The sequence below is a fragment of the Paenibacillus sp. J31R122 genome (assembly GCF_056269185.1).
Map to the genome: position 1 here is coordinate 1 of NZ_JBWDNM010000006.1, position 57,671 is coordinate 57,671.

The window sequence follows — 57,671 nt, forward strand, 5'->3', positions numbered from 1 at the left end:
ATTCATAGGGAAGACCTCTCTTCTGTGAATGGTGTTGTGGTGACTTCATTCTACAAGAAAAGGTCTTCCTTTTTGCTATTTATCTATTTACACAAGATATTTTACGCTCTCCACGAAACCCTTGACCAACTGAATAATGTTTTATAAGGTGATTGAGGGAACCAATTTCGTGCAAATCTTTCTTGAGGTGATGAATGTGAATATAAAGGCAATGACGTTTAATTTGCGACTTAATGTGGAATCGGATGGGGTGAATGCTTGGCCATTTCGGCACCCTGCTGCTGCACAAGCTATCTTACATCATGAGGCGGATATCGTTTGCACCCAGGAAGGGCAGTATGCCATGCTGCTAGACTTGGAACCGCATCTCTCGGAGTACACCTGGATTGGTGAAGGTCGACAAGGCGGACATGCGGATGAATTTTGTGCGATCTTTTATAAGAAGGAAAAATTGCAAGTAGTGGAATATGGACACTTCAGTTTGTCGGAGACTCCCGATCGATTGGGTGTGCAAAGCTGGAATTCCGCCTGTCCGCGCATGTGCACTTGGGCACGATTCAAGTCCGCATCGGAGTCAGAGTTCCTGGTCTTTAACACTCATTTGGATCATATCAGCGAGGAAGCCCAAATAGAGGGCATGAATTTGATTAAGAAAAAAATTAGCCATTTGCGGGAGTGTACCGGACTTCCCGCCATTATTACGGGAGATTTCAACGTAGGTCCCGATCATGCTGTAGTTCGTGGACTAGTGCAATCCGGGTACCGGGACGCTTTTTCCGCATTGCAGGGAGGAGTAGGGGAAGCGGGACAAACCTTTCATGATTTCCAGGGCGGCGCAGCCGGGGAGCCGATAGATTATATTTTCACCACGCCGGACGTCGCTGTTGACAAGGTTGAGGTGGATCGGCAAAAATACGAGAACCGTTATCCTTCCGACCACTATCCCGTATGCGCAATATTGTCCTCGGATAGGTAATCTCCCCGTCTAATGTTCATTTTAACGCAAAAAATGAGGTTAACCAGACTTAGCTGGTTAGCCTCATAATTTTTTACAGACTCAAATACTGGGACCATTGCTCATGCAGCTCTGACTCTGAACGTTGAAAGATCCCATTAAAATCTTTGGGATCCCTAATGATTTTGTTTAAAGTGTCTAATCCATATATTTCAACAATGAATTCTACAATCAAATAAGAAAATTGAAATCCGTTCATTGTTCCAAAATCCCAAGTATCGTTGTTTAATTGTTGAAATGTCGGAATATCATGATTGCGAATTGCATCTGAAGTAGTGCTTTTAATATATTCTGGTGTCATTTGTTTCGCTTCATATCCACCAATGCCCTGGCGCAGCCATTTGGGAGCAAGAGGATTAATGTCGCTAATTAACCACATTGTAAACAGGTGTGTTGTGGATTTAAGAATGGTTTGATACGTATGCTCTGGTCCCGGGTTCAAAGGAGAAACAATTTTTAATATATTTCCCTCAATTGTGCCCATGAACCAATTTGGGGCATCTGCTTCTCCGACAGCTTGATGGAAGGTCGGGAGATCCGGATAAATTTCTATAATAATTTTTTTGGATGGTTGATGATTGAATTTTGATGAAATTTTTTCAACATTATCCTTAAGTTCATTAAATAAGTCTTGGTGCACTTTCTTCAAACTATCATTCATGTCATTTGCTTCACTTTTGTTTACGATTGATATCATATCTTGAATAGACATTATAGTAATGTCACCCCATTCTTTCAATTCTCTTCTTAATTTCTCTAACGATCGGTACAATCTGTTCTTTACCGCACTTTCACGCATTCCAATGATCTTGGAAATTTCCAACAGGGTACAGTCAACGAAGAAACGTAATGAAATAATCTGTTGGTCTAACTCATTTAATTTTTTTAACGCGGAACTAATATCAATGCGAATTTCGACATACTTAGCAAAATCTAGGGATACAGATTGTGATTCATATTCTGTAAAGTCACGGGTAATTTCTTTGTTTCGTGATAAGCTTCGATATTCGTTTTTCACTATATTTTGAGCGATTTTGAAAATCCAAGTGAATAAACTGGAATTCTCTTTAAAAGTATGAAGGTTTTCTATTGCCTTTAAGAAAACCTGTTGCGTTAAGTCATCCGCAGCATTAGGGTTTACTTTCAACGAAAGATAGTTGCGGATTCTTTTGCGATATTGATCATAGTCATTCTCGAACTTTTTGATGTTTCCCTGTTCTTCCGGATAAACAGGAACTTTGTCATGAGCTCCAGACATTGTAAGAACCTCCTCTTGACCTTACGTTTAATTAGACACCGCTGAGGGGCAAAAAGCCACATACGAGTAAAAAAACTTTTTTGGTGTGATATACCAGATGAAGTGATGCAAATCGAATAGGAGAATTGGGTTGTCTTATATAGCATTTACAAACTATACACATAAAGCGAATACTCTGTTAACAATTCCCGGATATAGTATGGATATCAAGCAATTGAATACCTGAGCAGTGGGCCTTAATTGCAGAGAATGCCCGTGACTACCCTCCTCCATTCCTGATGGAGTTTTGAGGGGAGTCACGGGCTTTGTTGTGTTTATTTCAGCTTAGAGGAGGCGTAGGATGAGACGAATTTCTTGGCAGCCATATTTGTATTTGTCACCCGTGTTACTGCTTTACGCAATATTTTTTGTTTTCCCTTTTTTCTTCTCCCTGTATATCAGCTTTATGGAGTGGGACCTGCTCCTTGATAAGAAGCGATTTGTCGGCTGGAGTAACTATGCAGAGGTGCTGAGCAAGCCTTTGTTCTGGAAGGTCATCGGCAATACGCTGCAGTACATGGCGCTTACGGTACCTTTATCTGCTGTACTGGGACTTCTTTATGCGCTTGCCATAGAACGGGCTGGCAAGCTTCGCTCTTTGTATCGAGTATTGTTTTTTGTTCCTGTAGTCGTGAGCGTCTCGGTGGCCGGTCTGGTGTTTTCCTTAATGTTCTCTCCGCAGAACGGACTGATCAACCAATGGCTTGGAGTATTCGGAATCGGCAATCTGGCATGGCTTCAAGATACCCGGCTGGCGATTATCGGGGTAGCTATCGTAGGGGTGTGGATGTCCTTTGGCTATAACGTCATCTTGTACATTTCCGGCTTGAAGCAACTGAGTATTGAGGTGAAGGAAGCAGCGGCTCTAGACGGTGCGAATGGTTGGCAATCCTTCCGCCATATGACGTTTCCAATGTTGATGCCTGTTCATATGTTCGTCTGGACGATCACTCTGCTTCATTCCTTGCAGGTGTTTGCTACGGTGCAAATTATGACGCTCGGGGGTCCGAACAACTCGACAAACGTATGGGCGTTCTTTATCTGGCAGGAGGCGTTTCAATTTTTCAGCACAGGCACGGCCAGCGCAGCGGCGACGCTATTGTTTATCATCGTGCTGGCTTTGACTGTCATACAGGTGCGCTGGATGCAGAAGCGCACGCAATGGGTGTAGAAGGGGGTTGGCAACTTGAAGTCACGAAATAATCTGTTGTTGCATGTGTTGTTGCTGATCTCTTTACTGGTGGTGCTGGTACCGTTTATCTGGATGCTTACGGTTTCCTTGTCCCCCAGCTCTGATCCGTTCCGTCGCGTCGCGCTTCTTATTCCGACAAGCTTAAGTCTGGAAGGTTACCTGCAAGTGTTCCGTGAGGCACCGATAGCCCGCTGGTTTACTAATAGCATGCTGCTTACGTGCATATTGACGTTTGGTCAACTGCTGCTCGGCGTACTCGCGGCCTATGCCTTTGCCCGATATCAATTTCGGGGACGAGAAGCTTTGTTCTTCTTCGTCTTGTGTACGATGATGATCCCGCCGCAGGCCATCATGCTTCCGGTCTATCTGGTTGTCAATTCATTTGACTGGGTGAATTCATACAAGGGGGTGATTATACCTCATATCGCAAGCGCGTACGCTATTTTTGTTCTTCGCCAATTTTTTATGGCCATTCCTCGCGAGCTGGAGGAGGCGTCGAGAGTAGACGGCTGTCATTCCGTCCAAACCTTGTATCATATCTACCTGCGGGCCTCGGCGCCTACTTTGTTTGGTGTTGGACTCATACAGTTTGTGAACAACTGGAACGATTACTATTGGCCGTTCCTAATATTGAACGATGAGATAAAGATGACGCTGCCGATAGCTATTGTTCAGTTTCGCAATGACAGCTATATCGAATGGGTCCCGACAATGGCGGCCGCCACTTTGTCAGTGCTGCCGGTCATTGCAATCTACATTTTGGCGCAGCGGCACTTTACGGAAAGCTCGTTACAAAGCGGCATAAAATAAAAAATATAGGAGGAATAGAAATGAAACAACGTATCAGTTTGAGCATCCTTTTGGTTACAGCTTTAATGTGGCTTTTGGCGGGTTGTGGACAAGGAAATACAGGTTCAGAAAGCAGTTCGGAATCGTCTGCGTCACCCGCAGCAACAGAGAGCGGGGCAGCCAATACGGGGAAAGCAGTAGAGATCAAATTCATGCATGTATTTGGCGGCTCGCAGGGTGAAGCGATAGAGGAGCTTGTCAATCAATACAACGCCTCGCAGAACAAGGTTATTGTTCGAGCTGAACAGACACAGGGCTTCTATGACGGGCTGCTGGAGAAGCTTCAAACGCTGGCGGTGGCGAACCAACTGCCGGAGGTGGCGATTGGGAGTTACGCAAATGGGGAGTTTATGTCCACCCGGATGCCGATTAGGCCGTTACACACCTTTATTGATAAGGAAGGTTATGCTACCGAAGACTTTACGGAACAGATGCTGAAGCTGGGCCAAGATATAGACGGCAAGCAGCAGTCACTGCCGTTTCTCGTCAGCACGCCTTTAATCTATGTCAACCTGGATCACTTCAAGGAAGCTGGAATTCCAGTAGTTGAGCAGCCTGAGAGCTGGGAGCAAGTTCAGGAATGGGCGAAGAAGCTTGCCGCTGTAAAACCGAATCGCGGGGGAGTATTCTTCCAAATGGACTTTGACACGTGGATGTTCCAAACTCTTCTTGAGACCAAAGGGGGAAGCTACGCTTCCATCAAAGATAAAGACGTGCAATTCAATGACGAGGCTGGAAAAGAAGTGCTTAACTATTGGCTAAAGATGATGCGAGAGGATAAGTCCATTCCACAAATGAACGGCACACAGGCGGCGGAAGCTTTCCAAAGCGGCAATTTGTCCATGCTGGTCGCAACGACAGGCAATCTGGCTAATCTGTCGAAGAACTCTTCATTTAATCTAGGCATTATGATGCTCCCGACTTGGGAGGAGGAGCAAACGCCTCGACGCTTGCCAGCTGGCGGAGCGGGACTGTATGTGTTCCAAAGCGACGAGGAGAAGGAAGCGGCTGCGTGGGATTTTGTGAAATACGCGACCTCTCCGGAATCCTCAGCTATGCTAGCGCAGAAGATGGGGTACATGACCGTGCGTGATAGCGCGCGTGAGCAATTGATGTCCGATTATTTGAAAGAGAATCCGCTGGCGGCTGCAACTTATAAGCAGGCAGAGGATATTGTGCCTTGGTTCAACTGGCCTGGCGATGCGGGAACACGGGCGACGCGAGTGATGCTTGATCATATCCAGGGAGCCTTCTCCGGTGATATAGACGGCGATGTAGCGCTGGACAAGGCAGCAGCAGAAATAGAAAAGATATTGGGGTGGTAACAGGTGAAGCGTCCAGCTGCAATCGGTTGGGCGCTGCCTCTTCTAACAGGCTTGTCGATGCTGGTAACCGGGATGATGGAGTCTATGAAGGGCTTTTTGCCTGACTTTTTTCTAGGTGAATACCAGTTTGACGCGAAAACAAGCGGACTAATATTTGCGTTTAGTTCCGCTGGATTGCTGGCAGCCAATGTGCTTGCCGGCCGTGTAACGGCATTGTGGGGATGGCAGAGAGCCTATAGTAGACACCAAGTAATTTTTGCCTTCGGCATGGGCCTATTGGCGCTTCTGTCCGCTTCTAGTTCGGCGGTTTGGTGCAGTTTGTTCTTTATCGTGGGATATGCAAATGGAATCGTTGGCATGGTTTGCAATGTGGCACTGCCCTCTGCCTCACCGGAACGAGCGGGACAGCTGCTGGGGCGGCTGCACTTTATGATGGGCTGCGGTTTTATTATAGGGCCGCTTGCGCTTGATCTTGTGCTTAGCGGGAGGTCGTCCTCTGAGTCTGCGGCGGCTTGGCCGCTTATCCTGTTTTCTTTTGCGATATTCGGTGTGCTGCTGGCTTTTACCGGCAGAAGACTTGCTTGGCCGCCAAGCGAGGCAGATCGGTCAAGTGGGAAGCTCACGGGAGAGATTCCAACCGCGAGCCATCAGAAGAGGGGCGCTGCACAGCACACAAGGCGAGATTCTGTTCTGCCGCTTGCGTGCTTCGGACTGCTGTATTTTTGTTATGTTGGTGCAGAGGTCGGTCTTACCGTATGGTACCGTCCTTTATTGATGAGCAGCTATAATTTGGAACCATCGTTTGCGACATGGCTCTTTACAATTGCTTTTGCAGGCTTCACTGCAAGCAGGCTTGGCGTGAACCGCAGCGTAAAGCGTTGGGGTTATGGCGGCAGTATTAAACGGTGCGTGGCGCTTGGTGTATTGTGTCTAACGTGGGGAACTTTTGTTCCAGGTGTGGTTGGCGCAATAGGATATGCGGCATTCCTGATGGCCATTGCGATGATCTTTCCTATCATGACGGCACTTGCCGTTCAATATTGGGGGACGCTTGCCGCTTCCCGCATGGGTTTGTTTTTTGCTTGTGGCTTTGCGGGGGGAGCGTGCTCCACGTGGCTCATTGGCGTGCAGCAGCAGTCCGTTTCATCCGGTCATGCCTTCTTTATAGTAACCAGCTTGTTTCTAGCATTCGCGGCAGTATTTTTCGGGGTACTGCGTTTACGACCTATTACCGGGGGGAGACATTATGAAATTACATCATCTTTTTAGTCCGTTTTCGGTTATTGCGGCAGTCAAGACGGAGCTGGATATGGTACGAGCCGAGCGCATGGGAGTGCGTCATGTATTTCTGGTACGTTCAACGCTGAGCGAGCTAAAGGTCTTCAGCAAGCAGGCGGAACGAAGCGGTATGCACTTATTTGTGTATTTTGATATGATCCGGGGATTATCCCAGGATAAGGAAGCCGTTCAATTTCTGCTTAACGAGGTTGCTGTTAGCGGCATTGTCAGCAACAAGGCGCATGTGGTGAAAGAGGCGAAGCGGCTCGGTGTATTCGGCATACTGACGATGTTTCTGCTTGACAGCCATTCTCTGGATCTGAGCGGCAAAGTCATTGCCGATCTGCAGCCTGATGCCATCAATATTGCACCGGGCAACTTACCGAAGAACGTTCGGGAGCTGTCCGAACAGTACAATGTACCGATTATCGCGAGCGGGCTCATTACTTTGCCGGAGGAAGTAGGGGTGCTCTATGAAGCGGGCGCTTGCGCAGTTTCAACCAGCCAATCAGAGCTGTGGTCCATTGAGTGGAATACGTTGGAGAGGGAACATCATGCACCGTAAAGAAGAGACGATATGCTTACTTTACACCAGCGATGTGCATGGACATTGGACGCGGGGAGATGGCCAGTCTGATGGTTCATTGGCTTGCGCTGCTAACTACGCCTTCAGCAGGCGCAAGTCGCAGGAGCACGTCTGGTTGATAGATAACGGTGATTTGCTCCAAGGAACGCCGCTTGCGCATCATGTCGCCTTGAACGAGGAGGAAAGAGGCACGAGGATGATCGGCAATCTTCTTCAAGCAAGCGGAGTAGATATGGTGGTGCCCGGCAACCATGATTTTGACTATGGATTTCCTTATTTGAAAGGGGTAATTGCCGCCTCTTCGTGCATATGGATTGCTGCCAACGTTCGTCACCGCTCAGGAAAAAATCTAACGCAACCTTATTATATTGCTGCATTCGGGACGAGACGGGTCGCTTTCATCGGGGTGACCACGCGAGTTCCGGCTTGGCAATACAAGGAACGGCTGGAAGGTTGGGAATGGCTTGACGAGGTGGATACGGTTAAATCCGTGGTGAAGCATCTTAGACCCATTGTCGATGCCATCGTCGTTTGCTATCACGGTGGATTGGAACAGGATGATGGAGCGACGGATCAAGAGAATGCCGCGCTGCGCATGGCGCGTGAGGTGGAAGGCATTGATGTTCTGCTAACCGGTCACCAGCATAATCGCTGGGTTCGACGGGAGGGTGACACGCTGATGCTGCAGCCCGGGGCACACGGTGCCGCTATTGGAGAAGTGATGCTAAGATTTTCTTCTCACGAAGAGGAAAAGGTGCAAACGGAAGGACGGATAGTCGATATTACCGCCCAGCAGGAATCGGCAGAGGTGCTTGCTGAAGTGCTGGATATTCGTAACAGGGCGAGGGATCAGCTTAACAAAGCTTTATGCTGCTGTGATCCGCTTCTTCAGCTTCATGATTGGCGAGAGCTGGCACGCCTTGAGCATCCCCTTGTGGAGTGGCTGCATCAGGTTCAATTGAAGGAGAGCCGCGCGCAGCTGTCAGCGGTAGCTTATACCGGAGAAAAGAGGCTGCAGCTTCAATCTGGACAACTAACTCGTGGCGATGTACAGCGAATATTTCCTTACATGGATTCGCTGAGTGTTTTCCAGATAGAGGGGTCGATGCTGCTTGAGGCTCTGGAAGTCAGTGCTTCATGGTATGACGCACATACCTTGGAGCCGCAAGCGGAATGGCTTAAGCCGCATCTTCAGCTTTATCAGTTCATTATGTTCGAAGGCATTCAGTATACGATCGATGTTTCGCGTTCGATTGGCAATCGTCTTCAGGCGTGCGAGTATCAGGGACAAGCGGTGCGGTATACCGACATGTTCACGATAGTCATGACAAACTATTTGGCCGAACAAGCTTCCCGTTATCCGATGTTACGAAGAATGAAACGGCTTTTCGAGCTGGACGAGCCTTTTTTACAACAACTTGAGAGGGACGCGGGCTCGCATCGCGTTCTGCAATTGGATTATACGCCGAACTGGCGGATAATAGGGGGGGAATGGGTTGATTAACACAACAAGAAGAACACCCAAAGCGGCGGCCTTCGATATGGATGGTACGCTGCTGCGCTCGGATGGAACTCTGTCGGAACGAACAGTTATGGCGCTGCAACGTTACAGTGACAGCGGTGGCATTATCATAATAGCAACGGGAAGGCCGCCGCGCTTGGTGCTTCCATTATTTCCGCAATTGGCGGTTGCAAGCTATTTCATTTATAACAACGGAGCGATCTTGGTTAATGCAGAAGGAGACTGGCGAGTAGAGCAGCCGATCACTAACGTTACGGCGCACCTTGTTCATCAACATGTGCTAAAGCATCATGCGGATGGTATTTGTATTTGGGAAGTAGAGGATCGCTGGCATGCGAACCGTCTCTTAAGCGAGGAAGAGAAGGGTTGTTTCCTTGGTCCCGCTAATCAATTGGATCCGATTATCCTCACAGACGAAACCATACGGGAGCTTCAACCGTCGAAGATGCTTCTCCCTCATCAATATGATGTCGACAACTTAACCGAAACCTTTCGGGATGAGCTAAATATATACAGGCTGTCCAGTGCTCCTTGTGTGGAGCTAGCTCCACGAACCAGCAGTAAGGCAACAGGCGTAGAAGGAATCGCCCTCAGGCTGGGATTGTCCCGTTCGGAAATCGGGGCCTTCGGCGATGACTTCAACGATGTAGCGATGTTTCATTACTGCGGTCATACAGTGGCTATGCATAATGCGATTCCCGAGCTGGCTTCCATTGCAACAGAAATGACAGCCAGCAATGAAGAGGATGGCGTTGCTGTCAAGCTGGAGCAATGGTTGAAGGACATGGAACAATAAATGTATTTTGCAGCTAACGGATTCTGTAGCTTCAAAAACGGCATGATCAAGGAGATGACCTCCGAAAGTATCAATTTCATGGGCAAAGGATAACGCCGCAAATTAGCAATAATCAAAAAATAGTCGCTTATCCGCCAGCAAAGCGGAGTAAGCGACTATTTCATTTCTATGCGTATGCCTAACATCATTTCCTTCTCCTCTAAATGAAACAGACGAATGCTGACGATAAAGGTTGCGGGGAATGTAAGGAGGGGAAATCTCCCAATAAGAAGGATTTCCCAAAAAATAAATCGAATGAATATAGCTGAACGGAACGAGTAAAGATTCGTTCAGTCCGAAGGGCACTTATACGCGTCAGCAAGCTTATCTGACCATTGCGCGTTTGAATAGTGTACTAGAATAAATTGCTCTTAATATAAAATCGATAGTTCACTATTTTTGATTAGAGTCACTAGATGAAGGTATTAAACTTGCAAAGGCTTTCCATTGCTACGAGAGCAGACGGAAAGCCGTTTCCTTCGGATTACTGAGCAGTATAACCGCCATCGATCACGATTGCTTGCCCAGTAACTCCCTTCGCGTGTTCACTGGACAAGAAGATGGCATATTCCGCTACTTCTTTCATGTCAATAAGTCTGCGCTGCGGGACCATAGGCAAAATAATTTTGTCCAAGGCGTCATCGGGAGAGATTTGATGCAATGCAGCCACATCCGCTAATTGATCTCTCACCAAGACCGTATCCACGTATCCGGGACATAGCGCGTTCACTGTTATCCCGTCTGCTGCTGTTTCCAGCGCAACGGCTTTGGTCAAACCGATGACGCCATGCTTCGCGCTATTGTAGGCGGTTTTCCCGGCGAATCCGACTAATCCGTTGATGGACGCGATATTGATGATTCTTCCGTATTGCCGTCTCTTCATGCCAGGAATAACTAACTTGGTTAAAATAAAAGGGGCTACGAGCATAATTTGAATCATCCGTTCGAAGGTTTCTGTCGGAAAATGTTCAACAGGGGAAACGTATTGCATTCCAGCGTTGTTAATGAGAATGTCTAGCTTTCCCCAGTTGGCTTCGACAGTGTGAATAACGTCAACGATCTCGGCTTCTGAAGTCACATCCAATTTAATCCCAAAGGCATCGAATCCCGATTGTCTAAGGGACTCCGCCGATTGCTCCACCGACGGTCCGTCGAGATCCGTCAGTACAACAGTAGCTCCTGATTCGGCGAATCGTTTTCCGATTTCAAACCCGATTCCTCTTGCAGAACCCGTAATAAGCACGACTTGTTTGCTCGGCACCTCTTTGCCCCCCTTATTTTAGTAAGCATCTAAAAGCACATTGTCCGCGATACGGAGAAGCGGCTCAGTCGCATTTAAAATATCGTCGCATGTGTATCCTATAGCCACTTCCACTAGTATAAGTCCTTGTGTAGTGACATCGATGACTGCCCGATCGGTTATGATTCTATCTACGACGGACTTGCCAGTGAGGGGGAGCGTGCATTGATTTAGTATTTTCGACTTGCCGTCTTTATTCACATGATCCATAATGACAACGATTCGTTTGGCGCCATGGACCAAGTCCATCGCTCCCCCCATTCCTTTGACCATCTTGCCTGGAATCATCCAATTGGCCAGGTCTCCGGACTCTGACACTTCCATGCCGCCAAGAATGGCGAGATCGATATGTCCACCGCGGATCATGGCAAAAGAGTCGGAGCTATCGAAATACGAGGCTCCCGAAATAGCGGTTATTGTTTCTTTGCCGGCATTGATCAGATCAGGGTCGACTTGAGCTTGGCTTGGATACGGGCCGATGCCGAGCAGACCGTTCTCGGATTGAAGCAAGACCTGTTTCTCCCTGGGAATGAAATTGGCGACTAATGTTGGAATTCCAATTCCAAGATTGACGTAGTTACCGTCTGCAATCTCTTTCTCTGCGCGGATCGCGATTTTCTCGCGACTGGACAACTCTGACATGGGGCTCCTCCTTCGTTATCTTCGTTATTCCTTTCGTTGTGTAAGCGTTAGTTTCTCGATTCGTTTCTGCTGCTGGCCTACGATCAGTGTCTGCACGTAAATTCCCGGCGTATGGATTTGATCGGTATCGAGAAAGCCATCATCGATTAATATCTCCGTCTCCGCGATCGTCGTACGTCCTGCAGCAGCCATCAAGGGGTTGAAGTTTCGAGCGGTTTTGTTGTAAGACAGATTCCCCATTTTATCCGCAGCAGCAGCGCGAATCAGGGCGAAGTCGGCGATCAGTGCATCCTCCAGAAGATAGGTTTTTCCGCCGAACACGCGCGTTTCCTTATGCTCTTCAAGAGGTGTTCCGACGCCGGCAGGGGTATAAAAGGCGGGAATACCGGCACCGCCAGCTCTGATTTTCTCCGCGAGTGTACCTTGAGGCAGCAGCTCTACCTCGATTTCTCCCGAGAGTACTTGCCGTTCGAACTCCTTGTTCTCGCCGACATAAGAGGCGACAATTTTTTTTATCTGCTTATTGCGAAGCAACAAGCCCAGTCCCCAATCGTCAACTCCGCAATTATTGGAGATGACGGTTAAGTTTTTCACTCCGCTCTCAGACAAGGCCAGAATTAGATTTTCGGGAATGCCGACGAGGCCGAAGCCGCCGACCATCAGAGTTGCGCCGTCTTGAATGCCGGCAACCGCTTCTTTGAACGATGTCAGTACTTTTTTCATTTTGTCAGCTCCTTTCTTGCTTATTCGCAGCTTTCCACGATGACAGCGATCCCTTGTCCGCCGCCGATGCATAGTGTTGCCAGGCCATACCGTGAATCCCGACGCTGCATCTCGTATAGTAGAGAGACCATCACTCTAGCCCCGCTTGCTCCGATCGGATGTCCTAGGGCGATTGCGCCGCCGTTGACGTTAAGCTTGCGGTCGTCCAGTTCAAAATGCTGGGAGAACGGGAGCGCCTGGGAGGCAAAAGCTTCGTTTGCTTCAATTAAATCGATGTCGGACATGGTCAAGCCAGCTTTCTTCAGCGCTTTTTCAGTGGCTGGAATTGGACCGATTCCCATATAAGCAGGATCTACGCCGATTACGGAGCAGGAACGTATGACGGCCAGAGGACGGATGCCATGCGATTGTGCAAGCGACCTGCTCATTACTAATAAAGCCGCGGCGCCGTCATTGATGCCGGATGAGTTACCCGCTGTAACTTTTCCGTCTGGCTTGAATGCTGGCCTTAGATTGGCGAGCCCCTCCATCGTCGTGTCTGGACGCAAATACTCGTCTTGATCGGCACGAATAACCGTTCCTTTGCGAGCTGGTACGTTCACGGCGACGATTTCATCCTTAAAATTTCCTTGGGCGACGGCTTCGGCGGCTTTTCTCTGGCTGCCTAACGCAAATTGATCCAGCTGTTCGCGCGTAAGATTGTACTTTTCACATAAATTCTCCGCAGTGAGTCCCATATGATAATCGTTCTGCGCACACCATAATCCATCCTTAATCATACTATCCTGAAGTGTTCGGTCGCCCATGACGTAACCCGAACGCGCTCCTTGGAGTAGATAGGGGGATTGACTCATATTTTCCATTCCGCCCGCGACGAGGATGTCGCACTCACCGCTTTGAATGGATCGGTAGGCGATTTGAAGCGCCATAAGCCCAGAGCCGCATACTTGATTCACCGTTGTAGCGGGGACATCCACGGATAAACCGGCTTGAATCGAGGCCTGCCGTGCTGGATTCTGACCAAGTCCGGCTTGCAGGACGTTGCCCATGAGTACTTCTTGCACGAGAGAGGCGGTAATGCCCGCACGCTCGATAACCGCTTGTATGGCAGCAGCTCCTAGCTGAACGGCAGAGACATCTTTGAATATACCGTTGAATTTTCCGATTGGCGTTCGGGCTGCGCTTACGATGACGACTTCATTTTCACTCATGTGCGGTTCACTCCCTAATGAATTGAATAGTGCCAAAAATCTTCCTTTTATAAAATTGTACGGGATCGACATTTATGTGTAAAATACAGATAATGAATACTATTTATTCCAATTAAGAATATATTGGAGGGGTGAGTAAATGGAATTTCAACAGCTGCGTTTTCTCGCTGAAATTGCCAAACAGCATAGTTTCTCGAAAGCGGCACTCTCGCTTCATATTTCACAGCCTTCGTTAAGTAAAGGCATTAAAAATCTGGAGGAAGAGCTAGGAGTTGTACTGTTCAATCGTACGACCCGAAATCTGCAATTAACGGATGATGGAGAGGTCGTTCTAAAATACGCGGCAGCAACGATAGCGATGTCTCGAGATCTCCAGTCGTCCTTAAATGAAGGAAGGTTATTGAAGAGAGGAACACTATCGTTAGGTCTGCCTCCCGTCATTGGCTCGAGTTTCTTCCCAAAGATGATCGCGGACTTTCGCGGTGAGTATCCGGGCGTTCAGCTTCGATTGATTGAAGAGGGCGGCAAAATCGTGGAGCAATTGGTGCGGGAAGCCAAACTTGATCTGGGGGTTGTCGTCTTACCTGTAGACGAGGAAGAATTCGAGGTGTTTCCTCTTGCCGAGCGTCAGCTCTCGTTAATCGTGAATTCGAATCACAACTTAGCAGAGAAAATAGCCGTCCATTTGTCAGACTTGAGAGAGGAGTCGTTTATTTTATTCAAGGAGGGTTTTTCTCTCTATGATCGAGTTAGGGAGGCTTGTATACAGGAGGGATTCGAGCCAGTCATTTCCTATGAAAGCTCGCAATGGGACTTTATCGGGGAAATGGTCGGAGCGGGGCTGGGAATCGTCGTTTCTTCCAGATACTGTGTCAAGGAAGATCGATTCGAAGTTGGTTAGCGTGATTCCAGAGACGATCCCTCCAATTCGTTGGGATCTCGCCGCGATTTGGAGCAAGAATCATTACTTATCGCATGCCACCAGAGGTTGGATTCAATTTATGAAGCAGTGGAAGTTGGGATAGATATGTCTATTTCCAAAAATTGTTTATGCAAGGTAAAATCATAATTATGACAAGAGTATTCAAAAAGTATAGGTGGGGGCTATTTGATGCTTAAAAACCTCTGAAGAAAAGAAAACTCCAGAGGTTTTTTGGTTCTTATTTCTATTATCGCTGATAAACAAGCGGGAAATGCTCGCCCGTTAATATTTCACCGGGCTTAATATCAACATATTGCAGCATAGGGTGATGTTTATCCGGTACGTAGCGGGTATGGCCAGGCATGTAATGCACGGCAATCGCACGTCGTTTCTTCTCCGAACGGTTATGCGGGCTGCCGTGCCAGGTTAAAGAGTGGTGGTATCCCACCTGACCCTTCTTGATCTCGAACGGAACCGCCATTACCTCTGCACCTGGGGGGAGTTGGTCGGGTTGGCGGTGAATCGGCATGAATGAGTCATCGGCCGACAAATATTTCTGATGGTTACCCCACTTATGACTTCCGGGTACCATCCACATGCAGCCGTTCTCGATGGTTGCATCATCTAATGCTACCCATGCGCTGATTAGATCTGCCGGTTGAATGATCGGCCATAATGGATGATCCTGATGCCAAGCTGTCGGTCCGCCAGTGATCGGCGGCTTGTATTGAATCTGATCATGCCAGATGCGAAGCGTATCGGTCTGACACAGCTGAGCGATCTCTTCGCAAATCCTTTGATTATGCGCATGCTGCAAGAAAGCATCGCTTGCCATCCATATGTTTACAATCTGTACAACCTTGTCATTCGCGACCATCTTCATCCCGTCATATGGAGAATCTGATTGTTCATTCATATTGCGATTCAACACGGGGGGTCTCACTGATTTTCCTTCCATGACCAAATCCAGCTCTTCACGTAACAATTCAACCTCACTATCGCTAAGCACGATATCCCCCTTCAGAAATCCATTCCGTTCAAATTCTTCTATCTGCGCTCCATGAAGCATAGGCCATACCCCTCCATTGATCTAGATTCAATCTGAGTGATATATTTAGTATACGAAATGACAGTCGGTCTGTATTTCAACGAACCTATGAAGCTTTTACACTTTTCCCCTATTGCTGACTCAAGGAGTGATCGATCTTGAATTTAGGCTCCATGCTCGCCTTGTCACCAGTCATTAATTTTGCCAGACGTGATACTGTTGAAGCTGATGTATTCTGGGGGCCAAGAACGATTCCGGATTGTCAGTTTTTTTATGTAATCGATGGGGAGGCCGAGCTTCTCATTAATCAGGAGCGTTATCGGATATCGCCTGGACAATGCGTGTTCTATGGGGCCGACTGCCCGCATCATTTATCTGCATTAACGGCCATAACCTTTTATAGCGTTCATTTTCAATGGACTCATGTGTCCCCGGAGCCCATCCACCCGGCTTATCAGATAAAGAACTGCACAATGCAGGATATCACCCGCAAGACGGACGAATATGAGCTGGAGGTTCCTTCGTATGGTACGATCACGATCCCTCACTGGTTTGAGGCTCCAGAGATGGAGCAGGTGTTATGGCGTATTGCCAGAGAATATCAATGGGAGAAGCCTGGCTACCCTTTTATGCTAAGAGCCTTATTGATGGAGCTTATCTCGATTCTCGTCCGTCATCTTACGGATCGATCGTCTTCGAAGTTAGGCAAGATTGAACCCTCATTAACGCTTATGCGTGATAACCCTGAACAGGATTGGACGGTGGAGCACCTTGCTTCTTTATGCGGGTACCATCCTACTCATTTCACGAAGCTGTTCAGGGAGGAGACGGGGAGAACACCTAAGCAGTATATGATTTTGGAGAAAATCAAACGGGCCAAGCAGCTTCTGCTCGGCGGGGAAACTCTTGATGTCATTGCGGGCAAATTGAATTACAACAACGTCCATTATTTTAGTCATCAGTTCAAAAAAGAAACGGGACTAAATCCCAGCGCATTCCGACAACAGGGGAACCGGGAGACGCCGCACTAGCAAACGAGTAGCTATTAGTCCAAAGAATCTTCTCCGCTCCGCCGAGGAGGACCGCCTTTATTATAAAAAGACTTCATTAAGCTTGCCGGGGTGTCATCCTAGCAGGTTTATTTGTTCTTGGCTGCAAAATTATTGGAAATATACTACGAATTGTTGTCCATTTGGCTGAAGGGTGGAGGAGGTTATTAAAAACTTTGCCTGTGATATCGCCATGAATGTACTTATCATCCGGCGGTTTGGAGGCGATGTTAAATTAGTTTCACATTGTGAAACTAATGAGTGTCTTTGTGGGAGAAGAGGCGATTTAGTTTCAGAATCTGAATCTAATTCATGGGAAAAGGGTACTGTTCGAGCTAACCCAGCATTTAAGTTCATTCTCTGAAACTAGCTGATGATTCCCGCTGTTGCGACCTCATTTAGTTGTAAATATTGAAACTACGCGGGATGAGGGTGTAATAAAAATAAGCCTGGCGGATGTTTTATTCTATTAACTCGACTAACCGACCAGTAGCGCAATAAGAATATAGCCGTCAGAGATGACAACAGAGATGAAAACAGGGATGACAACAGATATTAGAGTCGAGATGACAGCAGTAACTAGCCAAACGATATACTCAGACAAGCAGTTAAAAAAACACTTTACAAAGCCCACGCGTTATCATATATTCTAATCAAGTAAAATGTTTCCCTAAGTAAACTTTGTGTCATTAAGTAAAATTAAAATTTTTTATTAATTATTTTGCGTTAGGGCAAAATAATTTCCTTATATCAACACGGAGGTGAATGGTTAATGGCACTTGATCCAAATCGACAGATTTCAAGGAGAAGCATACTTAAAGTTGGAGCAGCTGGCCTATTGGGTGTGCTGGGTAGTAGTTTTTTAAACACAGGAGCATTATTCGGAAAGTCTGCAAATGCCATGGGGAAGGATGAAATGCATCATAAACTCAAAGATCAGATGAATCACGGGATGGCACATGGTTACGACCCGGGCACTGACTCAACGCCGGGGCTGGAAGCGGCTGTTAAGGCATTAACAAATTTCGATTACGGGGTTGTAAGTACGTCTTCAGATGGTAGAACCATTAGGGAATACGATATTCAAGCATGGGATGAGGAGGTTGAAATAGCGAAAGGTATCAAGTTTCCAGGTTGGACATTTAACGGTACGATTCCTGGACCAACTTTACGTTGTACAGAGGGAGATATCGTGCGAATAAAGTTCGGGAATGGTTCGGCACACCCTCATTCCATTCATTTTCATGGCATTCATCCTACACATATGGATGGATTGGAACCTGTTCCGACAGGAGGAGAATTTGTATATGAATTCGTTGCAAAGCCAGCAGGCCTGCAGCCTTATCACTGTCATGTTCCTCCATTAGCTAGACATATTCATAAAGGACTCTACGGTCACTTCATTATTGACCCTAAGAAGCCAAGGAAACCGGCAAAAGAGTTAAGTATGGTGATGAATGGCTTTGATTTGGATTTAGATGGCGAGAACGAGGTATATACCGTAAATGGTTACGCGTTTGCTTACCAATCCAGACCGATAAAGGTGAAAACAGGAGAGCTGGTTCGTATCTATTTAAGCAATTTAACGGAATTTGACCCCATTAACTCGTTTCATCTGCACGCCAATTTCTTTCATTACTATGCGACCGGAGCCGATCCGGATGCAAGGCCGCAATATACGGATACGATTATGCAATGCCAAGGAGAGAGAGGCATCATTGAAGTAACGTTTCCTGAACCTGGACGATATATGTTCCACGCTCATCAGAGTGAGTTTACAGAGCTCGGCTGGATGGGGTTCTTTGAAGTCGGATAACAAGAGGAGGGTATGATGTGCAAACTGAAACTGTAAATAGAAAGTCGAACAAATCGGTTGCTTGGTTACTGGGAATACTGCCGCTGTTGCTGCTGGCAGGCATGATTTCTATTATCGCTACTTGGGGTACAGGCGTAGAGGAGCAGCAAGCTGCTCCGATAGAAGTGCTGAATATTGAACGGATTGTTTTAACAGACGATGGATTCGAGGTTCGCATTCTCAATTCTGGACCGAAGGAGCTGACCGTTGCCCAAGTAGTGGTGGATGGCTCTTTTTGGAATGCTACTTATTCACCTAGTCCAACCATTGAACGATTTGGCAGCTCTACGATTTATATTCCTTATCCATGGGTGGAAGGGGATCCTCATGAAATTAAGCTGATAACCACTAATGGACTAATTTTTGTAGGCGATGTACCTGCTGCAATGAAAACACCTGCTGCTGATACGAATCGATTTTTACAATATTCATTAATTGGCTTTTATGTAGGAGTGGTTCCAGTTGGACTGGGGTTGCTGTGGTATCCCTTCATGCGCCGATTCTCTTCAAAAGGAATTCAAGCGGTTATGGCATTTACAGTTGGGCTGCTTTTCTTCCTTGCAGTTGATACTATCCAAGAAGGGCTGGAGCTTGGAGCGGAGGCACCTGGCGTCTTCCAAGGATCGGGTCTCGTTTGGTTCGGAGCGCTGCTCAGCTTCTTATTTCTACTTGCAATCGATCAAACAAAGTCGAAGAAGGTTATAAGTGAAGAGGATAATGGCAAGAGGGTATCGTTCAAAATAGCAGGCGGAATCGGCCTTCATAACCTCGGAGAAGGTCTCGCTATCGGTGCAGCATTTGCCGCGGGCGAGGCAGCACTTGGTACATTTCTCATAATTGGATTCACGCTGCATAATATTACAGAAGGTATCGGAATTGCCGCGCCATTACTGAAAGCAAAGCCATCCATTAAGACTTTTTTAGCTCTTGCTGTTTTGGGCGGAGCACCAGCTATCATTGGAACATGGATCGGTGGATTCGTGTTTAACCAAACGTTGGCGGCATTGTTCTTCGGCATAGGTGCCGGTGCAATTATCCAGGTCATCTATGTCATATCTAAAATGATTCTAAGAGATGCGAAGGCTCTCGGAGCCCCCTCCGTATCTTGGCTTAATTTCTCAGGTATAGTGCTCGGAATTCTATTAATGTATGTAACGGCTCTATTAGTTAATTTTTAGAATAGGGGAGATGAGCATGCCGATGAATATTGGTGTAGCAGGATTTGTGTTGTTAGTTATTTTGGGATTGCTGCTTTTCGGACCGTCAAAATTACCTCAGTTAGGTAAAGCCATTGGGACGACATTGTCCGAGTTTAGAAGAGGAGCAAAAGGATTAATTGATGAGGATGAAAAGCAAGCTCATTCGAAGGAACAATAAAAATAATAGAAACAAAAAGTCGTTAGAATCCTTCTAACGGCTTTTTTTATTTCTTATTTTGTAATTTCCGATACCTTGATTAGTGTCTACACAGCTTCTACATATTTATGTTGTAAGCTGAAAGTAAGCTACACAAATTTATGATTATCAAGTATGGAGGAAATTAAATGAAACAAATAGTAAAAATAGGATTGATTTCAGTTGCTGTGGCAGGCTTGTTAACAGGTTGCTTCAATCAAAACTCGCCTAAAGGATCTGATGCTAGAAATTCGGAGACTTCATCAATCGGGCAGGGCGTAAGCGCGCCGTGGATTGCTACAAAGAATACGACACGTATCAATAGCTCGGATCCTTTTGCAGCTGCGACGTTAGTTTCAAAAACACTTTGGCCAGCGACGAGTGAATTTGATCGACCGGGCGGGGTAGTTATCGTAGATCCAAGTGATTGGCAGGTCGCAGCAGTAAGCGCAGATTTAGTTCATTTTCCAAACAACGGACCTGTCTTATTTACTAATAAAGATGAGGTGCCTGAGGTTACGCTCAATGAACTTAAACGTTTGAAGCCTACAGGTCCGAAAGAAAATCAAGGCATTCAAGTTATATTAGTTGGAGACTTGGATAAACAAGTGGAGGAGCAAATTAGTAAATTAGGCTTCAAAACGGATCGCATTCAAGGGGATAACCCAGCCGATTATGCGAAACAAATTGATGCTTACTATGAGAAAGTGGCAGGAAGCTTACCACAATCTGTAATAGTAGGATCAATGGATTCAGCGGAATTTACAATGCCTGCAGTCAATTGGATCGCTCATATGCCTGAACCTTTGCTTTATGTAAAGAAGGATGAGGTGCCAAAAGAAACGGCAGAAGCGTTAGAAAAGCGGAATGGGAATGCTGCTATTTATTTGCTTGGACCAGAGTCAGTCGTGTCAGAGGCTGTGGAGAAGCAGTTAGCATCTTATGGGAAAGTGGAACGGATTTCCGGAAGAGATGCTTATGAAAATGCGATTGCTTTTGCAAAATATAAAGACGAAACTAATCAGTTTGGATGGGGGATAACCACTCCTGGACATAATGTGTCATTGGTGAATAAGGATTCGATTCCTTTGGCTATAGCGGCAGCCCCTTTCTCGCATTTAGGTAAGCATGCACCGCTAATATGGTCTAATAAGGAGAGAATGCCATCTTCGGTCATGACTTATTTGATGTCAATCCAGCCGAAATATAAATTATCGCCCGCAGAGGGTCCTTACAACCATGCTTGGTTGACGGGTGATGCAGGCAGCTTCACAGCGAAGGCTCAGTCCGAGATAGACAGCATGCTGGAAATCGTATCAGAATCAGGTGAAGGACACGGAGCAAATCACGGGACCAGTGATAAAGGTCAGTCGGATAGTCCAGAGGGGACCACTAGTCCAGAAGAATCCTCCGGAGATTCAGATATGGATGGGATGAAGCATTAGTTTTAGGTGAGCGTGAGTTTGGGTTTGAGCTGGGGTTTGAACTTGAGTATATACTAGCTCTAGCACTTGCATTTGAACTTGCAGGTATACAAAAATCCAGTTTCCGTTTAAAGGAGACTGGATTTTTATCTGTAACTTGTGCTTATTCCCAAAGTCAGTGATTGATTACATCTAACCCCATGCGGACGGGACAAGGCATCCACTTACACTTACTTTCAACGCAGGATATGGGATAGATAGGCATTTAGAATGGATATTGTACATTCTAACAGCTTAAATTCCATGTTTCAATGTGTTTGAATGGAAAAGATACAGTCAAATAGGTAGCTAGAGGCTCTTTATCAGCAAAACGGGCAATTAGCCTGTATGAAATACAGTCTGAGACAAATATAACGTTTTTAAAGTGGAGTTGATTGTATAAAATACAGTCTTAGGTTAGCCTGCTGTTATCCTCAGTTTAGATGCGAGCATTTCATTTCCCTTCTAAGTTGAGCAAAGTGTAACTTTAGTTGTGATTTCTGCAATCGATATACATTAGAAAACAAAAAAGAAGCCACATGGAATTGTCTCACTCCTTGTGGAAAAAATATCAATTTCTTTTTATACCAGAAATCAATTTGTTAAGAAAATGTCCAAATAGCATTACAGGTATAATGAAAATGTCATGAATTAAATCGTTAACTGTAAATGTAAGAAACAATCCAAGTAAACTAAAAATCAAAATAACGACTCCAACTAGAACAACATTCTCTACATGTGCCGCATCTTTTCGCGAAATAAGAAATCCAAGAAAAAACAAAATCATAATTGAAATAATTATTGATATCGATTCCTCGTGCTGAAGTAAGATAAATGGTACATTGTCCATAAATAAAACCAATATATACACAAGGATTAACGGAACAAGAAAAATAGAAAGAAAATATATCATCACACCAACGATTACGAGCTTAATATCGCCTCTCTTTATGTCAATTCGAACATTACCTCCTAAAAAGAACCACAAGGGAATTAATTACTACGATCCTGCGAGTCTACGTTTTGTTAGTATTTAACAATATTGCGATATCTAACTTACTCAGCCAAGTAACTCTTTATTAGGTTTTGACCATCATAAACCAATATTCTGTCACACGATTTACAATGCCAATATTGATTCTGAGGATCAAAAATTTCATCAATTAAATCAAGTTTCATAAGATCGTCCCATTCATGACTGGTATAGACAATAAGCTCATCAGCATTAGGTATCTTACGATTAGATAGAGTTGCTCCACATTTACAAAGAAAACTAGACACATAATCACCACCTTAACCATATCCTTCAATACTATCATCAACTAGTCTAATGTTAGCATTGTATATCCCCTCTATTGCCCATATTTTCACAAGAAACCTTCTATCCTTAGACTAGGAAGACGAAGTCGTTTCTTCATGAGGCAATCGGATATAAACGGTCGTACCTTCCATACTTTCGGCCCAAACCTCTCCGCCGTGTGCTTCTACTAGTTTCTTGACGATGGCTAGCCCCAAGCCGCTGCCGCCGGTTTTTCGATTACGTGACTTATCACTTCTGTAAAAACGTTCAAATATATAGGGTAAATCCGCTTCGTCCAAACCTACTCCGTTATCCTTAATAAGGATAAGGACATGATCTTCTTTAGAAATCACTTCAACCTGCACGCTACCGCTACCTGTCGATGTGAATTTAAGGGCATTGCTAAGTAGATTGACTAAAATCTGCAGCATTCGATTATGGTCTACATAAAGCTTAATGCTCGGTTGACAACGAAAGGATAGTGCAACATTTTTCTCAAGGTAGGCTGCAGAAACTAATTCGATTCCGGTTTTTATAGTAGCATGCAAATCGGTATCTTTTCGCTCTAATTTAAATTCTGGCGACTCCATTAGAGTGAGCTCCTCCAATTCGGCTACCATACCAGTCAGACGTTCTATTTCTTCGTAACAGGAATAAATGCGCTCAGGCGTTGGTTCCCATATCCCATCCATAAAAGCTCGCATATGACTTTTCAAAGTAGCAAGCGGTGTCCGAAGCTCGTGAGCGATGTCCTCGGTCATCGTTACTCTTAGCTGTTCTTGTTTATGCAGCTGCTCAGCAAGTTTATTTAAGGAATTGCCTAAGTCAGCAAGCTCATCTTGACCTTTGACTTGGGCCCTGGCTTGTAATTGACCGTTGGTCATACGTTCGGCTACTCGCTTCATACTTACAAGCGGTTTTGAAATTTGCTTAGCGATATACACACCAATAAAGGCGGCCAAAATGATAGAAGCAGTAAATGTCCATAATACCGATTGAACAAGAGCTTGCTCTAAGTGTGAGCTGAAGCTCTGAAAATCATGGTTTAAGCTCATAGCCTGATCCTGATACATAGAGAAATGATAGTGTGTGCTGATTAAAATACTGATGGTGGAGATGACCAAAATCCCTGCCGCGATAGCAATAATAAATAAAGCGAGTCGACTATGTAATTGCTTGTTCATTTGTCGCCACCTGCAAAGCGGTAACCGGCGCCATAGATGGTCATGATGTAGAGAGGTTTTTTCGGATCCTCTTCGATTTTGTAGCGTATGTTTTTAATATGCTGGTCAATCGTTCGAATATCGCCATCAAACTCATAGCCCAGTACCTTATCGACCAACTCCTCACGCGTAAAATGTCTTTGGGGGTATTTGGCCAGAGCGATGAGCAGCTTATATTCATTGGGTGTCAAACTGACGGCTTCAACATTACGGAATACCGTATGTCTAAGTGAGTCAATAACAAGCTGATCATTGTTAAAAGATAAGCGATCGGCAAGCATTTGACTATCGTCAGCACGGCGAAGGATAGCGCGCACTCTAGCAACTACTTCACGAGGATCAAACGGTTTTGATAAATAATCATCAGCTCCGATTGATAGTCCGTGTATACGGTTATTTTCTGAGACTTTTGCGGTGAGCATCAGGATGGGAACGGAACTCGTTTTTCGAATGCTTTCACAAATACTTTCTCCACTCCTATCTGGAAGCATGAGATCAAGAATGACTAAGTCGATCTTTTGGTTGTGTAATAGGAGCAAGGCATCACTGCCTGTCGAGGCTTCCAAAACACTAAACCCCGCATTTATGAGATAGGATACCAAGACATCGCGAATTTTTGCTTCATCATCAACTACTAGTATTGTTTTCATTACCGACCTCCTAAATAGCTAATACGATAGTCACTTGGTGAGCAGCCCACTTGCTTCTTGAATGCCCGTGAGAACATATAAAGATCGGGATATCCGATCGATAAGGCGATTTCCCCAATCTGTAGCGTATGATCGCTTAACAGCTGTTTCGCACGATCGAGCCTAAGCTTCTGTAAATATTGTTGAGGCGAAGTGCCAACCTTTTGTGTGAAAATATATGAAAAATACGAACGGTGAACACCAAACATGCTTGCTAAAACTTCAATACGTAATGATTCCGTGTAGTGCATTTGAAGAAAACGTACAGCCTTATCGACCCAATCCTCACTAGTCTTAGTTGTTAGAACCACTTTGTCATCATGATCAGATTCAAGCTTCTCCATCAAGCGGTAAACGGTGGACATTAGAGACAGCTTTCGCAGTTTTTTCTGTCCGTCATCCCAAATGACATGTTCAACTTCCTGTAAAATTTGCCGGATCGTATCGTCCATCACAGCAATCCGAAAAGGTTTAAGAACAGTTAACCCCAGCATCTTCATAAGTTCCCTCATTTGAGGACCTTCCATTGTGAGCCAAATCATCCGCAATGCTTCATCGGAACAGGATTGATATTCATAAGAGACATTAGGAAATAAACAAAATAAGTCATTTGACTCTAATTCAATTTCCTCGTTATCTCCGATTAACCTTATTCGACCACTCAAAATAAAATGAAAGCCAAAGCTGTCAATTTGTTTTGGACCTACATGATAATGCGGCTTTGCTACATTACGTCCCGCCCGCACTAGCCAGAATCCTCCGGCTCTTTCATATTTTGATGGCATATGGTGCCATACATCCGCGAACTCTACTGCAAACTCCTGCATAAGCATTCCACCTAACATTTTGCTAAATACATTATGGCATTTTCATACAGGTGACGACAATATAAGCTTCTACATATAGGACTAGTAGCACGATTATAATTTGAAAAGGGAGCTGTTCATTTGAGTCGTCCAAACATTTTGTTAATCACCAGCGATCAGCAGCATTGGAATACAATCGGTGCGTTCAACAGTGAGCTTCAAACGCCAAATCTCGATCGACTAGTGAAGGAAGGAACCACATTTTCGCGTGCTTACTGTCCGAACCCAACCTGTACACCAACGCGTGCCTCTATTATTACGGGAATGCACCCGAGCCAGCACGGCGCTTGGACATTAGGGACTAAGCTGTTGGAGGATCGCAGAACGGTAGCTGAAGATTTTGCAGCAGAAGGTTACAAAACTGCATTAATTGGTAAAGCTCATTTTCAGCCACTGAAAGGCACAGAGAAATATCCGTCACTGGAAGCTTACCCAACGCTGCAAGATTTAGAGTTTTGGCAGACGTTCCATGGACCCTTTTATGGATTCGATCATATCGAGCTTACCCGTAACCATGCAAATGAGGCACATGTTGGCCAGCATTATGCCCTTTGGATGGAAGAGAAGGGCTGTACAAACTGGAGGGATTACTTCCTAGCGCCAACGGGTACGATGGATCCTTCCATTAAGCACAGATGGCCCATTCCTGAAGAATATCATTATGATACATGGATTGCAGAGCGAACGAATGCCTTGCTTGAGCAGTACAAGGAGGAAGATGAGCCGTTTTTCCTATGGTCGAGCTTTTTTGATCCTCATCCCGACTATCTCGTGCCGGAGCCTTGGGACACCATGTACGATCCTGACCAATTAACGATTCCTAGCCTAACCCCTGGAGAGCATGATCGGAACCCGCCTCATTTTGGCATGACACAAGAGGAAAAACCTGATTTCAGCCACCTTAAGGAAACGGGCATGGGTATTCACGGTTACCACTCCCATCTGCAGTCCGAAGTAGAAAATAAACAGCAAGTAGCTACTTACTACGGAATGATCTCACTGATGGACAAATACATTGGTAAAATTCTGGATAAGCTAGATGAGCTCGATCTTGCGAATGATACAATCATCGTTTTCACAACCGATCATGGTCACTTTTTCGGTCAGCATGGCTTGCAATTCAAGGGAGGATTCCATTACGAAGACTTGATCAAGCTGCCATTTATCGTACGTTATCCAGGTCATGTGCCTGAAGATAAGCAGTCGCCAGCCATTCAATCACTCGTTGATCTAGCTCCGACGTTCCTTAGTTTTTGTGGTATAGAGGTACCAGCTGTTATGACGGGTGTAGATCAGAGTGATGTTTGGCTTGGCAAAAAAGAGAGCGCTCGCGATCATGCGATTTGCGAATTCCGTCATGAACCAACGACCATTCATCTGAAAACATACGTGAATCAACGTTACAAGCTTACCTTGTATTATAATCAAACCTACGGTGAAATCTTCGATCTGGAGAACGATCCGCAGGAGCTCAACAATCTGTGGGATGATCCAGCGCATCTCTCGCTCAAATCGGAGCTGCTGCTCAAATATGCTTGGGCTGAGCTCGGTAAAGAACCGATGCCAATGCCTCGTATTTGGGGAGCTTAATTCGGCGGAGGTCTACAGATAGCAACTACTTGATTTTTATAGGGGCGGGGGCTATAGTGAAGTGGAGATAAGAGGGAGTGATCATATGGAGGAGCACATTCACGAATCCACAACACATGAAGCATGTGGTACCGACGGGCGAAAAAGTCACCATTCCGATAAAACAAAAAATAATATGATAAATAGGCTCAACCGGATTGAGGGTCAAATTCGCGGTATTAAGGGATTAATTGAAAAGGATACGTATTGTGATGACGTTTTGAATCAGATATCGTCGGTTCAATCCGCATTAAATGGCGTAGGAAAGCTGCTTCTGGAGCATCATATGAAGAGCTGTATGATCGAACGCATCCAAGATGGCGAGCATGAAGTGATCGACGAACTGTTGAAGACCATTAACAAACTAATGAAATAATGGATTCAGTTATTAAGGAGGGATTCGAAAGAATCCTTTTTTTTACGGCGTTTAACATAGGGTAGTGGGGTATATAAATATGTTGACACAATATACTGTAGGGGGGTATACTATGTTTAACGGACGAAGCAATATTGCTTTTACAATAGCCTAGGATTAATAAAAAGTAGTTAAAGGAATTATAGATAACAAAGAAAATGAGGTGTCTATGATGGAAACTAACAAGTTAGCGACGGAGCAAACGTCTTTGGAAATAACGGGCATGACGTGTGCGGCTTGTGCAAATCGCATTGAAAAAGGGTTGAATAAGCTTGAAGGCGTAACAGGTGCAAATGTAAACTTTGCGATGGAGCGGGCTACGGTAACGTACGATCCTAAAAAAATCAATGTTGCACAAATGGAACAAAGTGTCCAAAAGCTCGGTTATAGTGTGGCGAAGGAAGTAGCTGACTTGGAGCTTGTCGGCATGTTCTGTGCAGCTTGTGCCGTTAAGATTGAAAAGACATTGAACAAAATGCCTGGTGTCACTAACGCTGCTGTTAACTTTGCAATGGAGACGGCCCGGGTTGAATATAACAAGTCAGAAGTATCGATAGCCGATATTCAACAACGAGTAGATAAATTAGGCTACAAAGCCATTCCAAAACAGGAGGAAGGAGATCCTTCCGAGCATAGAGAGAAGGCTCTAAAACAGCAAAAACGTAAGCTGTTGATTTCAACGCTCCTTTCCCTGCCGCTGCTTTGGTCAATGGTCAGTCACTTCTCCTTCTTATCATGGATCTGGATGCCGGAATTATTCATGAATCCTTGGTTCCAGTTAGCTCTCGCGACACCTGTTCAATTTTACATCGGCAAGCAGTTCTATGTTGGGGCATATAAGGCACTGCGCAACAAAAGCGCTAATATGGATGTGCTCGTCTCGCTTGGAACTTCTGCAGCCTATTTCTATAGTCTGTATTTAACAGTCGATTGGGCGTCAAATGGCGGAAATATTCACCATGGTCCAGCGATGTACTACGAAACGAGCGCAGTATTAATTACGTTAGTTATTCTCGGTAAATTGTTTGAGTCGTTGGCTAAAGGCCGCACGTCAGAAGCGATCAAAACATTGATGGGCTTACAGGCTAAGACAGCTCTAGTTATCCGCGATGGACAGGAAATGACCATTTTAGTTGAAGAAGTACTTGCCGGAGATGTTGTCGTTGTTAAACCGGGAGAGAAAGTTCCAGTTGATGGAGAAGTTCTCGAAGGGACATCGGCTGTAGATGAATCGATGCTGACCGGAGAGAGTATTCCTGTAGAGAAGAAAGCTGGAGACCATGTAATTGGTGCTACGATTAATAAAAACGGCAGATTGAAAGTAAAGGCGACTAAAGTAGGCAAGGAAACGGCGCTTGCTCAAATTATTAAGGTTGTTGAAGAGGCGCAAGGCTCCAAAGCACCGATACAGCGGGTGGCTGACGTTATTTCAGGCATTTTCGTTCCAATTGTCGTTGGAATTGCAGTTGTTGCTTTCTTAGTCTGGTATTTCTTGGTTACCCCCGGCGACTTCGCACATGCCTTGGAAATTGCGATAGCCATTCTAGTTATTGCCTGCCCATGTGCGCTTGGACTTGCAACACCAACATCTATAATGGCAGGATCGGGCCGTGCGGCAGAGTTCGGCGTATTGTTTAAAGGCGGCGAGCATCTGGAATCCACACATAAAATAAATACGATTATTCTTGATAAAACAGGTACAGTCACCAACGGTAAGCCAGTCCTTACGGATGTAAGGATCGAAAAAGATAGGGATGAGCAATCTTTCCTTCGTCTGGTTGGAGCGGCGGAGAAGGACTCCGAGCATCCGCTCGCAGAAGCAATCGTATCAGGTATTACGATGAAAGGCATTGAACTCCCAGCTACAGAAGAGTTTGAGGCCATTCCGGGTTTTGGGATCCGTGCCGTCGTCGATGGTAAAGAGGTTTTAGCTGGTACACGTAAGCTGATGGCAAAATTCAATGTGCAAGTTGAGCATGCTCTAGAGGGTATGACTAAGCTAGAGCAGGATGGAAAGACGGCAATGTTGATTGCAATTGACGGCGAATATGCGGGATTGGTTGCAGTAGCCGACACCATCAAAGAAACGTCAAAAGAAGCGGTAACAAGGCTGAAGCAAATGGGCATCGAGGTTATTATGATCACAGGTGACAACGAACGTACTGCTATGGCTATAGCCAAACAAGTAGGCATTGAGCATGTCCGAGCCGAAGTCCTTCCAGAAGGCAAAGCCGAGGAAGTGAAGAAGCTGCAAGCACAAGGTAAGAAAGTAGCTATGGTTGGTGATGGCATTAATGATGCACCGGCACTAGCGATGGCGGATATTGGAATGGCTATTGGTACGGGAACGGATGTGGCGATGGAGGCGGCGGATGTGACCTTGATGCGCGGCGATTTGAACAGCATACCGGACGCGATTTACATGAGTCGCAAGACGATGAATAATATCCGGCAAAATCTGTTCTGGGCACTTGGTTACAACACATTAGGTATCCCGATTGCAGCAATAGGGCTATTAGCTCCTTGGGTTGCGGGAGCTGCGATGGCACTGAGTTCCGTATCCGTGGTACTGAATGCGCTCCGACTTCAACGGATGAAAGTATAACCGGCCGATCTATAATTAACATCATAAATAACCTAACTAAAAAAGGAGAAATGAATCATGACTAACGTAACATTAAAAGTAGAAGGTATGTCTTGTGGACACTGTGTCAATTCCATTGAAGGGGCAATGAAAACGCTGGGGGCTAGCGCGAAAGTGGACTTGGCAAGCGGATCGGTTGCCATTGATTACGATGAGAATAAGCTGACGCTTGAGACGATCAAGGAAGCTATCGAAGAGCAAGGATATGACATGGTTTAAGTCCCAAAGGAAGAAGCGGGAATAATAAAGGGGAGAGTGCTTGAAAATGGCCTTATTGAAATTTGCTGTTACCCCTGGATTTGAGGTAGGAGGTACCTTGTTTAAACCCGAGCAGCTGGCAGTTCTAGGCTCTATCGTTGGTGCGAATGCCCAAATCGAAATGACGACATTTAAGCAGCTTTACGTGGAGATGGATGAAGAGCGCTTAGAGGATGTAAAATTAGCACTCAAAGATGTCGGCCTGCAAATTCACCCATCTGGATTTTTCACCAAAAGCTTAATCACCTGCAACTTCTGCAAAGGTGCCGAGGATGCCGGACTTGAAATCGCGAAGGTTCTGGACGAAGCGATTTCTGGTCAGGCGGTGCCAAGTCCATTAAAGATCGGATATGCAGGATGTGCGCTTGGGACAAGTGAACCCTTGCTTAAGGAGATTGCAGTCGTTAAAATGCGAAATGGCTATGATATCTATGTCGGCGGGGAAACAAAAGGCTTGAAAGCGAGGCTGGCAGTGCTCTTTATGTCTGACGTTTCAGAAGAGCAGCTTCTTCTGATCGTTACTCGATTGATAGAAGTCTATCAGGAGCAGGGAAAGAAGAAAGAGAAGTATAGCAAATTCATTGAACGAATGACCATTGAAAAACTTAGGGAAGCCATTGCTGTTGCATAAGCATTGCCTACAAATCCCTCCAAAGAACCAAGAAAAGCCGAGCGCGATTCAGGAAATAGTTCCTGATCAGCTCGGCTTTTTAGTGTTTTATCGTTATGACTGGTTTAACTCAATCGCTTTTTTCTATCAATTAATATAGTCAAACTGACCAGTGTAACAAATATGGTAGCTCCCATATCGGAAAGAATCGCAATCCAGAGAGTGAGCCAGCCGGGAATGGTAAGCAATAGCGCGATTACTTTCAGTCCAAGTGAGACGATAATGTTGAAACGAATAGTGCGATTAACCTTTTTGGCTATCGAAACGGCTTCTGGAAGCTTGCCTAAGTGATCCTGCATGAGGACGATATCCGCTGTCTCGATAGCGCTATCTGTTCCTTTGCCCATCGCAATGCCGAGCTGCGCAGACGCGAGAGCGGGAGCATCATTAATGCCATCACCAATCATGGCCACATGATAAGTGGCAGACAGTTCTTTAATTCGTTTTACTTTGTCTTCCGGAAGCAGATTTCCGTAAAATTCGGATACGCCGACGGCTGAAGCGACTTTCTCAGCTGTCTTCTGATGATCACCTGTCAGCATAACGGTTCTTTTAATGCCTAGCTTGTGTAAGGACTCAATAACAGTCCGGCTCTCTTCACGAATTTCGTCTGCAATTCCGAACATGCCAAGTATTTGCTGCTCATCTGCTACCAGAACAAGGGTAAGGCCTTCATCTTTTAATTTCTCAATACGGCTTTGAATGGAATTAGGGATGACAAGGTGCTCGACGCTTTTTTCATTTCCAAGCCAGTAATGTTGACCATTAACCTTCGCTTTAATACCTCGGCCCGAAACCGTTTGAATTTCATCAGGTTCAGGTACAGCAATGTTTCTTCTATCTATTTCATTCATAATAGCTTTAGCCAGTGGGTGGGCAGAGGACTTTTCGATTGCACCTGCGACTTGGAAGAATCGTTCATCGTCATAGGCTTCAAATTGTGCCACATGAGGCTCACCTTTAGTCAACGTACCTGTTTTGTCAAAGGCAAGAATCTCGATTTTTCCAAGCTGCTCTAGGAACACGCCACCTTTGACGAGAACACCGTTTCGCGCGTTTCTAGTTATACCCGAAACAATGGCAATGGGTGAAGAAAGAATTAATGCGCATGGGCAACCAACAATTAATACGGATAATCCTTGATAGAGCCATGTCATCCAATCTCCTTGAAGGAGCAGCGGAGGAACAAGCATGACAAGAGCTGCAACTATCATAATGAGCGGCGTATAATATTTGGCGAATTTATTAATAAAAAGTTCAGTTGGTGTTTTCGTTTCTTGTGCTTCTTGAACGAGATGAAGGATCTTTGCCAAAGAAGAATCTTTGTAGGCTTTATTGATCTGAACAAGAAGCAGCCCTTCATTATTAATGCTTCCGCCGTAAACGGGTTCCCCTAATTCCTTCTCAACCGGAAGCGATTCTCCCGTAATGGCAGCCTCATTCACAGAGCTCTTTCCATCGGAGACAATACCGTCCGAAGGGATTTTTTCGCCAGGCTTTATCTTAACTAAATCGCCTACTTGAAGGGAAGAAATCGGAACAATGACTTCCTGACCGTTCTCCATCTTTAAAGCTTCCTTTGGGGCGACTTGAAATAATGCCTCCATGGAGCGTCGAGCCTTTTCCATACCATAACCTTCGAGCAGTTCATTAAGTCCAAACAATATCGCAACGAGAGTAGCTTCTTTCCATTCTCCAATGGATACGGCTCCCACTAACGCGATGGTCATTAATGTGTCGATATTAAATTTTAATTGGATTAAGTTTTTGAGTCCACGGAAAAATGTAGTGTAGCCGCTGATAACTGTAGCAATAATGTATAAAAGAATAACAGCTTGCTTGTCGAGAACACCGTCTAGCAGTAAGGCGGCCGCATAAATAACGCCAGATGTAAGGAGCATTTTCAGCATCTTCGCATTACCTTCTGTATGACTGTGATCATGTCCTTCATGATCGTGGTCACTGTGGTCGTGCTCAATATTTGTTTCGGAGCTTTTCTCAATGTATGCGTGATCTGACTTCAAAATTTTCCTCACGTCAGTCATTGAGATTTGTGGATTAACCGTTAATTTTCCAGAGTTATAGCTAAGCTTAGCGTCTTCGCCATGTTCTAATTTTTGAATTTCTTCCTCAATTCTGAGGGCACAGCCACCGCAAGAAAGTCCCTTTATTCGATATTCATTCATAAGACAACCTTCTTCCAAATCATTATATGAGCACTTGTTCATATGGTATGCGATTCCATCATTTATGTCAAACGTATTCTCTCCATTTAGGCATAAAAACATGAAAACAACTGATCTGTTTCATCTTACATATCTCTGCGTAACGAACGCTTTTGCAGTAAGGACGGCGACAGCGGTTGACGCTTAATTGACAGCTAAGAGCAAACCAAGGAATGGAAGTAAAACTGCTATAATCGCAAAAGCAGCAAATAAGTCGTGTCTATCTTTTTTATAGCTTGGTGACAGCATAGCAAGAGCCGTAAGTCCCGTTAGTATGAGGATTAGAGAAGAGCTATTCCAGCTCCATTGAAGAGTTAAGTCCTGCACATTTCCATGTAGGAAATTAAATAATAATGAAGGGGATGGTTGCTCAAATTCGTCTTCATGTGGAGGCTCCTGTACACCCATATAGGCTGTTATTATAAGGACAGAAAGGGCAATGAATGTTTCCATGCGAAGCCACCACTGCAACTTTCGATCATTTGTACCATTGTCGGTCAACTTTGTTAGGAAACCATTCATAAAGCCGAGCAGGAGGAGTGGTAGAAATACGAGATGCTTTAGAAGTAGAGCTTCTCCGTAATTAATTCCCCATGAATTGATATAACCATCAACAAGTAGAGTCATCATAACTAATCCAGCCGCAATGATAAACGCAATACTGCTAATCGATAGAGGGGTAAACCAACGGATAAAAGCCTTCCAATTCAAAGCGCCTTTGGTAAACCACGCAACCAAAATGAGCGTTCCTAACCAGATGGATACAGCTGCAACATGTATGGATTGGGAGAGGACCCCCCATGGCACAGAGAAACCGGCCGGGTGGCTAGCCCATCCATGAGCCACAATACTGCATAACCAAATGACGCTAAGTACCCATTTCGTCCATTTTTGATGAAGATCGCAAATCACTGTTATTATATACATGCCAGTACAGATGATAAGGTTCCAAATCCATGCGTTCCCGTAGGAGTAATCCTTTAATACGATAAGTAAAAGTTGAAAGAAAGGCATATCTTGGGCAAAATCACGCAGAATAAAGGTTGTTCTTAAAATAGATAAAAACGAGAATACTGGAATTCCTAAAATAGCAAATTGAAATAAAATAAAGGGAGATTTCATGACTGGTTTAGAGTGATCAGGAATGAACTGGAGTAATATATAACCACCAGTAAACGCAAAGGATAAATAAAGCAGTGTTTCAAAGAAGTAGATGTACATATCAACCAACTCCATTACTATGGTGAGATCCAAGGGGAATTATACCATAAAAGAAAACAGTTGAATGTATGCTCATATGACAATTGTTCGGTATTTCGTGATACATTAAATACCAGGACTGCCTTATACGTAATCTTTCTGATATAATGGAAAATACGAACAAAAAGGGGTGACAAGGAGAGATGGATCGAGTAGTGGAAGAGCAATGCGATGATACATGTGTAGGTACCGAAGTAAATCTTGATGTTTTGAAGCAAGAAAGGCTGCAAGAACAAATGGCCGACGATTTGGCTGAATTATTTAAAGCTCTAGGCGATCCTACAAGAGTGAAAATGATACATGCTTTGCTCAATAATGAATTATGTGTTCATGATCTTTGCGTTGTGTTAAACATGGCTCAGTCTGCAGTATCTCATCAGCTCCGTTATTTGCGAAACGTAAGAATGGTCAAGCGCCGCAAAGAAGGTAAGACCGTTTATTATTCAATAGATGATGATCATGTAAAAGAGATTTTTATTCAGACTCTAAAACATTTGGAGCACGCTTAAAACTCACGAAGCTGTATCTGGTTTCGGGCAGTTGAATCTAGCGGGGATGATGGCAGTGAAATGGAAGAATTGGAGAAGCGCCTAAGGGCGCTTTTTCTATTCGTAAATTTTTTAAGATTAATGGGGTTAATTATGGGTTAATCATAAGAGTAGACACTTCTGGTCAATAGCTTTTTGGTTTAATTGGAGTTCATTCATATAGTCGCTTATTTTTAATTGCAGCTTTTGTACAATCATCATTTTCATGTCATTAATGTGGTCTTCATTACAAAATGCTGAACAAGAGAGAAAGCCATTAGAATAGGACTTCGATTCTTCAACAACGGTATTTAACTTCTCTTTATATATCCTTTTAACGGGACCATTTTCTGGTTTAATTTCATAATATCGATTTGTCTCGATGAGCAGCTTCCAATGACTAACCTTAATGTCGAACTCCCCTTTTTCCAATTCAGCTGATACCTTACATATTCTAATGTGACTGCTCATGTTATTAGAAATCCCCTCCGCATACCCATTCTATTGACGTATAAAATTTTCTGATCATGTTATTTTAGTTCATATTTATATCAATTACAACACAAATAAAGGGTTATTTACCATTAAGTTTTAGTAAAAATGCACGGTAAAACTGCAGTATCAGGAGTTGCGAGGAATATGATGCGTTATTTGTAAGTCATGTGCTATTACTGAGTTATCCGCATTTGAGAAAGCAAATACCGGGGCATATTTCTTCAACTCGGTATTCGTTACGATATTGGCAATTGTCCTATGTTTGACAGTTTTCTTTATGGCGGCTTACGTAATTTCACGCTATAATTATAGGGCATTCAAGTCGATTGGAAAACTTTACATGGCTGCTTTGTTCTTCCCGGTAACTTTTAAAATTGTCCCTTTGTTCATGCTGCTGTAAGCTGTACTGCAGAAAAAGATTGCTGCTGGTCTTAATATGGGTGGACTAAAGGGATAATTTGCTGGATTAGAGGACAAACCTGTTCATTTCTTACGGAAGCTAGTCATTCGAGGAGGTGTAGTTGTGAGTAATCGTCCTAGTATATTATTTATAACGGTCGATCAGATGCGAGGCGATTGTCTTAGCATACTCGGTCACCATGCTGTAGAGACGCCGAATATTGATCAATTGGCACGGAGAGGTGTTCTTTTTCAAAATGCATATTCCTCTACTCCTTCATGCTTGCCTGCTCGCGCTGCTATTTTTACAGGAATGAGCCAGCGTTCACATGGAAGGGTTGGATATGAAGAGAAGGTAACCTGGAACTACGAGCATACACTTCCGGGCGAATTGGCTAATGCTGGATATCACACCCAGTGTATCGGTAAAATGCATGTGGCGCCAACACGAAATTTGATGGGCTTTCACAATGTAGTGCTCCATGATGGCTATTTGCATCACAATCGTATGAAAAAAAGTACGAACGTATCCGAATCATTCGATCACTGTGACGACTATTTGCCTTGGCTTCGGGAACGGGCCGGCGCTGCACTTGATTTAACAGATCTTGGCCTAGATTGCAACGCATCGACTGTAGCTAGGCCATGGCATTTGCCAGAAGCTTTACATCCGACCAATTGGGTCGTCACACAATCCATTGATTTCTTGCGCCGCAGAGATCCACTGAAACCGTTTTTTCTCTGGATGTCGTTCGTAAGACCGCATCCTCCTTTCGATCCGCCGCAAGTTTATTTTGATATGTATAAGGATCTTGTTTTCCCTGATCCCGTAGTTGGGGAATGGGCCGAGCAAGAAGATGTGAATAGGGAGGGCTTGAATCCCATCACCCAATCAGGCAAGGTGCCTGCTCAACGGTTGAAGCGTGCAAGAGCGGCTTATTATGCGTTGATCACACATCTAGATGATCAGATCGGGCGTTTCATGCAATCGCTTGAGGAATACGGTGAACTGTATAACACGGTGATTGTATTTACATCTGATCACGGCGAGCTGCTTGGTGATCATCATTTGTTCAGGAAAGCGCTTCCTTATGAGGGAAGCGCTAAAGTACCGTTTATTGTCTCGGATCCCGGAGGGCAACTCGGTACTAAGCATGGACTAGAAGTTTCGCATGTGACTGAGCTGCGTGATATTATGCCTACTTTGCTGCATGCAGCGGGAGTCGATATACCAGCTACGGTGGATGGTACGAGCTTGATTCCATTGTGCAGAGGCGAACAGCCTGCTTGGCGCAGCCACATACATGGCGAGCATGCGTATGGAAGGATGTCGCATCATTACGTGACGGATGGACAAGAAAAGTATATTTGGTATTCGCAGACAGGCGAAGAGCAGTATTTTGATTTGGCCAAGGATCCTCATGAGCTGGTTAATCAAATCACTAATGTGGACTATTCCCATCGCATCCAAATGTGGAGAGATCGATTAATCAGTGAGCTGGAAAATAGCGAAGAAGGTTATGTGAGTGAAGGCGAGCTTATCGTAGGTCGCACACCGCGGTCATGCTTACAGCATATCAGATAAATATGAAGTCATAATCAAACCTATAAGCTTGATAATATGTTAACTATGAAGGGATGAGCCGTGTGACTACGTTTGGAATAGAAGGAAATCAATTTGTTTTCGAAGGAAAACCGATGCTGGTATTGTCAGGTGCGATCCATTATTTCCGCGTCGTGCCCGAGTATTGGGAGGACAGGCTTCTTAAGCTGAAGGCTTGCGGGTTCAACACCGTTGAAACGTATGTAGCATGGAACATACATGAGCCGAAGGAAGGTCAATTTGTGTTCGACGGATTGGCTGATATCGAGGCGTTTGTACGTCTTGCAGGCGAGCTAGGACTTCATGTAATCGTCAGACCAAGTCCATATATTTGTGCGGAATGGGAGTTTGGCGGCCTTCCGGCTTGGCTGCTTGCGGATGACAATATGAGGCTTCGTTGCTTTGATCAGAGCTATCTGGATAAGGTTGATGCTTATTTTGACGAGCTACTGCCGCGTTTGAAGCCATTGCTATGCACAAATGGCGGGCCGATTATTGCGATGCAGATCGAAAATGAATATGGCAGCTACGGGAACGACAAAAAATACTTAGGATATATTCGAGATGCGATGATCGAGCGTGGTATGGATGTGTTCTTATTTACCTCGGACGGACCAGAGGATCACATGCTGCAGGGCGGTATGGTCGATGGCGTGTTTGAAACCGTTAACTTCGGTTCGGGTGCTGAATATGCTTTCAAAAAGCTGCGGGAATATCAGCCTGAAGGTCCGCTTATGTGTATGGAGTTCTGGAATGGTTGGTTTGACCATTGGATGGAGGAGCATCAATCCCGTCCAGCTGCGGATGTAGCTGCGGTGCTGGAGGATATGCTGAAGCAAGGTGCCTCCGTAAACTTCTACATGTTCCATGGCGGTACGAATTTCGGATTTTATAACGGAGCTAATCATATTCAGAAATATGAGCCTACCGTAAATAGCTATGACTATGACACCCTCTTAAGTGAGTCTGGCGATCCAACTGAAAAATTCTATGCCGTTCGGGAAGTATTGGAGCGTTTTGTGGAGCTGCCTGAGCTGAAGTTGCCTGCGCCGATTAAGAAACGCGCTTATGGAGAGGTTCGGCTTAATGAGACAGCCGGCTTATTCGATCAATTAAAGAAATTATCGACGCAGGTTCAAAGAACTTGTCCGGACCCAATGGAGAAGATCGGACAGGAATATGGTTTCATCGTATATTCCACGCGGATTACCGGACCAAGAAGAGGGCAGAAGCTGACGCTTCAGGATGTGCGTGATCGGGCGCTAGTGTTTGCAGATGGCGTTTATGTAGGTACGGTAGAGCGTTGGAATCCGATTGCCCTTCCGCTTGAGATTCCGTCAGAAGGTGTTCGTCTCGACATCTTAGTAGAGAATATGGGACGCGTTAATTACGGTCCACTTATGCGCGACCGTAAGGGCATCACGGAGGGCGTACGATTAGACAATCAATTTTTGTACGACTGGACAATTTATCCGCTTCCACTGGATTCACTTGATGCTCTTTCATTCAAGACAGCGGAAGAGGGTCAGCAAGTTGAACCGAATCAGCCTACTTTCCATCGGGGTACTTTCATGGTCGAAGAAAAAGCTGATACCTTCGTACGATTGGACGGATGGGTCAAGGGAAGCGTGTTCCTAAACGGCTTTAACCTTGGACGATACTGGGAGGTAGGTCCGACACATACGTTGTATATTCCTGCGCCTCTGCTTCGTGAAGGTGAGAACGAGCTGGTCGTATTTGAGCTTCATGGTACGGAAGCTCCCGTTATTACACTGACAGATCGGGCAGATTTAGGTTAATGACATAGAGCTGTAAGAAGATAGAAGGGGCTGTACCTCAAGGTTTTTGACCTTTTGGGACAGCCCCTTTAATTTCACCTGAATTTCGGAATCGATTTTATTCCTCTTTACAATATTAAACGATCAAATAATCTCCATGTGGATAACGAAAGGTGGATGGTTTATTAATACTTGCAATCGCAAACTCGCCCGATGGTTTATATTCGTATGGCTTCTCGTCCCCGGTATAGTCGGCCGCTTTCCGAATCTCGATACATTCTAGCAGAACTTGTTGCTTAAGAGCTAGATATTCCCGATTATGTGGTCCGAACTCTAACTCAATTTCTCCAGGGCGGAATTCATAATATATCGTTCTACGAAGCGCATTTCCATCACCACTTGGTGATCCGTGAACAACCGTAATATCATGGAAAATGGCGTCTCCTGCTTCCAATGGTACCGGAATAGCATCGGACGTCTCGAAGCCTGGCTGATTGCAACGTTCATTCGAGGTATCAATGGTCCAGCGATTGCTGCCGGGAATGACCCATAAGCAGGTTTTAATATCGGCAGAATCTAGGTAGAAGTCGACATTGAATATAGGGCGATCATCTTTGCAGCCTTCGGGACGCTGAGCGTCTCGATGCCATGGAACAATTATCCCTTCATTAGGCATTTTGAGCACCATCGAGTCCCAGGTGGGGATGAAATTATTACCTTGAAGCTTCTCAACGGAATTCAAGACAAATGGATGGGCTAGCAGAGCTCTGGCGGGAACACTTTTATCGACAACGTATTCGATGCGCTTGAGTACTTGTCCGCCGGTTTTCGTCCCTTTACCATATAGGTAGTCATCGTCACCGTCTACCCCATTCTGCCCATGATCAAGTAAAGTTTGCATCTCGTTCTGTAGGATTTGCAATTCCTTGTTCTTAAGAAGGTTTCTAATGACGAGAAATCCGTTTTCGTGAAAAAAATGCGCTTGTTCTTCTGTGATTTCCAATTGGGCGTTCGCATCGGCTACCAGTATGTTATAGTTGGCTTGTGACATCATATGCACTCCCTTTATCGTATTTAGTGAAATTATAAGACTTATAAGTTTCACACTTATAAGTCTTATAATTCACCGCGAAACGAGCTTTTGCCGCAAGGACGGCGACAGCCGTTTACGCTTGTGTACTTCTTTTTTCATAATAGATTCTTTCTAGCGGAAAGTATTTAGACGAAAAGAACGAATCGGTTGCCAAAATCACGCAGACATTGCATTGATGTTTGTTTACAATAAGTGAAAGCAGGGAAATCCTTGAAGAACACAAACGATAATTCGAACATAAATTTAGTTGATATGAATCCTTCGGATACGTTAGTTTGGATGAATGATTATTATTGCCCCCCCTATATCACGCTTGCGCATACTTTCCATGCCCCTGAAGGCTGGATGATTGAGAATAGAACGTTAAAGCAGTATGCCTTGCAATATGTGATTAATGGAATGGCGGAATATCCTGTAGCGGGGAATAGTTACATGACCATAAAAGGAGATCTGTTATTTCATCGCCCCGGTGAACTACATTCCATTCGTACAGTTGAAAATCATCCTTATGTTTGTCTGTCCATCGTGTTCCACTTCGGACAAACCTCCCTCCCATTCGAAGAGCTGTTTCAGGATCGGCACTTGTTAGGCAATTTCTCGGGTCACCCCGTCGAACGCAAACTCGCCGAGATTATTGGGCAATACAGCCAGCCTGGTCTTAATCGACAGATGAGATGTCAGGGATTATTAATGGAAGTGCTTTCTGAAGCAAGCCTAGTCAAAGGCCGAGAAGAGGAAAATGCTGACGGCGCATCTAATCACGCTAAGCTCGTTTTACTAAAAAACTATTTGCTTAATCATCATCATGAAGAAGTCAGGCATAGTGATCTTGAGAGTGCGACTGGGCTTAGCCGTAACCATATTATTATGATTTTCAAAAAAAAATTCGGTATGACACCTATGCAGTTCTTAACTTGGGTACGTATCCAGAAGGCTAAAGAGCTTGCCATTCAAACCGATCTTTCTGTAAGCGAAATTGCAAGGAACGTTGGCTATTCGGACGTGCATACGTTTGGTAAGATGTTCAAGAAAAATACGGGATCGAGCTTAACGCAATTTTGCAATACATTAACGACCGATTATTTAAATACTAGACCTCGCATCGTGCCGCAAGAAGAGGAGAAGTAATGAAGATGACTTTACTAGGCTATACGGCTAATGAGGTTTATTCGAAGGTTATAGTCGATAAAACAGCAAAAGGGTATTCGGACAATTCTACACTAATTATTAATTGCTTAAACAGCATGTTGTCCAATGTTGAAAAATGTGCGAATATGATCTCCTAAATTTAAATCGAGTTTTAGCAAATAACATGGATTTTTCTGAAGACTTTTATTAAAGTGGCGCAGGATATTCAAAAATTATGTTAAGGTTAGTTGAAATAGTCATTTAATAATAGGAATAAACGCTCAATTTTTTAGTTGACAGCGTTAGTATTAACTGGTAAATTGACGGCATTCATCTAGGGACGATGTTGATGTACGATTATTCACCAAGGAGATATGAACTCTTAAAAAATTTCATAAATAAGAATCACTCTTCATTGTTTGCAAAGGTTTTTATTGCCATTATCTTCATTCAAACGATCATTATTTTGTTAGGTGGTCAACTGAACATTATCCGTGTAGATCAATTTATCCAAGAGCGGGAGTATGAGAGCGCTCGCACAGATTTACGTAATATCCAGGATGCTTATAATCATCAATTACAGCAAATACGCTCAAACGTATTCTCATTGTTTTTTGAAACCATCAAAGCGAATCTGTCTTGGAGAAAATCAAAAGGTATAAAGGAACCACGCAAGGTGATGATTTAAAGCTGAGAGCGGAAATTGAACAAATGTTGCAATCGATGGCTTATTCCGATATGAATATACATTCGATATTGTTTATAAGAAATACGGATGAGGAAAATTTCGAATTCGTCAGGTATTTTGATCCAAGACGTTTGCCTAATTTCAAAACAATGAATTCTCTTATGGATGATGAGTACGTGAAAGTGTATCCGGTAGAAGAAGCAGGAATGAATGAAAGCCTCGGTAACAACGCGTTAGTTTTTATATTAAAGGTGAATGATCCAGTTGATCTCGCAGAACCAAGCAAAGCATGAAAGCGGTTGCGCTGCTGTCTGCCTTTCAACGAGTAGAGGATCAATCTTTTACCGAAACGAAACAGGAAGCTTGGAATCAAATCCACTTGTATGATGAGCACACATGGGGCGCATTTAATTCGGTTTCGGAACCGGATCATCTCAATGTTGATATTCAATGGATGCAGCGTGAAGCAGAGTTGTTATAGGAGATACAGGCTCACAAGGGTGGTATTGGCACGGATGGTGAAGGGCAAGTGGTTTAGAGCGGTTACAGTGTAGCAGTTGGAGCAGAGATTCACCTTCTTTAGCTACAAGAATCGCAAGACAAACCCGATCAAGAGGAGGATATACTATGAAACTGTTAAGTAAACAGAAATCGCTGATCCTTAGTCTTTGTTTAAGTACGACGGTTTGGAATTTGCGATCCACGCTGGCGGCTGACGACATCGACGCGGCCAAAACAGGTGATGTCGTCCCAGAAACGCAATTCGCAGAAACAGTGGGTATAGATGACTGGGGAAACATCAGTGAGATCGTAGGCAAGGTCTACGGAGAATGGAACGGCGACAGTTACAGCGGAGCCTATTCCGACCAAATGCCCAACACGGCGCTGCTTGGTAACGGCGATGTGGGCATAACATCGGCAGGGGCGAAAGAGCAAAAGACGTTCCTCATCTCAAAATCGGACTTCGTATCAGCGGGAAATCTGCTAGGCGAGCATAACAGCGGCGACAATCTGACCAAACCTCTGCCCATCGGCGGTATAACGATCCAGCAGAAAACCATTCAGGATGAGAACAATCCGAATTTAGCCCCGACTTATAAAGCTGTCACCGCAAGCAGTCAGCATGACGCCTTCTATCCGGTCAACACAGTCAACGGCAACATGCAGTCGTCCTCCAGCGGCTACGGCTGGGTGACGGCGGTCGGCATGACCCAATGGCTGGAGCTCGAGTTTGTCGCACCGATCACTGTGCAGCGCTGGGTAGTCAGGAATGACGGCGCGGAACGCAGCGGCGTCAGCATGAACAACACGAGCGCGTTCCGCCTGCAAGTCAGTGAAACGGGCGGCCCGGGCGCTGTGTGGACGGACGTGTCTGTGGTTGGTAACAACACAAAGGATGTGTACGACGAGAACCTGAGCGCACCGGTCACCTCCGCGCATTTCCGACTGTACATAACCAATCCGCTGCAGCAGAGCAATACCGACCCCAATCCACGCGCCAGAATCGGACAGTTTGAACTCTATGAGCGTCCGCAGCAAACAGCACCCGTTCTAGAGAACCCGACTCCGACGTATGAGAAGCAGGATATCTTGAACTCGCAGATCCAGACCAAGATGAGTATCAATGGCGTAATGCTGTCGATGAAAACATGGCTATCCTCCTCGAAAAACCTGTTGGTTACAGAACTCACGTCTCTGGGGACCGAGCCGGTGGATCTGGAAGTGAACACCTGGGGCAAGGCGGACAACCGAAACTTCCCGGCCACTGCCGAGAAAGTTGACAGAAACGCGGTAGTCACAAGGGCGACGTTCAACAACGCGCCGCTCAACCCGAACTCATGGACATCGAAGGCGGCTCTCGCAACCAAGGTGCTGGGCGCCGAAAGCACGGTCTCTGTCAACAGCTTGAAAGGCACGGGCACGACGGCGTTTACGCTGGATGCCGGTCAGACGGTGCAGATCGTCACAGCGACCGGTGGCGGCGGAAAGAACTACGACGCAAAGAACCAAATGCTCACGACCGATCCGGTCTTCGAGGCGAGCGCTCTGCTGTCGTCGATCAACGGCGCTCAGGACGTGGAGTCCCTGCGGGCCGATCATCAAAGCTGGTGGAAAAACTTCTGGTCTGCCTCATACATCAATATTCCGGATTACGCCGACGTACAGAAATACTACTACGGGGCGCAGTATCTCCTTGGCAGCACCGCCAAATCCGGAAAAGTTGCCCCTGGACTTTATGGGGTATGGCACACGACGGACAACTCTAGTTGGTCGTCCGATTACCATCTCAACTACAACTTTATCGCAACGTTTTACGGAGCCAACTCCAGCAACCGCTCCGACCTGTCGCTGCCGGCCGGAGAGGCGCTCTTGAGCTTCGTGCCCGAGGGTATGCGACGTGCTGCGGACCCGAATCAGCTCAGACGTATCAACGCAAGCTACGTCAATAGCCGTCCGGATCTGCAAAATGGAATCGCTGACGCGGTTTTGTATCCGGTGGGTATTGGACCGTGGGGCACCGTCACGGACGATAATTATCTCTCCGAGGCGCTCAACGCTGCTTACAGCAGCTATCCTCTGACTCAATATTATCACTATACACAGGACGAAACGTATCTGGAAACCTACGTCTATGACTATCTTAAGAAAGTTGTGAACTTCTATGACGCATGGCTCGACAAGACCGGCGACACGTATATATTGTACGCAGGTTACAACGAGGGCTCATGGGCCATAAACCCCGCGGTGGAACTTGCGGCGCTCAAGAATGTCTTGTCTGAGTTGATTGCCGCTAGCGTCACGCTGGACAGAGACGCGAATCTGAGGGCGCACTGGCAGGATATTTTAGATCACCTCGCTCCGCAGCCGACCAGTGTATGGAGAAACAAGCAGGTCTATGCCCTCGCGGAAAAGGAGTGGAAGAATGGGCAGTGGGTAGATCTGGCCAATCCTGTCCCGGGCGACGGAAACATCATTCCGCTCGACATCGTTGTTCCCGGCGGTCAGTTGGGTTACTACTCCCCGGACAGCGCGCTGCAGATCGCCAGAAACACAATCGACGTGTTCGGCACCAGCGCGTGGAGACAGATCAACAATTTCCCGAGAATCTTCAACGACGCGGTTCGCTCCAGATACCCCGCTGTTGATGTCTTGGAAAATATGGCCAACACGATCAGAGCCCAGATTCAGCCCAATCTGCGCATCAGCGATGGTGTGCACGGCGTGGAGAAGATCGGCGCGACCGAGGCGATCAACAGTATGCTGCTCATGAGTGACCAGGGTGTTATGAAGGTGTTCCCGAACTGGGTGAGCGGAAAGAACGCTACTTTTGCCAGACTGCGTGCGCCGGGAGCCTTCGTTGTGTCCGCTGCTTACGACGGAGCGTCAAACGAGGTGCAAAGCGTGACCATCAAGAGTGAGGCGGGAAAACCTCTGACCGTTGCCTCTCCTTGGGCTGTGGGCACCGATGTCTTTGACTCATCCGGCCGTAAGATTGAAGCCACCACTGGAACCGCCCCTAACTGGGAGAGTGAAGCTACTGTTACCTTCAATACCGTCGCCGGAGAGACATACATTTTGCGCAAGTTAAACCGTGAATTTAAAGTTGACAAGACAGCTCCAGCGCTTTCTGTCTAGTTAGATAAGACGTCAATTTGGCCGCCGAATCATAAGATGGTGACGATCAATGTCCTATTGAATTCGAGTGATACTATATCTGACGTTGAATCTGTGGTGTTAACGTCTATCACGAGTAATCAATCGGATAGCGATAACGGCGACATTGAGGCCGATTTCGGTACAGCCGCCACTTCATTCCGTTTGCGGGCTGAAAAATCACGCATCTATACCATCACGTATACAGCTACCGATAAAGCGGGGAACAAAACGGTTGAAACTGTTACCGTCACAGTACCTCATGATCAATCCGGCAATCAATAAGAAAAATTAATAGATGTAAGAAGTGATGGTTGGGGATCTAATCCCAAGCCATCACTTTTTTTTGCGTGGGCGCTGTACTCTTATCGCGCACCAGCCGCGATCCGCAAAGCCGTTTTTCAACTAAATATGAATAAACGGTTGACCTTTAGGTGTTACCATACTATAATTCCGTTTATTATTATAAATATCGAATAAGCAACGAAAAGTACTTGAGCTTTTTTTACACTGCCTCTTAGAGAAAGTAGTATAAATACGGATTAAACCGTTATACTAACAAGTGGAAACAAGTAAGTTTCTAATTAGGGTGTTACCTCGTGAAAAGCCACGTCCCTATCGTTAAAGATAGTGATGTTGCTTTTTTTATTTTTTACTTTGTTTTATAGATAATAAAGATTGGATGGATTAGCTTGCAAACAACAGAGCAATGGTCATCGAGGATTGGTTTTATTTTATCTGCAGCAGGATCGGCTATAGGAGTAGGCGCCATATGGAAGCTTCCTTATGTTACAGGTATAAGTGGGGGAGGAGCTTTCTTTCTTCTATTTATTTTATTTGTTTTGTTTATGGGTTTTCCATTGTTGTTAGCAGAGTTTGTTATCGGTAGAAGCACGCAAAAGGAAGCAATTAGTGCATATCGGAGTTTAGCTCCTAATAGTAATTGGCATTGGATCGGAAAGCTAGGGGTATTTACCAGTTTTCTTTTATTGTCTTTTTATAGTGTCATTGGTGGTTGGATTGTAATCTATTTTGCAAAAGGCTTGTTTGGCGGAATAATTAGCGAGGGAGCAGATTATAGATCCGTCTTTAACCTAACAATTGGAAATCCTACCTTGGTTATTGCAGCTCAATTTGTCTTTTTGGCTATTACAGTCTTCGTTGTAGCAAAAGGGGTTCAAAATGGTATTGAAAAAGTAAGTAAAATATTGATGCCCGCTTTATTTTTATTATTTATTGTTCTTATCATTCGCTCACTTACACTGGATAACGCTATGGAAGGCGTGAAATTTTTCCTGGCACCTGATTTCTCGAAAATCACATCTCAAAGTATTCTGTTTGCGATGGGTCAAGCTTTTTTCTCCTTAAGTGTCGGAGTATCAGTAATGGTTACTTATAGTTCCTATCTTTCAAAAAAGGAAAGCTTAATTCAACCGGCTATTTCAATCGTTACAATGAATGTATTGATTGCTTTATTAGCAGGATTGGCAATCTTTCCGGCTGTATTTTCGCTGGGTTTAGAACCATCAGAAGGACCTGGCTTGCTGTTTGTTGTATTGCCTGCTGTGTTTGATCAAATTGTTTTTGGAGAAGTTTTCTTATTAGGTTTTCTAGCCTTATTTTTATTTGCCACATTAACTTCGGCCTTTTCTATGTTAGAAATTATAGTAGCATCTATAGTGAAAGGAAAAGAGGAGAAGCGATCGAAATATGCATTTATTATTGGTGCTTTAATTTTCGTAGTAGGCATTCCCTCTGCATTATCGTATAGTGTTTTTGCTGATATTTTAATCTTCTCGAAGAGTATATTTGATTCAGCCGATTATTTAGTGAGTAATATATTAATGCCGCTTGGTGTATTTTTAATTTCTATTTTCGTACCACTTAAGATTAAGAAAAGCACGTTGCGAGAGGAACTTTTACGGCATTCTCGTCTAGGGGCTTCTGCTTTTCATATATGGTTTTTTATAATGAGGTTCGTTATTCCTATAGCAATCATCATCGTATTTCTTGATAGTACAGGCATACTTGATAAGTTTTAAGTGTTTAATAGGAGAGAAACAGAAAGCACGACTTAACCCCTTTGGATAATCACATCTAAAGGGGTTTTTGTTATATGCGCATCAAACGTTTAGATCTGATGTGGTAGCCCTTTTCTAGATGGCCTTAGTTGTTTTACTTATTAGAAATTCGGATAATGAGGTAATGAGGGCAGGGTATCAGATATGATACAATAAATGTCTTCATACAATTTCTCGAAGCAAAATAAAGGTAGGATGATTATCATATGAAAATATTGCTTGTGGAAGACGATAAAACGATCGCATCCGGACTTGAATATTCCTTACAGCAGGATCAATTTACTACCGTACTTTGTTATGATGCGGCTTCCGCAAAAAAAGTGCTGGCAGAGGAGCTCGATCAGTTCACCTTATGTATGTTTGATTTATCGCTGCCGGATGGCAGTGGTTATGAATTATGCAAAATAGTGAAGGAACGCAGCGATATCCCCGTCATTTTCTTAACGGCGATTGATGATGAGGTTAATGTTGTAATGGGTCTAGATATGGGCGCAGATGATTATATTACGAAGCCTTTTCGCATTCGCGAGCTTCTCTCACGGATCAAATCGGTGCTGCGCAGATACCAGAAGCAGACCCAGACAAAAGCAATAATTGAACTGGAAAATGTCCGGATTAATACGCTTGAAGGCAAGGTTTACAAACATAATGAGGAAGTTCCAGTAACTGCGTTAGAGTATCGCCTATTGCTTATTTTCGCTAACCATATTGGACAGGTTCTCTCCAGAAATCAGCTGCTTGAGCGGATTTGGGATGTTGCAGGTGATTTTGTAAATGATAATACATTAACGGTTTACATCAAAAGGCTGCGGGAAAAGCTGGAGGATAATCCGCAGAATCCAACGATTATTAAAACAGTACGCGGCTTAGGCTATAAGGTTGGTGATTAGCATGCTGCGTAATAGAGAGATCAACATTCAATTAGTAGTGATGTGCTCAATAAGTTTGGTGGCAATTGTCACCGCTTCTTTTATTTCACTTGCTGCTGCGGTACTCATTTTCATTACTTCTGCACTCCTAATTGGATGCAGCTTCATACATACGCGCTGGAGATATCGTGAAATAGAAAAGCTTTCGGGTTATTTGCGGCAAATCAGCGGTGGTGATTATTCACTGGATGTTCGCGATAATCAAGAAGGTGAGCTTAGTATTTTAAAAAATGATATTTATAAGGTGACTCTCAGATTGTCCGAGCATAGCTCGATCCTTCAACAAGATAAACTCAAGCTAACCGATGCTATTTCGGATATTTCTCATCAGCTCAAAACCCCGCTTACCTCCATGATGATGATGGCTGATTTATTAAGCGACGCTGATCTGCCGGTAGTCAAACGAACAGAATTCACACGAAATATCCGGATTCAGCTTGAAAGGATTGAATGGCTCGTTTCTTCTTTATTAAAGCTTTCAAAAATTGATGCAGGTACAGTACCCTTCAAAAAAAATCAAATAGCAGTACAAAAGCTTATCAATAAAGCATTAGAGTCTGTTCTAATCCCGATAGAAGTTAAGCAGCTAGCGGTGTCGATAACGGGTGAAGAAACCGTTTCTTTTGTGGGGGATTTAAATTGGACAGCTGAAGCTTTGATCAATATTTTAAAAAATGGTGTAGAGCACACACAGGAAGGCGGAAGGATCGCCATATCTTTTTCTGAAAATGCGCTGTATACGGAAATGATCATTGCTGATAATGGTAAAGGAATTCCGAAGGTGGATCTTCCTTATATATTCAAACGTTTTTATAAAGGGAAAAATGCCGGTGAGGGCAGTATCGGAATTGGTCTTGCGATGGCTCACAGTATTATAACTAGCCAAAACGGAGATATAGAAGTTCAAAGCTTGCCAGCGAGCGGCACACAGTTCCGAATTAAGTTTTATAAACAAATCGTATAAGGTTAAGTGACTAAACTGTCATTTATTAGTCACTTGATAGTCATTTTAGACAGATATACTAAAACCAACAGCAAATTAATGGAGGTTTTAAAGTGGAAATATTAAAAATAGATCATCTGTCTAAAATATACGGCAAAGGTGAAACGGCAGTAAAGGCGCTTGATGATGTTTCATTCTCAGTAAAAAAAGGTGAGTTTGTCGCCATTATTGGTCCGTCAGGCTCGGGGAAATCAACGCTACTTCATATGCTAGGCGGTGTGGATAGACCGACAAGCGGAAAGGTGCTCATTGAAAATACGGATATTTATAAATTGAATGAAACACAGCTGGCGATCTTTAGACGCAGACAAATCGGTCTTATTTATCAATTTTATAACCTTATTCCGGTTCTCACCGTTGAAGAAAATATTACACTGCCGATGCTGCTTGATGAACATAAGGTGGATAAAAAGCAATTTGATGATATCGTGAAGACGTTAAATCTACAAAGCCGCTTAGGTCATCTGCCCAATCAGCTTTCCGGCGGCCAGCAGCAAAGGGTATCAATCGGTAGAGCGCTTATTAGCAATCCAGCAATTATGCTGGCGGATGAGCCGACTGGTAATCTAGACAGTAAAAATAGCGGTGAAATTATCGATTTACTAAAAATGTTCAATAAAACCTTCAATCAGACGCTAATTGTCATTACCCATGACGAGCGAATTGCACTGCAAGCAGACCGAGTCATTGTGATTGAAGATGGGAGGATCGCCAAGGATGAGGTGGTTCGTCCATGAACATTGTAAATAAACTAACAATCAGACATTTGAAGCAAAATAAGAGACGTACGCTCGTTACGATGATTGGCGTCATCATTTCAGTCGCCATGGTAGCAGCTGTAGCAACGCTTGGCGTATCTTTTTTGAACTTAATGAAAAAGCAGGAAATTGCCAACTCGGGAGAATGGCATGTTCTGTATAAGGATGTAAATAAAGATCAGCTGGAAGCCATTCAAAAGGATGAAGAAACAAAAAGTGTTGTTATCACAAGAGATCGCGGTTATGCTCCACTAGCAGGGGCACAAAATGCAAACAAGCCTTATTTATTTATCAAGGAGTATAATGAACAAGGCTTTAAACAGTTCCCGATTGAATTAAGTGAGGGACGTTTTCCACAAGCCGAGCATGAAGTCGTTTTGTCAGACGAAATTGCCTCTAACGCTAAAGTACAATATAAAATTGGTGATCGATTAACACTTGAAGTCGGTCAACGGATTTACAAGAATAGTTTGGGTGAAGAGCAAACACTGGATCAATATACGGGATTACGTATAGACGATGAATCAACTAATGAAGTATTAAAAAACCAAATAACTGCAAGCTATACAGTTGTAGGCTTCATAAAGCGTCCCACATGGGAGTCAACATGGGCGCCCGGCTATACGGTCTTAACTTATGTAGATGAAAGCTTGATTGGCGAGGACGAAACCGTATTTGCATCTGTATCCGTAAATAAAGTGAAAAAATCCTTATACAGTCATGCGGAAAGTCTTGCAAAGACAAATAATATAGATGTAGAGTCCATTTCTTATAATAATGGCTTGCTTCGTTACTATGGTGTAACGAACAATGATGGCTTGCAAGCAACATTGTTTTCATTAAGCGTCATCATTATGGGCGTTATTATCGTTGGATCCGTCTCATTAATTTATAATGCTTTTGCAATTTCCGTCTCAGAGCGGTCTCGTCATTTAGGTATGTTATCTAGTGTTGGAGCTACGAAAAAACAGAAGAGAAACTCAGTATTTTTTGAGGGAGCTATTATTGGTGCGATTAGTATCCCCATTGGAATCATTTGTGGTTTTATCGGAATTGGGATAACATTCTGGTTCATTAATTCCACCATTCAAGGAGCGCTGGGAGTAACTGAAAAGCTATCCTTAGTCGTTACCCCCTATTCCATCCTGATTGCCTGTGTGGTTTCTATATTGACGATTTTTATATCCACTTATGTCCCGGCAATACGTGCATCTAAGATCTCTGCTATTGATGCCATTAGACAGTCAACAGATATTAAGCTTACAGGTAAGGCTGTGAAGACATCGAAGCTCATTCGTAAGATTTTCGGTATCGAAGCGGAAATTGGTTTGAAAAATTTAAAAAGAAACAAACGAAGATATCAAGCCACTGTATTTTCGCTCGTCATTAGCATCGTTCTTTTCTTAGCCGTTTCTTATTTCACTGATAATTTAAAGAAATCACTTGAGCTGTCACAGAGTGGTCTAAATTATGATATTCAAGTATCAACAGGGAGTGGAGAAATAAGTGATCGAGTATTTAACGCGATAACTACTCTGGATGATATAACTGAATACAGTGTCATGAAAGCAATATCAATGAATGCATGGATTACTGAAGCAGAAATAGCTAAAGAATTGCAAGAACAGATAAAGGTAGATCCCACTCTCTTAAAGGATGGAAAATATCGTTACTATATTACGGTCCATGCATTAGATGAAAAAAGCCTGCAAGCTTATGCCGACAAGGTGGGTGCAGACTATAAACAGCTTATTGATCCTGATCCTAAAAATTTGGCTGCCATTGTCATTGATACAGTTCCTTATGAGGATGAAGTAGCAGGGAAGTATGTTGAAACCAAAGCGGTTCATAAAAAGCTTGGTGATAGCATAGATTTGTTCGATGAAGTGTACGAAAAAGATAGTAAAACAGGATTAGAGAAGAATCATAAAAAAGTGAAAATCGCTCAATTGACAGACCAGTTCCCAATGGGAGTTAACTCAGGGGGATTAGGTGATTTAAATATCATAGTTTCTGAGCAAGTTATCAATCAGCTGGTTGAGAATAAGGATAATAGTCATATCAATACAAGGCTTTACCTAAAAAGTGCGAAACCAATGGCAACGCAGCAAGAGATCGAGGAGATGAAGGAGCCGGAAACATATATTTACAATGTATATCAGGGCAGGCAGCAGGAAGAGCAGATGATTTTATTAATGTCTGTATTCACGTATGGATTTATCCTGCTCATTACGGCGATATCAATTGCAAATATATTTAATACAATCTCGACGAGTATTTCGCTGCGTAAACGAGAATTCGCGATGCTGAAATCTGTAGGCATGACACCAAAAGGCTTTAATAAAATGATGAATTATGAAAGTATTTTTTATGGCATAAAGTCATTGCTCTACGGGCTTCCGATTAGTATAGTTGTGATGTACCTCATTCACAGGTCATTGATGAACAGCTTTAGCTATGAGTTTGTACTTCCATGGACGAGTATGATATTTGTAATTGCTGCCGTCTTTGTTATTGTTAGTGCAGCCATGCTTTACTCCAGCTCTAAAGTGAAAAAAGAAAATATTATCGATGCATTAAAGCAAGAGAGCATCTAGCATGAGAGCTAATAGGGCAGTGACTAAGCACCAAGAGGTGCGGCGGAAGGCCGATGTACTGAAGCAATTCGAAGCCTACGGTTACCAAGTCGCTTATTATTTGCTCGAGGATGAAGCGCTAGCTATGCAAGCCGCAACTAAGGCTTTAATGGAGCTTTTAAAAGATGATGCGTTTTTTCGTGAAACAGCACTTCACCAGAAACAGAAAACGAAGTGTATATGTATTAAGCATTCATTGATGATAAAAAGATCGGTGTTATAACAAAGAGGCTATCCTACGTCAGCTAATTGCTGCAGGATAGCCTCTTTGTTCATTTCTCTAATAAGAATTTTAAATCCGATCCTACTCAGCCATCTTCGTAATAATCTCAGCTATAAAGTCTTCATAGTCATTGTTGTTTAATGAGAAAACTTCTGCTCGTTTCTTCCGCGCATCTGGATGAAGCTCATCAATGGACTCCCACAGGAATACCTTCTTCATATTTTGTTCAATCTGATTTCTGTCTCCGCCATTATTCGTATAGCTATTGATGATTTCGTAATCACGAATTCCTTTTTGCAATAGTTTATATCTAAGTGTTAGCAACGGTTTGCCGTCCTTACCAGGATAAACAAAGTTGGTATCGCCAGCAGGGAAGATCGGATAATGATAAGTAATTTTATTTAATGGATCATTCGGCCATACCGTGTAATTCCATCTTAAAAAACCATCCATATTCATATAGTAAGCAAGCCAAGGAATGAGTCTGCTTTCTAGCAAATGTGAACAGATGAATGTATTAGGGATTTCAGGCCCACAACATACATAATAGGTCATATTTCCTTTAATGCTCTTTTTCAATTCCTTAATTTTCTCGAATTCATTAGCAACGCAGTTTAGAATCGGAACATAATCTAAAATGCCTTCGATTTCTTCTTCGATGAAGGATGCGTGATTAATAGCAGCTTTATATTTGAACGACGGTGCTATTTTCTTAAGCTCGTTAAGTCGAGCCGTGAACACTTCAGTATCAGATGGCTCATCTGCGATGACTCTTACTTTTTCGATCCATCCCTTATTAATAAAGTTTTGCTCAAGAGCTTGAACATATTTCTCGAAATCACTCTTTTGCTTCATATACTTAAAGGTTTTGCTGCTCTCGTCCCAATATCTGATGCGCACTGCATCGCTGTAATCTTCAATGACTCTGCCAAACCCGACATCCTCAAGAACCCAAATATTAATCAGGCCAAACACTTCAATTTCTTGGTTAATCCCATGCTTCATACCTAATTCAATATATCGATTTAAAGCATCGAAATTAAAGGACCATTCGTTATTGCTCAATCTCTTCGTTTGTACGATATTATATTCAAACATGTTAGCGGGATCGATTCTGTCGTAAGAGGAAGCTTGGCCCGACCAAGGAATTTCGGATGTGATGACCGTTAGTGCCTTTTGTCCAAGATCGGCCAAAGAAGAGATATAGTTTTCCATAATAACAAAATGCTCATCGCTCCACAGCTCAAGATCGTATTTTCTGGCAATATTAGAATTGTGCTGCCATAAGTCTAAGTTGAACGTATAGTCCTTGGCATCACTTAATGTTGTATTTACAACTTTTATTTCAAAGGTTAACGTTCTAATCAATTGTTCATCTTCAAACATGCGATGTCCTAGTACGGAGATTTCTGGCGCATACACACCTGGCTCAACATCCCTATCTATCTCAACTTCAATCCATACGGGCTGCGTTCTTCTGCCTTCTACTTTTATATAGGGCTGTTTTAAAATAATATCGGACTTTAATTGGCGATCGTCATCCTCGACAAGCCCAATCAGGTTAGCTTTAATACTGCCCTTCTTCAAGCCGGGCACTTCAACATGGACGCGAACGATATCGATCGGGCCTTTTTCATAGAAGGCAGCATCCTCGTTTACACATACCAGCATTTCCTGTTCGGAATAGACAAGGAGTTGAACAGCAGCTCTGTCATTTTTTCCGCAAACAAATGAAAGCTGCTTATTCTCGTTGAAAGGCAGATGGAAAGTGTTTAAGGCGCCGTATACATATTTGTAGCTTTCAACCTCTAAGCCTAGTGATATATTCAATTTAATACCTCCAAAGTGTTTGAGTAATTATTATTACGATTATAAGTTTTTCATGGCCTAAACCATATGTAAATTCTCCTTATAAATATGGATAATTCACGTATCTGATGAACGATATGATAGAATACAGGCAAGAGGTGACGTTATGAACTTTATAAGTGAATTTAGAATACCTGAATTAGATGACAGAGGGTTTGCTAATTTAGATGGATATCTGCTCGTGAACGCTGTAGGATTTTATGAGTTTGAATCTTATTATAAAATGTCACACAGGAAAGACGGTCGTAAGGACTTTTACCTCGCTTATAATTATTCCGGACCGATGACAGTACGCAGCAGAGGGCGAGATTATATTTTGCAGCCAGGAAGTCTTTTTCTATATCATCCAGATGAAGAGCAGTATTATGGTCATTATAATGAACAGAGGTTTTTATCCTATTGGGTGCATTTTACCGGCTACGGAGTCGATGAGCTGCTGTCTCAAGCTAAGCTTGCTGATGAACGTATCCTTTTTGTGGGAATTAACAACGATATAGTCAAAATTTTTGAGCAGATTATGAATGAATTACGTGATAAGAAGGCTGGATTTGAGCTTGCCTCGGCGTCGCTGCTTTCTTTTCTGTTTTCTATGATATCAAGGCAGATTGAGCAGGGTGTGGATATTAAGATCAACAGAAGCAGAACGGAGATTTACGAATCCATCAAATATATACACGATAACTTTTCGCAGGAAATTTACGTAAAAAGGCTCGCCGAAATTGCACACCTTAGCACTGACAGATATACAACCTTATTTAAGATGATTACAGATACGACACCCTTGCAGTACTTGAATAGATATAGGTTGCAGAAAGCATGCGAGCTCATGAAGCATACCCACTTGAATATTCAGCAAATATCAAGCCTTGTAGGTTTTGAGGATCAGCTTTATTTTAGTAGAATATTTAAAAAGCACTATCAGGTTACTCCTTCGGAGTATTTGGAGAGGCAGAGTTAATCATTTAGTCGAACATAATAGATGAGGTGCAATTGATGGAAACAAGCCTCCAGTTAAAAGTGCTCAAACAACTGATTGGAATATTAGTTCGAAGCAACTCTGATCGAGGGTTTCTTCACTATAGCGGCTGCAATAGAGTGTGCGCTGAATTAAGCTCCTTGTCCGAAAGTGCGGAGAGTCATCCAGATCGGCAATACTCAATTGATGCTCAGTTGTTAATTCTGAAAGAGATGATTAAGCTAATCTCCCATGCGGATACGTCATCGGGGATGGCTAACGATGTAATACGCGAGTGTCTCAATGCTGTAGATCAGCTTTGTCGTTCTGCCGAGGAAAATGATCAGAAATATTTTTTTGATGCCATTCTAAAGACCGTGAAAAACAAAGCCTTCAAGGACTGGGTGGAGTTTGCCTATGAATTGCTTCGCTCCTCGGTTTATTTTGTATATAATTCCAAGCAGGCGGAAAAGGTGTACGCGATGTTCCCGATTCTTGGGCCCATGTATTCTGGACAGCAATATCCTGCAATGTACATGATCACATACAGCATAATGCTAAAGTTGGATACTGCGGCTGCGGCAAATCAATATTTGATGGACCATGTTGAAGTGGACGAGCTTAGAGTCATTGCGGTAGAGAACGCTCTTCAAGAGATGCGATACAGCTTGGCGGAGCAGTTGTGTACGGATGCAATGGAGACTGAGAATGGAGGGTCCTCCGCCAATTTAAAGTGGGCGCTTTATTTAGAGCGTGTATATACGGAAACCTCAGAGACAGAAAAGCTGATCGAACTGTTTCGCAAGGTGCTGTTCCAAGGTTATTCCTCTTATTATTCCAAGCTGAAAGAGCTTTACATGAGTCAGGAGCTGTGGAATGAGGAACTAAAAGTATCTCTACTGAGTGATCTATCAAAGAAGTTGTTTCCGAATTCCTATGCATTGCTCCTTGAAGAGGAGGGAGAGTACCTTGAATTGCTGGGAGTGGTCGAACGCCAACCGTATTTGATTGAATATTTTGGGAAGCGGATTGCTGAGTCTTACCCCGGGCCGACAAGCATTATTTATGAAAAATACATTTTGCAAAAGGCAGTCGATGCCACAGACCGAAGAGGATATAAGGGTGTGTGCAAGCTGATCAAGAGCTTCTCAGACACTGGAAGCAAG

50 protein-coding genes (1 of these 50 running past the window's edge) are annotated in these 57,671 nt (G+C 44.1%); 36 read left to right on the forward strand and 14 right to left on the reverse strand.

Translation table 11 applies throughout. From position 1 onward, the window contains the following. The first annotated feature begins 196 nt into the window (after positions 1 to 196). A complete protein-coding gene (locus AC0YN7_RS11490) occupies positions 197 to 976 on the forward strand; it encodes an endonuclease/exonuclease/phosphatase family protein (RefSeq protein WP_475810134.1) in 780 nt (259 codons plus the stop codon). 73 nt (positions 977 to 1,049) lie between these two features. Here the strand turns inward: AC0YN7_RS11490 and AC0YN7_RS11495 are convergent, their stop codons facing one another. Then, the gene (locus tag AC0YN7_RS11495) at positions 1,050 to 2,273 is read right to left on the reverse strand and encodes an RNA polymerase sigma factor (protein ID WP_475810135.1); all 1,224 of its coding nucleotides are present in this window, start codon (positions 2,271 to 2,273) and stop codon (positions 1,050 to 1,052) included. A 340-nt stretch (positions 2,274 to 2,613) separates the two neighbouring features. Here AC0YN7_RS11495 and AC0YN7_RS11500 point away from each other — a divergent pair, with 340 nt between their 5' ends. From AC0YN7_RS11500 to AC0YN7_RS11530, 7 genes are read left to right on the forward strand one after another with little or no spacing between them, the layout of a single operon-like run. Continuing rightward, on the forward strand, positions 2,614 to 3,483 hold the full coding sequence (locus AC0YN7_RS11500) for a carbohydrate ABC transporter permease (RefSeq protein ID WP_475810136.1): 870 nt from the start codon (positions 2,614 to 2,616) through the stop codon (positions 3,481 to 3,483). 15 nt (positions 3,484 to 3,498) lie between these two features. Then, positions 3,499 to 4,314 carry a carbohydrate ABC transporter permease gene (locus AC0YN7_RS11505; RefSeq protein ID WP_475810137.1) on the forward strand — a complete coding sequence of 272 codons (816 nt, stop codon included), beginning with the start codon at positions 3,499 to 3,501 and terminating at the stop codon, positions 4,312 to 4,314. A gap of 20 nt (positions 4,315 to 4,334) precedes the next feature. Next, the gene (locus AC0YN7_RS11510; protein ID WP_475810138.1) at positions 4,335 to 5,678 is read left to right on the forward strand and encodes an ABC transporter substrate-binding protein; all 1,344 of its coding nucleotides are present in this window, start codon (positions 4,335 to 4,337) and stop codon (positions 5,676 to 5,678) included. A gap of 3 nt (positions 5,679 to 5,681) precedes the next feature. Continuing rightward, complete coding sequence (locus AC0YN7_RS11515; RefSeq protein WP_475810139.1) at positions 5,682 to 6,947, forward strand: MFS transporter; 1,266 nt, start codon at positions 5,682 to 5,684, stop codon at positions 6,945 to 6,947. Further along, a complete protein-coding gene (locus AC0YN7_RS11520; protein WP_475810140.1) occupies positions 6,925 to 7,521 on the forward strand; it encodes a glycerol-3-phosphate responsive antiterminator in 597 nt (198 codons plus the stop codon). The genes AC0YN7_RS11515 and AC0YN7_RS11520 overlap by 23 nt, the downstream gene beginning before the upstream one ends. Beyond that, positions 7,511 to 9,046 carry a bifunctional metallophosphatase/5'-nucleotidase gene (locus tag AC0YN7_RS11525; protein WP_475810141.1) on the forward strand — a complete coding sequence of 512 codons (1,536 nt, stop codon included), beginning with the start codon at positions 7,511 to 7,513 and terminating at the stop codon, positions 9,044 to 9,046. Before AC0YN7_RS11520 ends, AC0YN7_RS11525 begins: the two co-directional genes overlap by 11 nt. Next, on the forward strand, positions 9,039 to 9,860 hold the full coding sequence (locus AC0YN7_RS11530) for an HAD family hydrolase (protein ID WP_475810142.1): 822 nt from the start codon (positions 9,039 to 9,041) through the stop codon (positions 9,858 to 9,860). Before AC0YN7_RS11525 ends, AC0YN7_RS11530 begins: the two co-directional genes overlap by 8 nt. A 523-nt stretch (positions 9,861 to 10,383) precedes the next feature. On the opposite strand, the gene AC0YN7_RS11535 is transcribed toward AC0YN7_RS11530, so the two are convergent. The 4 genes from AC0YN7_RS11535 to AC0YN7_RS11550 are packed head-to-tail and all read right to left on the reverse strand — an operon-like array spanning position 10,384 to position 13,775. Continuing rightward, the gene (locus AC0YN7_RS11535) at positions 10,384 to 11,160 is read right to left on the reverse strand and encodes a 3-hydroxybutyrate dehydrogenase (RefSeq protein WP_475810143.1); all 777 of its coding nucleotides are present in this window, start codon (positions 11,158 to 11,160) and stop codon (positions 10,384 to 10,386) included. 18 nt (positions 11,161 to 11,178) lie between these two features. After that, positions 11,179 to 11,841, reverse strand: a complete 663-nt coding sequence (locus tag AC0YN7_RS11540) for a 3-oxoacid CoA-transferase subunit B (protein ID WP_475810144.1) — start codon at positions 11,839 to 11,841, stop codon at positions 11,179 to 11,181. Between the two features lie 24 nt (positions 11,842 to 11,865). Continuing rightward, complete coding sequence (locus AC0YN7_RS11545; RefSeq protein ID WP_475810145.1) at positions 11,866 to 12,564, reverse strand: CoA transferase subunit A; 699 nt, start codon at positions 12,562 to 12,564, stop codon at positions 11,866 to 11,868. A 20-nt stretch (positions 12,565 to 12,584) separates the two neighbouring features. Continuing rightward, positions 12,585 to 13,775 carry an acetyl-CoA C-acetyltransferase gene (locus tag AC0YN7_RS11550; RefSeq protein WP_475810146.1) on the reverse strand — a complete coding sequence of 397 codons (1,191 nt, stop codon included), beginning with the start codon at positions 13,773 to 13,775 and terminating at the stop codon, positions 12,585 to 12,587. A 139-nt stretch (positions 13,776 to 13,914) separates the two neighbouring features. Here AC0YN7_RS11550 and AC0YN7_RS11555 point away from each other — a divergent pair, with 139 nt between their 5' ends. Beyond that, a complete protein-coding gene (locus tag AC0YN7_RS11555) occupies positions 13,915 to 14,676 on the forward strand; it encodes a LysR family transcriptional regulator (RefSeq protein WP_475810147.1) in 762 nt (253 codons plus the stop codon). A 268-nt stretch (positions 14,677 to 14,944) separates the two neighbouring features. Here the strand turns inward: AC0YN7_RS11555 and AC0YN7_RS11560 are convergent, their stop codons facing one another. After that, positions 14,945 to 15,766 (reverse strand): phytanoyl-CoA dioxygenase family protein, encoded by an 822-nt coding sequence (locus AC0YN7_RS11560; RefSeq protein ID WP_475810148.1) that lies wholly within the window; start codon positions 15,764 to 15,766, stop codon positions 14,945 to 14,947. A 137-nt stretch (positions 15,767 to 15,903) separates the two neighbouring features. Between AC0YN7_RS11560 and AC0YN7_RS11565 the strand changes: the two genes are divergently transcribed. The 5 genes from AC0YN7_RS11565 to AC0YN7_RS11585 all read left to right on the forward strand — a co-directional run bounded on the left by AC0YN7_RS11565 (position 15,904) and on the right by AC0YN7_RS11585 (position 21,489). After that, positions 15,904 to 16,776, forward strand: a complete 873-nt coding sequence (locus AC0YN7_RS11565; protein ID WP_475810149.1) for a helix-turn-helix domain-containing protein — start codon at positions 15,904 to 15,906, stop codon at positions 16,774 to 16,776. A gap of 790 nt (positions 16,777 to 17,566) precedes the next feature. Beyond that, positions 17,567 to 18,610 (forward strand): multicopper oxidase domain-containing protein, encoded by a 1,044-nt coding sequence (locus tag AC0YN7_RS11570; RefSeq protein ID WP_475810150.1) that lies wholly within the window; start codon positions 17,567 to 17,569, stop codon positions 18,608 to 18,610. A 17-nt stretch (positions 18,611 to 18,627) separates the two neighbouring features. Further along, entirely contained in the window at positions 18,628 to 19,827 is a 1,200-nt protein-coding gene (locus AC0YN7_RS11575; protein WP_475810151.1) for a ZIP family metal transporter, read from the forward strand. Positions 19,828 to 19,843: 16 nt separating this feature from the next. Continuing rightward, positions 19,844 to 20,026 carry a twin-arginine translocase TatA/TatE family subunit gene (locus tag AC0YN7_RS11580; RefSeq protein WP_475810152.1) on the forward strand — a complete coding sequence of 61 codons (183 nt, stop codon included), beginning with the start codon at positions 19,844 to 19,846 and terminating at the stop codon, positions 20,024 to 20,026. 167 nt (positions 20,027 to 20,193) lie between these two features. Beyond that, complete coding sequence (locus tag AC0YN7_RS11585) at positions 20,194 to 21,489, forward strand: cell wall-binding repeat-containing protein (RefSeq protein ID WP_475810153.1); 1,296 nt, start codon at positions 20,194 to 20,196, stop codon at positions 21,487 to 21,489. A 1,410-nt stretch (positions 21,490 to 22,899) separates the two neighbouring features. On the opposite strand, the gene AC0YN7_RS11590 is transcribed toward AC0YN7_RS11585, so the two are convergent. Genes AC0YN7_RS11590 through AC0YN7_RS11600 form a run of 3 tightly spaced genes read right to left on the reverse strand, consistent with a single transcriptional unit; the run spans position 22,900 to position 25,546 of the window. Further along, positions 22,900 to 23,991: a sensor histidine kinase gene (locus AC0YN7_RS11590; protein ID WP_475810154.1), complete on the reverse strand. Its 1,092-nt coding sequence runs from the start codon at positions 23,989 to 23,991 to the stop codon at positions 22,900 to 22,902. Further along, entirely contained in the window at positions 23,988 to 24,680 is a 693-nt protein-coding gene (locus AC0YN7_RS11595; protein WP_475810155.1) for a response regulator transcription factor, read from the reverse strand. Before AC0YN7_RS11595 ends, AC0YN7_RS11590 begins: the two co-directional genes overlap by 4 nt. Then, entirely contained in the window at positions 24,680 to 25,546 is an 867-nt protein-coding gene (locus AC0YN7_RS11600) for an AraC family transcriptional regulator (protein WP_475810156.1), read from the reverse strand. The genes AC0YN7_RS11595 and AC0YN7_RS11600 overlap by 1 nt, the downstream gene beginning before the upstream one ends. A gap of 120 nt (positions 25,547 to 25,666) precedes the next feature. Here AC0YN7_RS11600 and AC0YN7_RS11605 point away from each other — a divergent pair, with 120 nt between their 5' ends. The 5 genes from AC0YN7_RS11605 (at position 25,667) to AC0YN7_RS11625 (ending at position 31,162) form a co-directional block, all read left to right on the forward strand. Beyond that, positions 25,667 to 27,175 carry a sulfatase family protein gene (locus tag AC0YN7_RS11605; RefSeq protein ID WP_475810157.1) on the forward strand — a complete coding sequence of 503 codons (1,509 nt, stop codon included), beginning with the start codon at positions 25,667 to 25,669 and terminating at the stop codon, positions 27,173 to 27,175. An 85-nt stretch (positions 27,176 to 27,260) separates the two neighbouring features. Next, positions 27,261 to 27,590: a metal-sensitive transcriptional regulator gene (locus AC0YN7_RS11610; RefSeq protein ID WP_475810158.1), complete on the forward strand. Its 330-nt coding sequence runs from the start codon at positions 27,261 to 27,263 to the stop codon at positions 27,588 to 27,590. A 208-nt stretch (positions 27,591 to 27,798) separates the two neighbouring features. Beyond that, complete coding sequence (locus tag AC0YN7_RS11615; RefSeq protein WP_475810159.1) at positions 27,799 to 30,234, forward strand: heavy metal translocating P-type ATPase; 2,436 nt, start codon at positions 27,799 to 27,801, stop codon at positions 30,232 to 30,234. Between the two features lie 57 nt (positions 30,235 to 30,291). Continuing rightward, positions 30,292 to 30,492 (forward strand): cation transporter, encoded by a 201-nt coding sequence (locus AC0YN7_RS11620; RefSeq protein WP_475810160.1) that lies wholly within the window; start codon positions 30,292 to 30,294, stop codon positions 30,490 to 30,492. Between the two features lie 46 nt (positions 30,493 to 30,538). Next, positions 30,539 to 31,162, forward strand: a complete 624-nt coding sequence (locus AC0YN7_RS11625; protein ID WP_475810161.1) for a nitrite reductase — start codon at positions 30,539 to 30,541, stop codon at positions 31,160 to 31,162. 104 nt (positions 31,163 to 31,266) lie between these two features. On the opposite strand, the gene AC0YN7_RS11630 is transcribed toward AC0YN7_RS11625, so the two are convergent. Both AC0YN7_RS11630 and AC0YN7_RS11635 read right to left on the reverse strand, forming a co-directional pair. Further along, positions 31,267 to 33,387, reverse strand: coding sequence for a heavy metal translocating P-type ATPase (locus AC0YN7_RS11630; RefSeq protein WP_475810162.1), 2,121 nt, complete (start codon positions 33,385 to 33,387; stop codon positions 31,267 to 31,269). Between the two features lie 183 nt (positions 33,388 to 33,570). Continuing rightward, positions 33,571 to 34,647, reverse strand: coding sequence for a copper resistance D family protein (locus tag AC0YN7_RS11635; RefSeq protein ID WP_475810163.1), 1,077 nt, complete (start codon positions 34,645 to 34,647; stop codon positions 33,571 to 33,573). A 182-nt stretch (positions 34,648 to 34,829) separates the two neighbouring features. On the opposite strand from AC0YN7_RS11635, the gene AC0YN7_RS11640 reads away from it, so the two are divergent. Then, positions 34,830 to 35,195, forward strand: coding sequence for an ArsR/SmtB family transcription factor (locus tag AC0YN7_RS11640; protein ID WP_475810164.1), 366 nt, complete (start codon positions 34,830 to 34,832; stop codon positions 35,193 to 35,195). A 141-nt stretch (positions 35,196 to 35,336) separates the two neighbouring features. Here the strand turns inward: AC0YN7_RS11640 and AC0YN7_RS11645 are convergent, their stop codons facing one another. Next, positions 35,337 to 35,684 (reverse strand): hypothetical protein, encoded by a 348-nt coding sequence (locus AC0YN7_RS11645; RefSeq protein ID WP_475810165.1) that lies wholly within the window; start codon positions 35,682 to 35,684, stop codon positions 35,337 to 35,339. A gap of 547 nt (positions 35,685 to 36,231) precedes the next feature. On the opposite strand from AC0YN7_RS11645, the gene AC0YN7_RS11650 reads away from it, so the two are divergent. Next, positions 36,232 to 37,692, forward strand: coding sequence for an arylsulfatase (locus AC0YN7_RS11650; RefSeq protein WP_475810166.1), 1,461 nt, complete (start codon positions 36,232 to 36,234; stop codon positions 37,690 to 37,692). A 62-nt stretch (positions 37,693 to 37,754) separates the two neighbouring features. Continuing rightward, positions 37,755 to 39,509 (forward strand): beta-galactosidase, encoded by a 1,755-nt coding sequence (locus tag AC0YN7_RS11655; protein ID WP_475810167.1) that lies wholly within the window; start codon positions 37,755 to 37,757, stop codon positions 39,507 to 39,509. Positions 39,510 to 39,624: 115 nt separating this feature from the next. Here the strand turns inward: AC0YN7_RS11655 and AC0YN7_RS11660 are convergent, their stop codons facing one another. Then, positions 39,625 to 40,542 (reverse strand): phytanoyl-CoA dioxygenase family protein, encoded by a 918-nt coding sequence (locus AC0YN7_RS11660; RefSeq protein ID WP_475810168.1) that lies wholly within the window; start codon positions 40,540 to 40,542, stop codon positions 39,625 to 39,627. Positions 40,543 to 40,791: 249 nt separating this feature from the next. On the opposite strand from AC0YN7_RS11660, the gene AC0YN7_RS11665 reads away from it, so the two are divergent. The 12 genes from AC0YN7_RS11665 (at position 40,792) to AC0YN7_RS11720 (ending at position 53,681) form a co-directional block, all read left to right on the forward strand. Further along, positions 40,792 to 41,709, forward strand: a complete 918-nt coding sequence (locus tag AC0YN7_RS11665; RefSeq protein ID WP_475810169.1) for a helix-turn-helix domain-containing protein — start codon at positions 40,792 to 40,794, stop codon at positions 41,707 to 41,709. Then, entirely contained in the window at positions 41,709 to 41,867 is a 159-nt protein-coding gene (locus AC0YN7_RS11670) for a hypothetical protein (RefSeq protein WP_475810170.1), read from the forward strand. The genes AC0YN7_RS11665 and AC0YN7_RS11670 overlap by 1 nt, the downstream gene beginning before the upstream one ends. A gap of 481 nt (positions 41,868 to 42,348) precedes the next feature. Next, a complete protein-coding gene (locus tag AC0YN7_RS11675; protein ID WP_475810171.1) occupies positions 42,349 to 42,690 on the forward strand; it encodes a hypothetical protein in 342 nt (113 codons plus the stop codon). Continuing rightward, complete coding sequence (locus tag AC0YN7_RS11680) at positions 42,687 to 42,878, forward strand: hypothetical protein (RefSeq protein ID WP_475810172.1); 192 nt, start codon at positions 42,687 to 42,689, stop codon at positions 42,876 to 42,878. Before AC0YN7_RS11675 ends, AC0YN7_RS11680 begins: the two co-directional genes overlap by 4 nt. A gap of 146 nt (positions 42,879 to 43,024) precedes the next feature. Further along, on the forward strand, positions 43,025 to 46,033 hold the full coding sequence (locus tag AC0YN7_RS11685) for a glycosyl hydrolase family 95 catalytic domain-containing protein (protein WP_475810173.1): 3,009 nt from the start codon (positions 43,025 to 43,027) through the stop codon (positions 46,031 to 46,033). Positions 46,034 to 46,069: 36 nt separating this feature from the next. After that, positions 46,070 to 46,336 carry a hypothetical protein gene (locus AC0YN7_RS11690; RefSeq protein ID WP_475810174.1) on the forward strand — a complete coding sequence of 89 codons (267 nt, stop codon included), beginning with the start codon at positions 46,070 to 46,072 and terminating at the stop codon, positions 46,334 to 46,336. A 407-nt stretch (positions 46,337 to 46,743) separates the two neighbouring features. Then, on the forward strand, positions 46,744 to 48,093 hold the full coding sequence (locus tag AC0YN7_RS11695) for a sodium-dependent transporter (RefSeq protein WP_475810175.1): 1,350 nt from the start codon (positions 46,744 to 46,746) through the stop codon (positions 48,091 to 48,093). Between the two features lie 245 nt (positions 48,094 to 48,338). Continuing rightward, positions 48,339 to 49,022 (forward strand): response regulator transcription factor, encoded by a 684-nt coding sequence (locus AC0YN7_RS11700; protein WP_475810176.1) that lies wholly within the window; start codon positions 48,339 to 48,341, stop codon positions 49,020 to 49,022. Between the two features lies 1 nt (position 49,023). Next, positions 49,024 to 50,025 carry a sensor histidine kinase gene (locus AC0YN7_RS11705; RefSeq protein ID WP_475810177.1) on the forward strand — a complete coding sequence of 334 codons (1,002 nt, stop codon included), beginning with the start codon at positions 49,024 to 49,026 and terminating at the stop codon, positions 50,023 to 50,025. Between the two features lie 92 nt (positions 50,026 to 50,117). Further along, positions 50,118 to 50,801, forward strand: coding sequence for an ABC transporter ATP-binding protein (locus AC0YN7_RS11710; RefSeq protein WP_054027620.1), 684 nt, complete (start codon positions 50,118 to 50,120; stop codon positions 50,799 to 50,801). Next, positions 50,798 to 53,419: an ABC transporter permease gene (locus AC0YN7_RS11715; protein WP_475810178.1), complete on the forward strand. Its 2,622-nt coding sequence runs from the start codon at positions 50,798 to 50,800 to the stop codon at positions 53,417 to 53,419. The genes AC0YN7_RS11710 and AC0YN7_RS11715 overlap by 4 nt, the downstream gene beginning before the upstream one ends. A gap of 1 nt (position 53,420) precedes the next feature. Continuing rightward, complete coding sequence (locus AC0YN7_RS11720) at positions 53,421 to 53,681, forward strand: hypothetical protein (protein WP_475810179.1); 261 nt, start codon at positions 53,421 to 53,423, stop codon at positions 53,679 to 53,681. A gap of 81 nt (positions 53,682 to 53,762) precedes the next feature. Here AC0YN7_RS11720 and AC0YN7_RS11725 read toward each other — a convergent pair whose 3' ends face one another. After that, entirely contained in the window at positions 53,763 to 55,511 is a 1,749-nt protein-coding gene (locus AC0YN7_RS11725; RefSeq protein WP_475810180.1) for a DUF4091 domain-containing protein, read from the reverse strand. A 145-nt stretch (positions 55,512 to 55,656) separates the two neighbouring features. Here AC0YN7_RS11725 and AC0YN7_RS11730 point away from each other — a divergent pair, with 145 nt between their 5' ends. Both AC0YN7_RS11730 and AC0YN7_RS11735 read left to right on the forward strand, forming a co-directional pair. Next, entirely contained in the window at positions 55,657 to 56,508 is an 852-nt protein-coding gene (locus AC0YN7_RS11730) for a helix-turn-helix transcriptional regulator (RefSeq protein WP_475810181.1), read from the forward strand. Between the two features lie 35 nt (positions 56,509 to 56,543). Beyond that, positions 56,544 to 57,671 carry the 5' portion of a hypothetical protein gene (locus tag AC0YN7_RS11735; protein ID WP_475810182.1) on the forward strand. It continues 99 nt past the right edge of the window, so only the first 1,128 of its 1,227 coding nucleotides appear in the window; the start codon lies at positions 56,544 to 56,546; its stop codon lies off the right edge, out of view.

Bases quoted from the DNA above. Each gene is read 5' to 3' on its own strand.
- AC0YN7_RS11495 (WP_475810135.1), bottom strand. From the start codon at position 2,273: ATGTCTGGAGCTCATGACAAAGTTCCTGTTTATCCGGAAGAACAGGGA.
- AC0YN7_RS11500 (WP_475810136.1), top strand. From the start codon at position 2,614: ATGAGACGAATTTCTTGGCAGCCATATTTGTATTTGTCACCCGTGTTA.
- AC0YN7_RS11510 (WP_475810138.1), top strand. From the start codon at position 4,335: ATGAAACAACGTATCAGTTTGAGCATCCTTTTGGTTACAGCTTTAATG.
- AC0YN7_RS11520 (WP_475810140.1), top strand. From the start codon at position 6,925: ATGAAATTACATCATCTTTTTAGTCCGTTTTCGGTTATTGCGGCAGTC.
- AC0YN7_RS11525 (WP_475810141.1), top strand. From the start codon at position 7,511: ATGCACCGTAAAGAAGAGACGATATGCTTACTTTACACCAGCGATGTG.
- AC0YN7_RS11540 (WP_475810144.1), bottom strand. From the start codon at position 11,841: ATGTCAGAGTTGTCCAGTCGCGAGAAAATCGCGATCCGCGCAGAGAAA.
- AC0YN7_RS11545 (WP_475810145.1), bottom strand. From the start codon at position 12,564: ATGAAAAAAGTACTGACATCGTTCAAAGAAGCGGTTGCCGGCATTCAA.
- AC0YN7_RS11550 (WP_475810146.1), bottom strand. From the start codon at position 13,775: ATGAGTGAAAATGAAGTCGTCATCGTAAGCGCAGCCCGAACGCCAATC.
- AC0YN7_RS11555 (WP_475810147.1), top strand. From the start codon at position 13,915: ATGGAATTTCAACAGCTGCGTTTTCTCGCTGAAATTGCCAAACAGCAT.
- AC0YN7_RS11560 (WP_475810148.1), bottom strand. From the start codon at position 15,766: ATGCTTCATGGAGCGCAGATAGAAGAATTTGAACGGAATGGATTTCTG.
- AC0YN7_RS11570 (WP_475810150.1), top strand. From the start codon at position 17,567: ATGGCACTTGATCCAAATCGACAGATTTCAAGGAGAAGCATACTTAAA.
- AC0YN7_RS11580 (WP_475810152.1), top strand. From the start codon at position 19,844: ATGCCGATGAATATTGGTGTAGCAGGATTTGTGTTGTTAGTTATTTTG.
- AC0YN7_RS11585 (WP_475810153.1), top strand. From the start codon at position 20,194: ATGAAACAAATAGTAAAAATAGGATTGATTTCAGTTGCTGTGGCAGGC.
- AC0YN7_RS11590 (WP_475810154.1), bottom strand. From the start codon at position 23,991: ATGAACAAGCAATTACATAGTCGACTCGCTTTATTTATTATTGCTATC.
- AC0YN7_RS11595 (WP_475810155.1), bottom strand. From the start codon at position 24,680: ATGAAAACAATACTAGTAGTTGATGATGAAGCAAAAATTCGCGATGTC.
- AC0YN7_RS11600 (WP_475810156.1), bottom strand. From the start codon at position 25,546: ATGCAGGAGTTTGCAGTAGAGTTCGCGGATGTATGGCACCATATGCCA.
- AC0YN7_RS11610 (WP_475810158.1), top strand. From the start codon at position 27,261: ATGGAGGAGCACATTCACGAATCCACAACACATGAAGCATGTGGTACC.
- AC0YN7_RS11615 (WP_475810159.1), top strand. From the start codon at position 27,799: ATGATGGAAACTAACAAGTTAGCGACGGAGCAAACGTCTTTGGAAATA.
- AC0YN7_RS11620 (WP_475810160.1), top strand. From the start codon at position 30,292: ATGACTAACGTAACATTAAAAGTAGAAGGTATGTCTTGTGGACACTGT.
- AC0YN7_RS11625 (WP_475810161.1), top strand. From the start codon at position 30,539: ATGGCCTTATTGAAATTTGCTGTTACCCCTGGATTTGAGGTAGGAGGT.
- AC0YN7_RS11630 (WP_475810162.1), bottom strand. From the start codon at position 33,387: ATGAATGAATATCGAATAAAGGGACTTTCTTGCGGTGGCTGTGCCCTC.
- AC0YN7_RS11635 (WP_475810163.1), bottom strand. From the start codon at position 34,647: ATGTACATCTACTTCTTTGAAACACTGCTTTATTTATCCTTTGCGTTT.
- AC0YN7_RS11640 (WP_475810164.1), top strand. From the start codon at position 34,830: ATGGATCGAGTAGTGGAAGAGCAATGCGATGATACATGTGTAGGTACC.
- AC0YN7_RS11645 (WP_475810165.1), bottom strand. From the start codon at position 35,684: ATGAGCAGTCACATTAGAATATGTAAGGTATCAGCTGAATTGGAAAAA.
- AC0YN7_RS11660 (WP_475810168.1), bottom strand. From the start codon at position 40,542: ATGATGTCACAAGCCAACTATAACATACTGGTAGCCGATGCGAACGCC.
- AC0YN7_RS11670 (WP_475810170.1), top strand. From the start codon at position 41,709: ATGAAGATGACTTTACTAGGCTATACGGCTAATGAGGTTTATTCGAAG.
- AC0YN7_RS11680 (WP_475810172.1), top strand. From the start codon at position 42,687: ATGAAAGCGGTTGCGCTGCTGTCTGCCTTTCAACGAGTAGAGGATCAA.
- AC0YN7_RS11685 (WP_475810173.1), top strand. From the start codon at position 43,025: ATGAAACTGTTAAGTAAACAGAAATCGCTGATCCTTAGTCTTTGTTTA.
- AC0YN7_RS11690 (WP_475810174.1), top strand. From the start codon at position 46,070: ATGGTGACGATCAATGTCCTATTGAATTCGAGTGATACTATATCTGAC.
- AC0YN7_RS11700 (WP_475810176.1), top strand. From the start codon at position 48,339: ATGAAAATATTGCTTGTGGAAGACGATAAAACGATCGCATCCGGACTT.
- AC0YN7_RS11705 (WP_475810177.1), top strand. From the start codon at position 49,024: ATGCTGCGTAATAGAGAGATCAACATTCAATTAGTAGTGATGTGCTCA.
- AC0YN7_RS11715 (WP_475810178.1), top strand. From the start codon at position 50,798: ATGAACATTGTAAATAAACTAACAATCAGACATTTGAAGCAAAATAAG.
- AC0YN7_RS11720 (WP_475810179.1), top strand. From the start codon at position 53,421: ATGAGAGCTAATAGGGCAGTGACTAAGCACCAAGAGGTGCGGCGGAAG.
- AC0YN7_RS11730 (WP_475810181.1), top strand. From the start codon at position 55,657: ATGAACTTTATAAGTGAATTTAGAATACCTGAATTAGATGACAGAGGG.